Source organism: Mycobacterium sp. RTGN6, assembly GCF_033804605.1.
Lineage (GTDB): Bacteria > Actinomycetota > Actinomycetes > Mycobacteriales > Mycobacteriaceae > Mycobacterium.
The window spans coordinates 170,697-226,734 of sequence record NZ_JAPZKZ010000009.1; the positions used below are offsets into that span (position 1 = coordinate 170,697).

The 56,038-nt window shown below is 66.6% G+C and carries 58 protein-coding genes (2 of these 58 only partly in view); 32 read left to right on the forward strand and 26 right to left on the reverse strand.

All coding sequences use genetic code 11. The features are described from left to right. The 3 genes in view from SLQ33_RS22425 to SLQ33_RS22435 are tightly spaced (at most 33 nt apart) and all read left to right on the forward strand, a layout consistent with a single transcriptional unit that may run on beyond the window. A protein-coding gene (locus SLQ33_RS22425) for a cytochrome P450 (protein ID WP_319456082.1) crosses the window boundary here: on the forward strand, positions 1-761 show its 3' portion. 541 nt of this gene lie to the left of the window's left edge; the window shows 761 of its 1,302 coding nt (coding positions 542-1,302); its start codon lies beyond the left edge, outside the window; its stop codon occupies positions 759-761. Beyond that, positions 758-946, forward strand: coding sequence for a ferredoxin (locus tag SLQ33_RS22430; protein WP_319456083.1), 189 nt, complete (start codon positions 758-760; stop codon positions 944-946). Before SLQ33_RS22425 ends, SLQ33_RS22430 begins: the two co-directional genes overlap by 4 nt. A gap of 33 nt (positions 947-979) precedes the next feature. Further along, positions 980-1,264 carry a DUF1330 domain-containing protein gene (locus SLQ33_RS22435; protein WP_319456084.1) on the forward strand — a complete coding sequence of 95 codons (285 nt, stop codon included), beginning with the start codon at positions 980-982 and terminating at the stop codon, positions 1,262-1,264. Between the two features lie 79 nt (positions 1,265-1,343). On the opposite strand, the gene SLQ33_RS22440 is transcribed toward SLQ33_RS22435, so the two are convergent. From SLQ33_RS22440 to SLQ33_RS22475, 8 genes are all read right to left on the reverse strand, one after another. Beyond that, positions 1,344-1,544 (reverse strand): ferredoxin, encoded by a 201-nt coding sequence (locus tag SLQ33_RS22440; protein ID WP_319456246.1) that lies wholly within the window; start codon positions 1,542-1,544, stop codon positions 1,344-1,346. A 2-nt stretch (positions 1,545-1,546) separates the two neighbouring features. Beyond that, positions 1,547-2,749, reverse strand: coding sequence for a cytochrome P450 (locus SLQ33_RS22445; protein ID WP_319456085.1), 1,203 nt, complete (start codon positions 2,747-2,749; stop codon positions 1,547-1,549). A gap of 113 nt (positions 2,750-2,862) precedes the next feature. Next, complete coding sequence (locus tag SLQ33_RS22450) at positions 2,863-3,660, reverse strand: NAD(P)-dependent oxidoreductase (RefSeq protein ID WP_319456086.1); 798 nt, start codon at positions 3,658-3,660, stop codon at positions 2,863-2,865. An 88-nt stretch (positions 3,661-3,748) separates the two neighbouring features. After that, positions 3,749-4,567: an NAD(P)-dependent oxidoreductase gene (locus tag SLQ33_RS22455; protein WP_319456087.1), complete on the reverse strand. Its 819-nt coding sequence runs from the start codon at positions 4,565-4,567 to the stop codon at positions 3,749-3,751. Next, a complete protein-coding gene (locus tag SLQ33_RS22460; protein ID WP_319456247.1) occupies positions 4,567-5,427 on the reverse strand; it encodes an alpha/beta hydrolase in 861 nt (286 codons plus the stop codon). Before SLQ33_RS22460 ends, SLQ33_RS22455 begins: the two co-directional genes overlap by 1 nt. A gap of 26 nt (positions 5,428-5,453) precedes the next feature. Next, entirely contained in the window at positions 5,454-7,109 is a 1,656-nt protein-coding gene (locus SLQ33_RS22465; RefSeq protein ID WP_319456088.1) for a thiolase C-terminal domain-containing protein, read from the reverse strand. Position 7,110: 1 nt separating this feature from the next. Further along, positions 7,111-7,332, reverse strand: coding sequence for a ferredoxin (locus tag SLQ33_RS22470; RefSeq protein WP_413467707.1), 222 nt, complete (start codon positions 7,330-7,332; stop codon positions 7,111-7,113). Between the two features lie 8 nt (positions 7,333-7,340). After that, entirely contained in the window at positions 7,341-8,633 is a 1,293-nt protein-coding gene (locus tag SLQ33_RS22475) for an NADH-ubiquinone oxidoreductase-F iron-sulfur binding region domain-containing protein (RefSeq protein ID WP_319456089.1), read from the reverse strand. A gap of 36 nt (positions 8,634-8,669) precedes the next feature. Between SLQ33_RS22475 and SLQ33_RS22480 the strand changes: the two genes are divergently transcribed. Next, complete coding sequence (locus SLQ33_RS22480; protein ID WP_319456090.1) at positions 8,670-9,152, forward strand: hypothetical protein; 483 nt, start codon at positions 8,670-8,672, stop codon at positions 9,150-9,152. 8 nt (positions 9,153-9,160) lie between these two features. Here SLQ33_RS22480 and SLQ33_RS22485 read toward each other — a convergent pair whose 3' ends face one another. The 4 genes from SLQ33_RS22485 to SLQ33_RS22500 are packed head-to-tail and all read right to left on the reverse strand — an operon-like array spanning position 9,161 to position 12,754. Next, entirely contained in the window at positions 9,161-10,042 is an 882-nt protein-coding gene (locus SLQ33_RS22485) for an alpha/beta hydrolase (RefSeq protein ID WP_319456091.1), read from the reverse strand. A 35-nt stretch (positions 10,043-10,077) separates the two neighbouring features. Beyond that, positions 10,078-10,467, reverse strand: coding sequence for a Rieske (2Fe-2S) protein (locus SLQ33_RS22490; RefSeq protein ID WP_319456092.1), 390 nt, complete (start codon positions 10,465-10,467; stop codon positions 10,078-10,080). Positions 10,468-10,471: 4 nt separating this feature from the next. Then, positions 10,472-11,626, reverse strand: coding sequence for an amidohydrolase family protein (locus SLQ33_RS22495; RefSeq protein ID WP_319456093.1), 1,155 nt, complete (start codon positions 11,624-11,626; stop codon positions 10,472-10,474). An 18-nt stretch (positions 11,627-11,644) separates the two neighbouring features. Continuing rightward, positions 11,645-12,754, reverse strand: coding sequence for an amidohydrolase family protein (locus SLQ33_RS22500; protein WP_319456248.1), 1,110 nt, complete (start codon positions 12,752-12,754; stop codon positions 11,645-11,647). Positions 12,755-13,016: 262 nt separating this feature from the next. Here SLQ33_RS22500 and SLQ33_RS22505 point away from each other — a divergent pair, with 262 nt between their 5' ends. Next, complete coding sequence (locus SLQ33_RS22505) at positions 13,017-14,015, forward strand: acyl-CoA dehydrogenase family protein (RefSeq protein WP_319456094.1); 999 nt, start codon at positions 13,017-13,019, stop codon at positions 14,013-14,015. Then, complete coding sequence (locus SLQ33_RS22510; RefSeq protein WP_319456095.1) at positions 13,999-15,177, forward strand: acyl-CoA dehydrogenase family protein; 1,179 nt, start codon at positions 13,999-14,001, stop codon at positions 15,175-15,177. Before SLQ33_RS22505 ends, SLQ33_RS22510 begins: the two co-directional genes overlap by 17 nt. Here SLQ33_RS22510 and SLQ33_RS22515 read toward each other — a convergent pair. Continuing rightward, on the reverse strand, positions 15,137-16,156 hold the full coding sequence (locus tag SLQ33_RS22515; protein WP_319456249.1) for a LacI family DNA-binding transcriptional regulator: 1,020 nt from the start codon (positions 16,154-16,156) through the stop codon (positions 15,137-15,139). The two genes, SLQ33_RS22510 and SLQ33_RS22515, sit on opposite strands and share 41 nt — an antisense overlap. 190 nt (positions 16,157-16,346) lie before the next feature. Between SLQ33_RS22515 and SLQ33_RS22520 the strand changes: the two genes are divergently transcribed. Genes SLQ33_RS22520 through SLQ33_RS22530 form a run of 3 tightly spaced genes read left to right on the forward strand, consistent with a single transcriptional unit; the run spans position 16,347 to position 19,572 of the window. Beyond that, complete coding sequence (locus SLQ33_RS22520) at positions 16,347-17,525, forward strand: Gfo/Idh/MocA family oxidoreductase (protein WP_319456096.1); 1,179 nt, start codon at positions 16,347-16,349, stop codon at positions 17,523-17,525. A 19-nt stretch (positions 17,526-17,544) separates the two neighbouring features. Then, positions 17,545-18,543, forward strand: coding sequence for a sugar phosphate isomerase/epimerase (locus SLQ33_RS22525; protein ID WP_319456097.1), 999 nt, complete (start codon positions 17,545-17,547; stop codon positions 18,541-18,543). Positions 18,544-18,564: 21 nt separating this feature from the next. Beyond that, positions 18,565-19,572 carry a sugar ABC transporter substrate-binding protein gene (locus SLQ33_RS22530; protein ID WP_319456098.1) on the forward strand — a complete coding sequence of 336 codons (1,008 nt, stop codon included), beginning with the start codon at positions 18,565-18,567 and terminating at the stop codon, positions 19,570-19,572. A gap of 17 nt (positions 19,573-19,589) precedes the next feature. On the opposite strand, the gene SLQ33_RS22535 is transcribed toward SLQ33_RS22530, so the two are convergent. From SLQ33_RS22535 to SLQ33_RS22555, 5 genes are all read right to left on the reverse strand, one after another. After that, on the reverse strand, positions 19,590-20,921 hold the full coding sequence (locus SLQ33_RS22535; RefSeq protein WP_319456250.1) for an MFS transporter: 1,332 nt from the start codon (positions 20,919-20,921) through the stop codon (positions 19,590-19,592). A gap of 172 nt (positions 20,922-21,093) precedes the next feature. Then, complete coding sequence (locus SLQ33_RS22540) at positions 21,094-22,458, reverse strand: cytochrome P450 (protein ID WP_319456099.1); 1,365 nt, start codon at positions 22,456-22,458, stop codon at positions 21,094-21,096. 60 nt (positions 22,459-22,518) lie between these two features. After that, a complete protein-coding gene (locus tag SLQ33_RS22545; RefSeq protein WP_319456100.1) occupies positions 22,519-22,710 on the reverse strand; it encodes a ferredoxin in 192 nt (63 codons plus the stop codon). A gap of 31 nt (positions 22,711-22,741) precedes the next feature. Continuing rightward, a complete protein-coding gene (locus SLQ33_RS22550) occupies positions 22,742-23,602 on the reverse strand; it encodes a mycofactocin-coupled SDR family oxidoreductase (protein WP_319456101.1) in 861 nt (286 codons plus the stop codon). Between the two features lie 32 nt (positions 23,603-23,634). Next, complete coding sequence (locus SLQ33_RS22555; RefSeq protein WP_319456102.1) at positions 23,635-24,336, reverse strand: SDR family NAD(P)-dependent oxidoreductase; 702 nt, start codon at positions 24,334-24,336, stop codon at positions 23,635-23,637. Positions 24,337-24,674: 338 nt separating this feature from the next. Here SLQ33_RS22555 and SLQ33_RS22560 point away from each other — a divergent pair, with 338 nt between their 5' ends. The 11 genes from SLQ33_RS22560 (at position 24,675) to SLQ33_RS22615 (ending at position 37,776) form a co-directional block, all read left to right on the forward strand. Continuing rightward, positions 24,675-26,102, forward strand: coding sequence for an aldehyde dehydrogenase family protein (locus SLQ33_RS22560; protein WP_319456251.1), 1,428 nt, complete (start codon positions 24,675-24,677; stop codon positions 26,100-26,102). Beyond that, a complete protein-coding gene (locus SLQ33_RS22565) occupies positions 26,099-27,307 on the forward strand; it encodes a CoA transferase (protein WP_319456103.1) in 1,209 nt (402 codons plus the stop codon). Before SLQ33_RS22560 ends, SLQ33_RS22565 begins: the two co-directional genes overlap by 4 nt. Before the next feature lie 334 nt (positions 27,308-27,641). Next, positions 27,642-28,451, forward strand: coding sequence for an ABC transporter permease (locus SLQ33_RS22575; RefSeq protein ID WP_319456104.1), 810 nt, complete (start codon positions 27,642-27,644; stop codon positions 28,449-28,451). 12 nt (positions 28,452-28,463) lie between these two features. Continuing rightward, positions 28,464-29,309, forward strand: coding sequence for an ABC transporter permease (locus SLQ33_RS22580; RefSeq protein WP_319456105.1), 846 nt, complete (start codon positions 28,464-28,466; stop codon positions 29,307-29,309). A 14-nt stretch (positions 29,310-29,323) separates the two neighbouring features. Beyond that, positions 29,324-30,517, forward strand: coding sequence for an MCE family protein (locus SLQ33_RS22585; RefSeq protein WP_319456106.1), 1,194 nt, complete (start codon positions 29,324-29,326; stop codon positions 30,515-30,517). Further along, entirely contained in the window at positions 30,514-31,539 is a 1,026-nt protein-coding gene (locus SLQ33_RS22590) for an MCE family protein (protein ID WP_319456107.1), read from the forward strand. The genes SLQ33_RS22585 and SLQ33_RS22590 overlap by 4 nt, the downstream gene beginning before the upstream one ends. After that, complete coding sequence (locus tag SLQ33_RS22595; RefSeq protein WP_319456108.1) at positions 31,539-32,624, forward strand: MCE family protein; 1,086 nt, start codon at positions 31,539-31,541, stop codon at positions 32,622-32,624. Before SLQ33_RS22590 ends, SLQ33_RS22595 begins: the two co-directional genes overlap by 1 nt. Next, positions 32,621-34,120: an MCE family protein gene (locus SLQ33_RS22600; protein ID WP_319456109.1), complete on the forward strand. Its 1,500-nt coding sequence runs from the start codon at positions 32,621-32,623 to the stop codon at positions 34,118-34,120. The genes SLQ33_RS22595 and SLQ33_RS22600 overlap by 4 nt, the downstream gene beginning before the upstream one ends. Next, entirely contained in the window at positions 34,117-35,526 is a 1,410-nt protein-coding gene (locus SLQ33_RS22605; RefSeq protein WP_319456110.1) for an MCE family protein, read from the forward strand. Before SLQ33_RS22600 ends, SLQ33_RS22605 begins: the two co-directional genes overlap by 4 nt. Then, positions 35,526-37,232, forward strand: a complete 1,707-nt coding sequence (locus SLQ33_RS22610; protein WP_319456111.1) for an MlaD family protein — start codon at positions 35,526-35,528, stop codon at positions 37,230-37,232. Before SLQ33_RS22605 ends, SLQ33_RS22610 begins: the two co-directional genes overlap by 1 nt. A gap of 55 nt (positions 37,233-37,287) precedes the next feature. Further along, positions 37,288-37,776: a hypothetical protein gene (locus tag SLQ33_RS22615; protein ID WP_319456112.1), complete on the forward strand. Its 489-nt coding sequence runs from the start codon at positions 37,288-37,290 to the stop codon at positions 37,774-37,776. A gap of 16 nt (positions 37,777-37,792) precedes the next feature. On the opposite strand, the gene SLQ33_RS22620 is transcribed toward SLQ33_RS22615, so the two are convergent. Beyond that, the gene (locus tag SLQ33_RS22620) at positions 37,793-38,197 is read right to left on the reverse strand and encodes a hypothetical protein (protein WP_319456113.1); all 405 of its coding nucleotides are present in this window, start codon (positions 38,195-38,197) and stop codon (positions 37,793-37,795) included. Between the two features lie 189 nt (positions 38,198-38,386). On the opposite strand from SLQ33_RS22620, the gene SLQ33_RS22625 reads away from it, so the two are divergent. Beyond that, complete coding sequence (locus tag SLQ33_RS22625) at positions 38,387-38,896, forward strand: hypothetical protein (protein WP_319456114.1); 510 nt, start codon at positions 38,387-38,389, stop codon at positions 38,894-38,896. Positions 38,897-38,920: 24 nt separating this feature from the next. Here SLQ33_RS22625 and SLQ33_RS22630 read toward each other — a convergent pair whose 3' ends face one another. After that, complete coding sequence (locus SLQ33_RS22630) at positions 38,921-40,198, reverse strand: cytochrome P450 (protein ID WP_319456115.1); 1,278 nt, start codon at positions 40,196-40,198, stop codon at positions 38,921-38,923. A 192-nt stretch (positions 40,199-40,390) separates the two neighbouring features. On the opposite strand from SLQ33_RS22630, the gene SLQ33_RS22635 reads away from it, so the two are divergent. Then, positions 40,391-41,011 (forward strand): helix-turn-helix domain-containing protein, encoded by a 621-nt coding sequence (locus SLQ33_RS22635; RefSeq protein WP_319456116.1) that lies wholly within the window; start codon positions 40,391-40,393, stop codon positions 41,009-41,011. On the opposite strand, the gene SLQ33_RS22640 is transcribed toward SLQ33_RS22635, so the two are convergent. Next, positions 40,994-41,431: a hypothetical protein gene (locus SLQ33_RS22640; RefSeq protein WP_413467699.1), complete on the reverse strand. Its 438-nt coding sequence runs from the start codon at positions 41,429-41,431 to the stop codon at positions 40,994-40,996. The genes SLQ33_RS22635 and SLQ33_RS22640 overlap by 18 nt on opposite strands. Before the next feature lie 286 nt (positions 41,432-41,717). Between SLQ33_RS22640 and SLQ33_RS22645 the strand changes: the two genes are divergently transcribed. Next, complete coding sequence (locus SLQ33_RS22645; protein ID WP_319456117.1) at positions 41,718-42,245, forward strand: VOC family protein; 528 nt, start codon at positions 41,718-41,720, stop codon at positions 42,243-42,245. A gap of 91 nt (positions 42,246-42,336) precedes the next feature. Here SLQ33_RS22645 and SLQ33_RS22650 read toward each other — a convergent pair whose 3' ends face one another. Together SLQ33_RS22650 and SLQ33_RS22655 are read right to left on the reverse strand one after the other, a co-directional pair. Next, positions 42,337-42,540: a cold-shock protein gene (locus tag SLQ33_RS22650; RefSeq protein WP_319456118.1), complete on the reverse strand. Its 204-nt coding sequence runs from the start codon at positions 42,538-42,540 to the stop codon at positions 42,337-42,339. A gap of 133 nt (positions 42,541-42,673) precedes the next feature. Continuing rightward, on the reverse strand, positions 42,674-43,390 hold the full coding sequence (locus tag SLQ33_RS22655) for an enoyl-CoA hydratase/isomerase family protein (protein WP_319456253.1): 717 nt from the start codon (positions 43,388-43,390) through the stop codon (positions 42,674-42,676). A 141-nt stretch (positions 43,391-43,531) separates the two neighbouring features. On the opposite strand from SLQ33_RS22655, the gene SLQ33_RS22660 reads away from it, so the two are divergent. From SLQ33_RS22660 to SLQ33_RS22690, 7 genes are all read left to right on the forward strand, one after another. After that, the gene (locus SLQ33_RS22660) at positions 43,532-45,133 is read left to right on the forward strand and encodes an AMP-binding protein (RefSeq protein ID WP_319456119.1); all 1,602 of its coding nucleotides are present in this window, start codon (positions 43,532-43,534) and stop codon (positions 45,131-45,133) included. 143 nt (positions 45,134-45,276) lie between these two features. Further along, a complete protein-coding gene (locus tag SLQ33_RS22665) occupies positions 45,277-46,467 on the forward strand; it encodes an amidohydrolase family protein (RefSeq protein WP_319456120.1) in 1,191 nt (396 codons plus the stop codon). Further along, the gene (locus SLQ33_RS22670; RefSeq protein WP_319456121.1) at positions 46,464-47,924 is read left to right on the forward strand and encodes a FadD3 family acyl-CoA ligase; all 1,461 of its coding nucleotides are present in this window, start codon (positions 46,464-46,466) and stop codon (positions 47,922-47,924) included. Before SLQ33_RS22665 ends, SLQ33_RS22670 begins: the two co-directional genes overlap by 4 nt. A gap of 146 nt (positions 47,925-48,070) precedes the next feature. Beyond that, positions 48,071-48,922: a hypothetical protein gene (locus SLQ33_RS22675; protein ID WP_319456122.1), complete on the forward strand. Its 852-nt coding sequence runs from the start codon at positions 48,071-48,073 to the stop codon at positions 48,920-48,922. Beyond that, positions 48,919-49,527, forward strand: coding sequence for a hypothetical protein (locus SLQ33_RS22680; RefSeq protein WP_319456123.1), 609 nt, complete (start codon positions 48,919-48,921; stop codon positions 49,525-49,527). Before SLQ33_RS22675 ends, SLQ33_RS22680 begins: the two co-directional genes overlap by 4 nt. Before the next feature lie 46 nt (positions 49,528-49,573). After that, on the forward strand, positions 49,574-50,578 hold the full coding sequence (locus tag SLQ33_RS22685) for a patatin-like phospholipase family protein (RefSeq protein WP_319456124.1): 1,005 nt from the start codon (positions 49,574-49,576) through the stop codon (positions 50,576-50,578). A 26-nt stretch (positions 50,579-50,604) separates the two neighbouring features. Then, on the forward strand, positions 50,605-51,273 hold the full coding sequence (locus SLQ33_RS22690) for an IspD/TarI family cytidylyltransferase (RefSeq protein WP_319456125.1): 669 nt from the start codon (positions 50,605-50,607) through the stop codon (positions 51,271-51,273). Here the strand turns inward: SLQ33_RS22690 and SLQ33_RS22695 are convergent. Together SLQ33_RS22695 and SLQ33_RS22700 are read right to left on the reverse strand one after the other, a co-directional pair. Beyond that, a complete protein-coding gene (locus SLQ33_RS22695; RefSeq protein WP_319456126.1) occupies positions 51,254-51,976 on the reverse strand; it encodes an IspD/TarI family cytidylyltransferase in 723 nt (240 codons plus the stop codon). The genes SLQ33_RS22690 and SLQ33_RS22695 overlap by 20 nt on opposite strands. Before the next feature lie 235 nt (positions 51,977-52,211). Next, a complete protein-coding gene (locus SLQ33_RS22700; RefSeq protein WP_319456127.1) occupies positions 52,212-53,228 on the reverse strand; it encodes an NAD-dependent epimerase/dehydratase family protein in 1,017 nt (338 codons plus the stop codon). 137 nt (positions 53,229-53,365) lie between these two features. Here SLQ33_RS22700 and SLQ33_RS22705 point away from each other — a divergent pair, with 137 nt between their 5' ends. Beyond that, a complete protein-coding gene (locus tag SLQ33_RS22705) occupies positions 53,366-54,577 on the forward strand; it encodes a low temperature requirement protein A (protein WP_319456128.1) in 1,212 nt (403 codons plus the stop codon). Here the strand turns inward: SLQ33_RS22705 and SLQ33_RS22710 are convergent. Next, a complete protein-coding gene (locus SLQ33_RS22710) occupies positions 54,574-55,836 on the reverse strand; it encodes an MFS transporter (protein ID WP_319456254.1) in 1,263 nt (420 codons plus the stop codon). The genes SLQ33_RS22705 and SLQ33_RS22710 overlap by 4 nt on opposite strands. Before the next feature lie 154 nt (positions 55,837-55,990). On the opposite strand from SLQ33_RS22710, the gene SLQ33_RS22715 reads away from it, so the two are divergent. Further along, positions 55,991-56,038: the beginning of a MerR family transcriptional regulator gene (locus SLQ33_RS22715; RefSeq protein WP_319456129.1), read on the forward strand. 642 nt of this gene lie beyond the right edge of the window; only the first 48 of its 690 coding nucleotides appear in the window; the start codon lies at positions 55,991-55,993; the stop codon falls past the right edge of the window.

A 56,038-nucleotide genomic window follows, 5' to 3' on the forward strand; every position in this document is an offset into this window, starting at 1 on the left:
CTCGGAATTCGGGCGGCGGCGTCGGCAGCACCAGCAAGGAATCGCTGTCGCACTCGCCGCTGGAGTTCCTCTACGGCCAGTTCGAGGAGTACGTCGAGGACCGTCGTCGCAACCCCCGCGAGGACATCCTGACCGGGTTGGCCACTGCGCTCTTCCCCGACGGCACCACGCCAACCCCCGGTGACGTCGCACGCGTTGCGACCAACGTCTTCTCGGCGGGCCAGGAGACCACGGTCCGCCTGCTCGGGACGGCGCTGAAGGTGCTCGGCGATCAGCCCGAGATCCAGGCGCAGGTGCGTGCCGACCGGAGCCTGCTCCCGAACTTCATCGAGGAGGCGCTGCGCTACGAAAGCCCGGTCAAGGGTGACTTCCGACTGTCGCGCACGCCGGTCACCGTCGGCGATCACCAGCTGGGCGCGGGCACCACCGTCATGGTGCTCAACGGCGCGGCCAACCGCGATCCGCGTCGCTTCGACGAGCCCAACTCGTTCGACCCGGCCCGCAAGAACGCCCGTCAGCACCTCGCCTTCGGCCGGGGCATCCACAGCTGCCCCGGCGCCCCGCTGGCCCGGGCGGAGACCCGCGTCGGTCTGGAGCGATTGCTCGACCGGACGTCGGACATCAAGATCTCGGAGGAGAAGCACGGTCCGGCAGGCAACCGCGACTACAACTACATCCCGACGTTCATCCTGCGCGGGCTCACCGAACTGCACCTCGAGTTCGACCTCAACGACGCGCGCGAGCCGAGCGAGGCCCGATGAAGGTCACTGTCGACGAGGACAATTGCCGGGGCCATGGCATGTGCCTGACGTGTTGTCCCGAAGTATTCGAAATGACGGACGACGGCTGGGCCGTCGCCGATCCGGGGGAGGTGCCCGCCGAGTTGGAGGGCGCCGTGCGCGAGGCCATCGACAACTGCCCCGAACGCGCCATCCACGAGGTTTGACTCAAACCGCTTCAACAACAAGGAGATTCAGTCGTGCCCAAAGGGTATGTGGTCATCACCGAGGACATCAAGGATCCGGCCGGCATGGCCGAGTACGGCAAGCTGGCGATGAAGGCCATGGGCGGCGCGACGATTCTGTCCGTCGACCAGAACCCAACGGTGATCGAGGGTGAGTGGAGTGCCACCCAGACCGTCGTGCTCGAGTTCGAATCGGTGGACGCGGCCAAGGAGTGGTACTACTCGGACGCCTACCAGGCCGCTGCCAAGGTCCGCCAAGGCGCCGCGGAGTGCAACGGCGTCATCCTGTCGGGCTTCTGACCCAGCGCGAGCGTGCGCAAAGTGCCGCTGTGGCCCGGCGTGTCGCGGGCCGACACGCGCGCTCGCGGGGGCTAGCGGCTCACTCGTCGACGATGGCGATGGCTTGGCGCGGGCATTGCCGCACGGACTCCTTGATCAGCTGCTCGTTGTCCGGAGTCACTTCTTCTTTCAGCACGTGCAGGTAGTCCTCGTCGTCGAGATCGAAGACCTCGGGGATGATGCCCATGCACACCCCGTTGCTCTCGCACAGGCCGAAGTCGACATGGATCTTCTGCGTCATGGTCACCTCAAAACCTTCACCGGGACATGGTGATACCCGGCGACGTTCTGCATGTTGACGCGCTCCAAGCCGTCGAAGTCGACCTCGTAGCGCGGCATGAAGTCCAGCAGGTACTCGAGCGCGATCGCGCTTTCCATCCGGGCGAGTGCCGCACCGAGGCAGCTGTGGATGCCGTATCCGAGCCCGAGGTTCTGCGCCTGGTTGCGATCGCGGTCGATGTCGAACGTCTCGCCGTCGTCGAAGGCGCGGGGATCGCGGTTGGCCGACGCGCCCATCAGGAAGACGGGCTTGTTCGCAGGGATGGTGCCGCTGGGCACCTCCACGTCCTTTAGGGAGTAGCGCACGTTGTACTGAACCGGGCCGACGTAGCGCAGCAGTTCCTCGACGGCGGCCGGGATCTTGCTGCGGTCGTCGAGCAGCTTCTGCCACTGCTCGGGATGCCGGGCGAACTCCACCACCGCGCTGCCGACCAACTTGGTGACGGTCTCCGCGCCCGCGCCGCCCAATAGCGTTGTGAATCCGGTGATCTCGATGTCATCGAGCTTGCGCAGGTTGCCGTGCTCGTCGGGTATCTCGGCGGCGATGAGCCGGCTGATCATGTCGTCCTGAGGATTCTCCCTGCGCTCCACCACCAGGCCGTAGTAGTAGATCCCCGAGTCGATGTTGGCCTGCATGTTGTCGTCGTCTATGTCGATCTGGCCCGGCTTGCGGTGCAGGCTCGTGTCGATCCAATGCCGGACCTGCTGGCGGAAGTCCTCTGGCACGCCGGCCATCCGGGTGATGACCTCGACGGGGAACGGACCGGAGAAGTCCTGGACGACGTCGAAGTTGTCCGGGTCGACCATGCCGAGGTAGTGCTCGATGATCTCGACGACCGTCTCCTTCTGCGACTGGATCGCGCGCGGAGTGAACGCCTTGTTGAGCAGGCTGCGCATGTGCCGGTGGTCGGGCGGATCCATGAAGATGATCGACTTCTGCGGCACCTCTCCGGTGCGCACCATGCCCAAATCGCAACCGCGGGCCGACGAGAACGCCTCGTGATCCTTGAACGCGGCCGCCACGTCCTCGTGCCTGGTGAGGGCGTAGAAGTCCTCTTCCTCGTCGTAGTAGAGCGGCGCATCGTCGCGCATCCGCTGGTACACCTCGTAGGGGTTCGCGAAGTACTCGGGTGATACCGGGCTGAATTTGACCTTGGGCTTGGTCATGGGCTCCTCTTTCGCGGCGGGGCTAGCGACCGGGGGTGCGCGTTACGCGAGACGGTTCATATGTAACGCTCATAGTATGCCTTACCGGAAGCTTTCGAAACGGTAAATCCAGCTCAGTTCTCTGGCCGAATTCCGGCGCTGACGACCTCATCGAGGGCGCCGAGTTCGGCCCCGAGCTCGGCGACCGTCGCGCGCGCCACGGCGACGTCCTTTCCGATGAACTCGCCGACGGCGGAGACGAACGTGGCGACCGATCCGGCGTTGGCGACCAGGCCGAGCGCGCGGCTCGCACCGCTGCCGTGTGCAACTGCTTCGAGCAGCGCGGACTCGTCGACTCCCAGCCCGGTGGCGAGCCGGGACGCCTCGGAGAGCAGCCCGAGTTGCGCGGCGAACAGCACGTTGTTGATGAGCTTGACCTTCTGTCCGCTGCCGAGCGGACCGACGTGAAGGACCGGGTCTCCGTAGGCGCTCAGGACGGGCCGTACGCCGGCGACCGCGTCGTCGTCGCCACCGACGAACAGCGCGATGCGGCCCGCCGCGATGTCGTGCGGCCCGCCGCTCACGGGTGCGTCGACGATGGCGACGTGCGGCGCCTCCGCGGCGATCGCCTCGGCAGTGCGGGGGCTGCCGGTGGTGTGCAGCACCAGCGTGGAGCCCGAAGGCATCGCCGCGAGCAGACCGTCGTCGAAGCACACGCGCTTCACCTGATCGTCGGTGAAGACACACACGACGACAACGTCGGCCTGCTCCGCCGCATCAGCGAGTTCGGCGACGGCGGTGGCACCGAGTTCGGTGACCGCCTGTCGCGCCTCGTCGGTGCGGCCGAGCACCCTGATCTCGTGACCGGCGTCGACGAGCCGACGCACCATCGGAGCGCCCATGCGGCCCGCGCCGACGAACCCGACCCTCATCGCGACGCCGAACGTACGGTTGTTGTACGCAAATCGCGAGTAAGGCCGTCAACAACCGTACTTTCGGCGAGAGGGAGATGGTCGCTCGTCACCTCGGGTGGTCCATCGACTCCAGTGCCGTGTCCGCCGCTGTGAACACCGATCCCTCCGGGGACGACGCGTGCTCGGCGAGGCTGGCGGCGTGCCGAACGTCCTTCTGCAGCAACGCACCTGCAATCGGGGCAAGCCCCTCGAGGGAGCCGCCGAACACGGTGATGCTGGAGATCGCCTTGCTGGTTGCTGAACCGCGATTGAGCACCTGGCAGAGCCGGTCGCGGGGGATGCCGAGCGCGTCCCCCAACTCCAGCGTGCTCATCGCGCTGCCGAGGTTGGCGCTGAATTGCAGGTTGTTGAGGATCTTGGCGACCTGACCGGCGCCCAGTCCGCCGAGGTGCACGATCGCGTCGGAGTAGGTCGCAAACACCGGCCGGCACTTCTCGACGATCGCCTCCTCGCCGCCGACCATGACCATCAGCGTGCCTTCCTCGACGGCCGGGGCGCCGCCGCTGACCGGCGCGTCGATCAGCGAAACACCGTGTTCGGCAGCCAGTTCCGCGAGCTCGCGGCACGTGTCGGGGTGCACCGTGCTGTGAATGGCGATGACGCCGCCCGGCTGCATACCGGCCAGCACTCCGGTGTCGCCCGCGAGCACCTGCCGTACGTCGTCGTCGCCCACCACGCACAGGCACACGAGGTCGCTCGCCGCGCCCAGTTCGGCCGGCGTCGCGGCGACCTTCGCGGCGGTGTCGGCGTACGGCTCCACCGACGCGGGCCTGCGCGCCCACAGCGTGAGGTCGTACCCGCCCTCGACGATCCGGCGTGCCATCGGGCCGCCCTGACTGCCCAATCCGATGAATCCGACCCGCATCAACCTGCCTCCGCTTCCATGCTCGTTTCATCGCTGCGCTCCTGGGCAGCGATGCATTCCTCGATGAAGGACAACACCCGTCGGTGGTACTCGTCTGCGGTAAGGCCGACGCTGAGATTGTGTCCGCTGCTCGTCATTTCGTTGACCACGACCCGCGGTGACGCGGTGAACAACGCGGTGATCGAGGCGAGCGCCTCGGGCGTCGACTCCCAGACGCGCTCGTGGTCGGCCGCGCTGAACTCGACGGGCACCCGCACCTGGGCGGCGACGGCGGGGAAGTCACTCCGCGCCCAGTTCGCCGTCACGCCCGCTTCGTAGGCCACGCCCTGCGCGGAGAGCCCACCGGTCAACACCTCGGGGGGATAGAGCGCGGTGGGGTGCCAGAGCAGCTCGCGTAGCCCGGCCGGGCGCAAGGTGGTGGTGGCCTCGCTGATGATGGCCTTGGCTTCGGGGCTGTAGCGCAACCCGGTGCCGGCCAACTCGACACCCAGCAGCCCGCCGCGGTCGCTGACCGCCATCCGCAACGCCAGCTCGCAGCCCGCCGAGTGCGCGACCAGGAAGTGTCCGCTGCCGCGGGGTCCGTCGCCGAGGATCTTGTCCACCGCGCCGTACGCGAGCGCCACCCGCCGCTCGGAATCCGCCAGCTCGTCCTGGTAGAGCGCCGAGGCTCCGTAGCCCGGTCGGTCGAGGGCGATCACCGTGAAGCCCTGCGTTGCGGCTAAGCGCAACAACGACAGTCGAGGGTGACCAGGACAGTCGAAGTACGCCGACGACGTCGCGCCGCCGTGGACGGCGACGATTACCGCGCGCGGATCGTCGACCGCGGCGACGAGCGCAGACATCGGCACGCCGTCGACCATGACGACGCGCGGGCGGGGGTCGGGGCTCACGCGTCCGACCGCAAGAGCATCACGCCGCTGGGGGTCAGACCGCCGCTGCTGGTGACCGCGACTCGGGCGCCGGCAACCTGCCGCTCGCCCGCCTCGCCCCGCAGCTGGGTGACCGCCTCGTGGATCAGGCCCATGCCGTGGGTGCGGCCGTGGGACAGCTGGCCGCCGTGGGTGTTCAGCGGAATCACGCCGTCGCGCGCGATGTTCTTACCGCCGTCGAGGAAGTCCTTGGCCTCTCCGATGCCGCAGAAGCCCAGCCCCTCGAGCCACGAAAGACAATTGAAGGTGAACCCGTCGTATAGCTCCGCGACGTGGACGTCGCTGGGCTGCAATGACGTTCGCGACCACATGTGAGCGCTCTGGCCCAGCACCTGCGGCTCGTGCGTGAGCGTGGTCTGGTCCCAGTCGAGCCGCTCGATGATCTGCGTGCCGACGGCCTCGAACAGGACGGGCGGCTTGGCCATATCGCGCGCGACGTCGACGGCCGACACGATGACCGCGACGGCGCCGTCGCACGGCACGTCGCAGTCGTAGAGCCCGAACGGCGTGGTGATCATCCGCGCGGACATGTAGTCGTCCATCGTCATCGGGTCGCGATAGATCGCCGTCGGATTGAGCGCGGCGTTCGCGCGCTGGTTCAATGCGATCCAGCCGAGCGTCTCGCGCGTGGTGCCGTAGCGGTGGAAGTGTCGACTCGCGTTCTGCGCCAACACGTGTGCCGCCGACGTTGCGCCGAACGGGTGTTGAAAGCTGGTGGTCCGGGCGCCCATTGGAGGGGACATCTTGCCCTCCTTGACCAGTTGGCCGAACGTCGCCTCCCACAGCGTGCGGAAGCACAGCACGTGGCGGGCCATCCCGGTGGCGACGGCCATCATCGCCGCGATCACCGAACCGCCAGGGCCGAAGGTGTCCATGCCGCCGTTGATCCACGTCGGCCGCAGCCCGAGGGCACCCTCCAGCGCGCTGACGCCCCCTTCACCCATCCCCATCATGTCGAGCCCCGGATAGGTCGAAAGCCCGTCGATGTCGTCGAACGTCAGGCCTGCGTCGGCGACAGCCTGCTCACAGGCTTCGATGGTCAGCGACAGCGGCGGCACCATCTGCCTGCGGCCGATCTTCGACATGCCGATGCCGGTGATCGCCGAGTGGTCCTCGAACTTCTCCTTGGTGAGCATCGGCCGGACGTACTTGGCGAACTGTTCTGGCGGGATCAGGTCTTCGGGCATGGCGGTAGGCGCAGCCGCGTCGGCGGCCTTCTTGAACACCGGTAGCCAGACGTCCTCGAGCTGCTGGAACGCGACCTCGACGGGTTGGCCCAGTTCGAGCTCGTCGGGGTCGCAGTCGATGATGTTGGTGGTCAACCGAACTCGGGGATCCTCGGCGATGGCGACCTCGGCCACCACGTAGGGCGGAGGCAGGTCGGGAAAGCCGAACCGGTGGTTGACCGTCAGCCCAGCGAGGGTGGCCTTGCCGGAGACGACGCGCACGCCCATCTTGGTCGCCCGGCAGTAGCGGCATATGGGAGCGGGCGGATGGATCAACGCTTGGCAGCTCAGGCACTCCTGGATACGGAGCTGACCATCGGCTCCGGACGTCCAGAAGAACTCGTTCTGGGCGGTGAGCTGCGGCAGTGGGCGGCCGGGCACGTCCACGTCAGTGTCCCGCTCGTTCGGGGGTGGCCGGGTGCAGTTCGATGATGGCGTGCACCGGACAGTCGAGCAGCGCCCGCATCACCGCGTCGCGGTCGGCCTCGGGGACGGTTCCGTCGCCGATCAGCGACGCGTAGCCCCAGTCGTCGAGCGAAAAGTACTCAGGCGCATGCTTTGCGCAGACGCCGAAGCCGTCGCACATCGTGCGGTCCAACTTGATCTTCATCTGCTCGCTCACGAGACCGCCTCCACCTCATAGGGCCGCAAGGCGCTGAACGCACTCGCGCGGCACGAGTCGCACGCCCCGGTCAGGTGGCTGGCGACCAATTCCGGGTACTGCTTGAGCAGGCTTGTCGCGATGTTGGTCGCGGCGTCGAGGGTGGCACAGGCGCCGCGCCCGCGCAGCACCACCGACCACCGCTCGAGTCGGGCCAGATCCTCCTCTCCTGCCACGCCGTCGCGGAGTGCGGACGTGACAGCCGACATCGCCGCGGTGCCGTTGAAGCACGACCCGCACTGGCCCGCGTTCTCGCGGTCGAAGTAGGCCATGACCGCTGCGGCGACCGCGACGGGGCAGTCCTCGGTCAGGATGGCGACGGCCCCACATCCGAGTGCGGTGCCGAGCTCGCGCAGCGTCTCGTGATCCAGGGTGGCGTCCAAGATGGAGCGGTTGATCAACCCGGCGAAGTATCCGCCCATTAAGGCGCCGTGAACCTGGTCGGACGAAACACCGTGCAGCGCAAGGAGGTCGGTGAACGTCACGCCGTGCGGCAGTTCGTAGAGGGCGGGCGGTCGGCCGGCGCCCGTCACCGTGGCGAGGAACGTTCCAGGCGATGCCTGCGTACCGACGGCGCGGAACTCTGTACCGCCGTGGCGCAGCACGAACGGCAGGTTGGCCAGCGTCTCGACGTTGCTGACGAGTGTCGGCTGGCCGTCGACCCCCACTTGGAATGGCCTGGGTGGCTTGTCGGTGGGTTTCGCTGGTCCGCCGTTGACCGCGCGGACGGCGGCGGTCTCCTCGCCTGCGACGTAGCCGGCCTCGACCGTCATCACCCCGATCGACAGCTCGAGGTTCGCGGCCGCCAAGGCCAGGTCAAGAGCTTGGGCCGCAACGGGATCCGAGACGTAGACCACGGCGCGCTTGGCGCCGACGACGCGGGCGGCCAGCCGGACCCCGTCGAGCACCAGGTGCGGACGGTTGCGCAGCAGCCACTTGTCCTTGACGGACGCGGGTTCGCCCTCCTCGCCATTGGCGAGCACGACGGTGTGACCACCGGCCCGGCCGGCGTCTCGCACCGTGCGGAGTTTGACGGCGAGCGGGAATGCCGCGCCACCGCGGCCCAACAGCCCACTGCGCTCGACCTCGTCGAGCAGTCGGTCGGGCTCGTCGAGCGCCTGATAGCCGCCGCTCCCGGCGTACTCGGCGTAGTCCTCGACGCCAGGAGTAAACCGCAGCAGCCGCGGCGTGGTGCCTGGCCAGGCGGCGATCACCAGCGCGTCGGCCGGTGTGATCGCGGACGTGTTCATGTTGGTGCCTTCCTACCCGCGGATAGGCTGGCGGGCATGAGAACTGCGGTGGTACGGGTCGACGTCGATCCGACGGCAAAGCTCACGGCCGCACAGTTAAAGGACGGCATGGCGGCCCTCGTCGGGTTGGCCGACGCCGCGGGCGTCGACGTGGTCGAGGCCGAGCTCGCGGCCATGCCCGCAGGCCGCAGGCAGGTCGAGGTGCTCATCGCCGGTGACGATCCCGACCAGCTCGAGCACGCCGCAGTCGAGTTGTGCGCCAACGCCTTCGGCACCTTCGGTGCCACCCCTACGGCGGGTGTGCTCACCTACGTGAGCAGGGGCACCGATGACGACGCGCACGGGGTGCTGGCCGGCTTGGGGCTGGACGGCGAGATCGAACGAATTCCCGGCGACGAGGGTTGGGACGTCATCCACGTGACGCTGCGCACGGCCGACCTCGAGCGGATGCCGGAGAGCCGGGTGCACACCGCGTTGGAGGCCTCGCTCAACTGCGAGGTCCACATCCATACCCGCTGAACACGCCATCAGCTGTCCAGGAAGTCCAGGATCGGCGGCGCGGCCTGCACCCACGTGTCGAAGAGGCAGAACTTCTTTCCCCCACTGGCGGCGAACTTCTCGCCCGCGCGCTCCCACGCGTCCTCCGGCCACGGTGGATCGATCAGCTTGGAGCCCTTGATGAGGCAACTCACTTCGAGCGATGTCCGCTTCGGATGGTCCCAGTCGTCCTCGCCGCCCCTAATGATCAACGTCGGAACCTTGATGTCGTCGAACATGTAGTCCTCGACACCGGGGATCGTCTGGCCCGGCTTGGAGACGAACGCGTTGAGCCAGCGCAGCATCACCTTGAGGAAGTCGTCGGCGTCGAGCGCGCGGATTCGGTCCAGGTTCTCCGGATTCTCTTCAATGCGCTGCTTCCACTCGCCGACGTGCAGCAGACCGTTGATGCCGGCGCCCCGCACCGCCAGGATGCTCGGCACTACGTAGTGCCCGCCAAGCACGAACGAGCCGTAGACCCCGCCGACGATGTTCCACACCACCAGCTTGGTGACCAGCTCGGGATAGAGCATGGTGGTGAGCATCGAGTCGCGGGCCCCACCGGAACCGCCCGCGATGATGCAAGGGCCGATGTCCAATTTCGTGATCAGCTGCTGCAACGTGTCGGCGCGCATGTGGGATTCACTCTTGCCGTAGAACTGTACGTCCGACTTGCCGCAGTTCGGCCGGTCCCACAGCAGGACGCGGTAGCCACCCTTGACCAGTGCCCGCGCAAGGGGTTTCAGCCCAGGGATGTCCTTGCTGAAGCGACCGCCTGGGGTCAAAACAATATGATCGCCCGCTGTGTTCTTGGAACCGAGGATCTCGTAGACGACGTTGCCGCCATTGATCTCGATCTTCTTGTTGGGCAACTTCTCTCCGATTTTTGGGGGCTCGAAATCCGGCTTCAGGCCTGGACGAGGACGTCGTCGCCGACGACCCGGACGGGGTAGGTGCGGATGCTCCACTCGGGCTTGACCGCGGTGGTCCCCGTGGCGAGCTCGAAACCCCATTGGTGCCAGGGGCAGAAGATGAACTCCATGTCGCGGACCATCACGGCGTCGCCGGGCACGTTCGCGTCGACGACGTTGCGGCCGCGGGCACGGCCCGAACACAGCGGGCCACCCTCGTGCGGGCAGTAGTTGGCAATGGCGTAGAACGTGCCGTTGACGTTGTACACGCCAACACCGTGCCGTCCGATCGGCACCAGTTTGTGTGTGCCCGGCGGGATTTCGTCAACCGTGGCGACGACGTGTTCCCGCCCCTGCGCGAGTCGGGGCGTCTTCGGTTCGGTCACTAGTTCAGAACACCCGGACCTGGCCCTCGAGCACCGGCACGGTGTCGGGGAGCTTGTAGGTCTCGATGCCGTTGCGGAACATGATGGCCTCGCGAGCGTGCTCGGGCAGGTGCTTGACCAGCCAGCGGGGGTCGTCGAACGTCCAGTGCGGGTAGTCGCTGCTGTAGAGCAGGATCTTCTCGCAGTCCATCCACTCGAAGGCCCGGGAGAGTTCCGTCTTGTCCTCGGGATAGTCGAGCGGTTGGGTGGTGAACTTGATGTGGTCCTTGACGTACTCGCTGGGCTTGCGCTTGATCTCCATCCATGACTTGCGCTTGGCGTAGATGGCGTCCATGCGCCACATCAGCGGCAGGATCCAGCTGAACGCGTGCTCGATGAACACGATCTTCAGGGTGGGGTGGCGGTCGAACGTGCCGTCGAAGATCAGGCTCATCACCTGGTTGGCCGCCAGCAGTGAGTAGGTGACCATGAAGTCGTGGTTGTAGCTCGGCAGGCCGACCGGCGGGATGGGCAGCGTCTCGTAGACACCGCGGGAGAGGTGGCAGCTCACCGGCATGTCGTACTTGGTGGCCGCCGCCCAGATCGGGTCGTACATCGGGTCGCCCCATGACGGCCGCGGCTCGGCCTTGATCAGGATCTGCGACATGTAGGGGTGTTCGGCCCACTTCTCGATCTCGCCGACGGTGCCGACCGGATCCTCGATGGCCACGCAGATCGAACCGCGCCACCGCTCGTGCCAGTTGTTGTGGCTGTCCAGCCAGTTGTCGGCCAGCCAGGAATTGGTGGCGATGCAGTACGCCTGAGTGGCTTCGGCCAACCGGGATTCGCCGTGTGTGGGCTCCAGGATCGCGATGTCGGAGCCGGCCTCCATGATCAGCTGCCGCAACGCCATGTCGGGATCGCTGCACGCAAACTCGCCGTCCGGCGGGAAGCTGTCGACGCGCATGGCGTACGAGTGTGCGTAATCCGGTGCATCGTAATAGATCTGGTCCCCAACGGGGTGGTTGGTGAAGTACTTGCTGCGCCACGGTTCTGGGATGTACTCGACCAGTTCGCCGCGCCGCGGCATGGGATGGACGTCGGAGTCGACGCACCGCACGGCGATGCGTTCGGCGGCAGGCACCCGTGGATTGGTTGTCGCTGACCCGGTAATGGTCATGTGGCCTCCTCGCTCCCTCTACTGTGCCGCAATGGCGGACGGAATGACTGGACTTTCTATGCCGTACAACTCTGCGGCGTTTCGCCAGCACAGCTTGTCCCGCTGCTCGGCCGTGTAGGAGCTCGGCACCGTCAATGTGTTGCTGTCCCAATGCGGGTAGCTCGAGCCGAACATCGTCATGTCCTCCTTGCCGGTGAAGGAGAACCACTCGCCGGCGAAGTCGGTGTCGCCTGGCCCGTCGAGACTGCCCTGCACGAAGTAGACGTGTCCCGGCAGGTAGTCGCTGGGCATCTTGGGCGCCCACGGCGTCTGCTCGAGGTGCGGCCGGCCGAAGCAGTCCATCCGCCACATGAACGGCGTCAGCAGGTCGGCGGCGCCGTCGGCCCAGACGAACTTCAGTGTCGGCGTCCGCTCGAACACGCCCTCGGCGATCATGTTCATCAGGTGGTACAGGTAGTTCAGCGCCATGAACGACAGGTACTGTTCGTAGGTGCGGGCCTTGCCGGAAGGCGTTGGCGGGAAGGCGATTCCAGCACCGACCTCGATGTGCACGGCCACCGGGAGGTTCGCCTCGGCGGCGGCGTCCCACAGCGGCCAGAACTGCGGCTTGCCATAGAGCTCACGCGACTGCAGCGGGATGCCAATCTGAACGACGCGTGGATGGTCCTTGTACTTCGCAATCTCGCGCAGCGCTCCCGCGACGTCGTCGGGGTTGACGCGGATGGTGCCACGGAACTTCTCGCCGAATTCCCCGTCGAGCCACCGGGTCACCATCATCTCGTTGTGTCCCGCGGCGATCGCGGTGCCGAGGTGCCGGTCGGGCATGATTCCGCGGGTCATCGGATGCAGGATCGCAACGTCCACGCCGCGCTTGTCGAACAGCTCCGCGGCGACGAGCTCAGGATCCGACCCGGGGTATTGGCGGTCGGGTCCGCGGGCGCCCTTGAGGTACTCGCCGCCGGGTGCGCCGTACCAGTCCATCTCGTAGTCAGGGAAGCCGCGGCTCGAGAACGGCTCGCGCATGAATGTGCCGCGCAACTCTTTGTTGGACTTGCAGAAGATGTGCACGCTGGCGTCGATGACGGGGGTCGTGACGACGCCACCCGCCCCGTCGCTGGGTATCTGCACGGTCACTTCGCGCCAATCCGTCCGTAGCTGTTCTTCCGGGCGGGCGTCACCGGAACTGCCCTCAGTGTAGATCGTTGTTCTTCATTCGCAAGAATAATGTTCTCAACCAGCTGGTTGGTGAACGTGCTGGTGAGCGTGTCTGCTGGTCACCCGTACAGCGGCGGTCAGCGGAAAAGGGTCACCCGCTAGGGGAGAATGCTGACACCAATCATGAGAATGATATTCTCACCGGGAAACGCGAGCGGTCACAGGAGGCGGTCGAGTGTTACTCGAGTTCGATGCTGATCAGCGGTTATGGCAGGAGACGGTGCGCGACGCCGTCGGCAAGCACTGTCCGGCGACGTTGGTTCGCAGCGTCGCCGAGGACGGCGCCGACCCGCTGCCCCTGTGGAAGGTCTACGCCGACGCCGGGTGGACCGAGCTGACGGACCCCGAGAACGCCGTCGAGCTGGCCATCGTGCTGGAGGAGCTCGGACGGGCCACCGACCCCACCCCATACCTGGCCACCCTGACTCAATACGGCCCCCTCGTGGGCGATCGCTTCGATCCGCTGCGCTCGGGGGCGGCCGTGTACAGCGGTGTCAGCGCAATCCGCGACGCCGACGGCTGGGTGCTGACGGGCACGGACCGCTTCGTGCTCGACGGCGACCGCGCGGAGCGGCTCGCCGTCGTGACCGCGGCAGGTGTCTTCCTGATCGAGGCCGATGACGTCACCGCCAGGCGCGTCGACGTTTTCGATCCGGTGCTGCACGTCGCCGAAGTGTCGCTCGTCGGCGTTCACGTCGCCGACTCCGAACGGCTGCCCGTCGATCCGGAACGTGCCCGCCACGTCGCCCTGATGGGGATGGCCATCACCATGGTCGGGGCATGCCAGCGCATCCTCGAGCTGGCACTCGAACACGCGAAGAGCCGTCAGCAGTTCGGTGTGCCGATCGGGTCCTTCCAAGCCATTCAGCACAAGGCCGCCGACATGCACGTCGCGATCGAGCGGGCCCGTGCGCTGTCCTACTTCTCGGCGCTCACCATCGCGGCCGACGACCCACGGCGACGCATTGCGGCGGCGATGGCCAAGGCGTCGGCAGGGGAATGCCAGGCGCTGGTGTTCCGCCACGGCCTGCAGACGTTCGGCGCCATGGGCTTCACCTGGGAGAACGACCTTCAGTTCGCGCTCAAGCGGGCCAAGGCCGGTGAGTTGATGCTGGGCGGCGCCGCTGAGCACCGCGCGATGATCGCGGAGGAGTTCGATGCAACTCTCATTTGATTCTGACGTCGAGGCGTTCCGTGCGGAGTTCTCCGCCTTCCTCGACGCCCACCTGCCGTCGGCGGCCGAGACGCTCGAGCGGCCGCGCTCGGTGTCGCACATGCCGCAGTGGGCGCGTGACTGGCAGCGCCTGCTGTTCGACAACGGTTGGCTGCTGCCCGCCCAGCCGCCGGAGTTCGGTGGCCGCAACGCCACGGTGTTGCAGACGTACGTGCATCTCGAGGAGCTGTGCAAGCGGCGGATCTACCACAGCTTCAACCCGCAGGGCGTCAACATCATCGCCGCATCCCTGCTGACGTTCGGCACCGACGAGCAGAAGCACCGCTGGGCCGTGCCGGTGCTCAAGGGTGAGCTGACCGCGTCGCTGGGCATGAGCGAACCGAGTGCCGGCTCAGACCTCGCATCGTTGCGCACCAGGGCCGTTCGCGATGGCGACACCTTCGTCGTCAACGGTCAGAAGGTGTGGACGTCGGGCGCCCACGACGCCGACTACCTGTTGACGTTCGTGCGCACCGATCCCGACGCGCCCAAGCACAAGGGCATCAGCGTGCTGATCATCCCGACCGATACGCCCGGGGTGGTCCGTCGCCCGTTCGCCGACCTCTGTGGCGAGGAGAACAAGGACTTCAACGAGGTCTTCTTCACCGACGTCGTGGTGCCCGCCGAGAACCTCGTCGGTCCGCTCAACGGTGGCTGGGGAGTGGCCAACGGATCGCTCGGCCACGAGCGCACCATGATGTGGCTCGGGTTCGCCGACCGAATCGCCAACGTCATTGCGGACTTTCGGCCCTCCAACGACATCGAGCGCGACCAGTACGCAAGCTCGATCATGGACTACCAGGCGCTGCGGTTGCTCGGATCGGTCGGGCTGGCCAAGGCTTCCCGCGGGGAGGTCGACGTCGCGTCGGTGTCGATTCCGAAGCTTTTCGGTGCGGACGCCGAGATGCGGGTGAGCGACCTGGCGCTGTCGTCGGCGGGGTCGGACGGATTGCTGCATCCGACGACGACGGGCCCGTACGCGCACATGAACCTGGACCACTACTTCGCCAGCTGGTTCGAGCGGTACGCGCGCAGCTTCTCGGGCACCATCGCGGGCGGCACGTCGGAGATTCAGCGCAACATCATCGCGCAACAGGTGCTGGGGTTGCCCCGCCCGCGGTAGCAGCGTCGCGAGGTGGGGCCGTCGAGGTGCGCACGACCAACTGCGGAGTCAGCACCGCGGACTGAGCGTCGGTGCGGCCGTTGTCGAGTCGGTCGACCACGGCCGCGACGGCGTTGTCGGCCTGCTCGGTGGGTTTCTGGTTGACGGACGTGAGGTCGATGTGGCCCAGCTGCGCCAGCATGCTGTCGTCGTAGCCGGTGACCGAGACGCCGCCGGGGACGTCGACACCGGCGCGGCGCAGCGCGTCGACGACGCCGACCGCCACCCGATCGTTGGCGCACACGATGGCAGTCGGCAGCTCGGTTGCCAGCAGTCGTTGCGCCGCAACGATTCCCACGGACTCGGTGAAATCGCCCTCGATCACGTCGGCGTGTGCGTCCAGACCGTTCTTGCGCATGGCCCGCAAGTAGCCGTTGCGACGATCGGCGGCGATGACACCCGATCCGCCCGAGACGTGCACGACGTCGCGGTGGCCGAGCTCGACGAGGTAGTCGACCACCTGTCCGATGCCGCGGGCATCGGCCGTACGCACGACGTCGAGCGTGTTGGCACGCACGCGTCGTCCGATGACCACCGACGGCAACTGCTTGCCGAGTGCGGTTAGCTTCTCGGTGGGCAGCTCGGGTCCGAGCAGGAGTAGGCCCTCGCAGCGGAAGTCCAGCAGGGTGTCGATCACCTTCGCCTCGCCGTGTGTAGGGGTGATGGCGCCGAGCACGACCTCGTAGCCGGCGCGGTCGGCCGCGGCGACGATCTTCTCGGCGATCTCGGTATGAAAACTGTTGCGTATGTTGATCGTTACGCCGATGTGGTGTGAGCGTCTGGCGGTCATCATGGCGGCCGTCCGGTTCACCCGGTAGCCGAGTTCGTCTGCGGCCGCCAGCACCCGTTTGCGTGTCTCCGCGCTCGGGCCTGCGGCGTTGCGGAAGACCAGCGACACCAGCGCCTTGGACACGCCGACTCGCGCGGCGATGTCGGCCATGGTGGGCCGAGCGTCGTCCCTAGTCACGCGCACCTCGTTTCCGTGAATGCCGGCAGGGGTTGACAGCCGGATGTGACAGCGCTCATAGTAGCGCTACTAGACCGGTCTAGTAGACCGGACTAAACAAAGCGGAGATCCGTGTCGCCTTCGCCGCACGGAGCGACCGCGTCGAGACTAGGAGTTGCAGACAGTGACGAATCAATCCATCGGGGTCGCCGTCATCGGAGGCGGCATGGCGGGGCGTGCCCACGCCGCCGGATACCGCGCAGCCACCACGTTGTTCGGAACGGATCGGCCAGACGTCCGGCTGGTGGCGATCGCCGACACCAACGCCGCCGTCGCCGAGGACACGGCCCGCCGGTACGGCTACGAGCGCGCGGAGTACGACTGGCGGGCCGTCGCCGAGGCGCCCGACGTCGATGCCGTCAGCGTTGTCGTCGCCAACCACCTGCACCGCGAGATCGTCGAAGGCCTGCTGGCCGCGGGCAAGCACGTACTCTGCGAGAAGCCGCTGGCAGGATCGCTCGGTGACGCCGAGGCCATGGTCGCCGCGGCCGAGCAGTCGGACCGGGTGACGGCCGTCGGCTACACCTACCGCCGTTCGCCCGCGGTGGAACAGATCCGCCGCGAACTCAGCGCCGGGACGATCGGCGACCTCGTCCACTTCAACGGGCACTACTGGTGCGACTACGCGCTCGACCCCACCGGGCCGATCACCTGGCGTTACCGTGGCGGCCCGGGAACGGGTGCCCTCGCCGACGTCGGCAGTCATCTCATCGACCTGAGTGAGTTCGTCTGCGGACCCATCGCCGAGGTCGGGGGAGCGGCCTTCGCGACGCTCATCGCGGAGCGCCCCGTTCCGTTGGGGGTCACCTACGGACATACCAAGGCTGCGGTGAGCGACGAGCTCGCGCCGGTCGAGAACGAGGACGTCGCGACGTTCACCGCCACCTTCGCCAACGGCGCCGTCGGCACGTTCTCCGCGTCGCGGGTGGCCCACGACCTGCCCGACGGTCTGGGCTTCGAGCTGTTCGCGTCCGCAGGCTCGGCGGCGTGGAACCTGCACCGCGCCGCCGAGTTCGAGATCTCGACGGCGGAGGACCGCGCTGTGTTGGCCGGACCGCGCCGGGTGCTCGTCGGGCCCGACCACCCGTACATCCGCGGCGGTCTGCCCATGGATGCGGGCGGCGTCGGGCACGGTGTCGCCGACCTGTTCTCGTACCAGACCCGGGCCTTCCTCGACCAGATCGCCGGCATCGGCGACCTGGGACCACTGCCCGGATTCGACGCCGGGCTGCATGGCCTGCGCGTCGTTGCCGCCATCACCGAATCCGCCCAATCAGGCGGCGCCGCCGTCAAGGTCCTCTGAAAGCAAGGAGTCACAGAACATGAAGCTCGGTGTCTACACCGCGATCCTGCACGACCGGCCATTGCGCGAGGCGCTCGAGGTCATCGCCTCCCTCGGCCTGACCGGAGCGGAGCTCAACGCAGGCGGATTCCTGCCCGCCCCACACCTTCCCGTCAACGCGCTGCTGAATGGTGAGGTGGCGCCGGAGGATTATCTGGCCACCTTCGACGGCACCGGAGTGTCGATCGCCGGACTGAACTGCAACGGCAATCCGCTGCATCCCGACCCCGAGGTCGGACCAGACGACGCCGAGGATCTGCGCAACGCCATCCGCGTGGCCGGACTGCTCGGAGTCGATCGGGTGGTGACCATGTCGGGGCTGCCGCACGCGCACCCTGGCGGGCAGTGGCCCGCGTGGCACGTCAACACCTGGGACTCCGGCTACCTGGACTCACTGGACTACCAGTGGGACGAAGTCGCCGTTCCCTTCTGGACCGAGATCGACGCATTGGCCCGTGAGCACGGCGTCAAGGTCGCCATTGAGATGCACCCGCAGAACCTGGTCTTCAACCCGCCGACGATGCGTCGCCTCGTCGAGCGAGTCGGCGCCACCAACGTCGGTGCCGAGCTGGATCCGTCCCATCTGTTCTGGCAAGGCATCGATCCGATCGCGGCCATCGAATGGCTGGGGCCGCTAGTGTTCCACGCCGCCGCCAAGGACACCCGCATCAACGACAACTGCAAGATCTATGGAGTCCTCGACGAGCGGTTCACCCGAATCCCGTTGGACCAGAATCCGACTGGGCTCGGGGGGCGTCACGTGGTGAACAAGTGGCCAGAGGACTCCGCATGGGACTTCGTGGCCGTCGGCCGCGGACACGACACGCAGTTCTGGGCACGGTTCCTGCAAGCGCTCGAGGCCGTCGATCCGGACATGGCCGTCAACATCGAGCACGAGGACGTTGAGCTCGGCCAGCTCGAAGGTCTGCGGGTCGCCGCCGAAACCCTCAAAGCCGCCAACTCCGCCCTCGTCGGCTGACCAGTGAAAGAGAGTACGAACATGACCGTTCAATCCAGGCGGGTAGGCCGCACGTTTCGGGCCGCGACGGTGGCATTCAGCGCGTTGCTGATCCTGAGCGCGTGCTCGAGCACCGGCGGCAAGCCAAGCAGCTCCGGTAGCGGCATGGCCGCGGGGCACGCCGACACTCCGCGCTTCACCGTCGCCATGGTCACTCACGGCCCGCCGGGGGACACGTTCTGGGATCTGATCCGGAAGGGCGCCGAGACCGCAGCCGCCAAGGACAACATCGACCTGAAGTACTCGTCGGAGCTTCAGGGGCCCGATCAAGCCAACCTCGTCCAAAACGCCGTCGACAGCAAGGTCGACGCGCTCGCGGTCACGCTCGCCCGGCCCGAGGCGCTCGAACCCGGTGTCAGTGCCGCGATCAAGGCGGGCATGCCGGTGGTGGCGTTCAACGCGGGCATCGACGCGTGGCAGCGCATGGGCGCCAAGGCGTACTTCGGGCAGGACGAGAAGATCTCCGGTGAGGCAGCGGGCAAGCGGCTGGCCGCCGAGGGCGCGAAGAAGGTCGTCTGCGTCATCCAGGACCAAGGCAACGTCGCGCTCGAATCTCGTTGCGCCGGTGTCAAGGCCGGCTTTGGTGGCGCGGTAGAGAACCTCAACGTCAACGGCACCGACATGCCGTCCGTGCAATCCACCATCACCGCCAAACTGCAGCAGGATCCCTCGATCGACTACCTGGTCACCCTGGGCGCTCCGATCGCGCTGACGGCGGTGCAGTCCGCCGCCGGTGCGCACAGCAGTGCGCGGATCGGCACCTTCGACACCAACGCCGAGCTCGTCGACGCCATCAAATCGGGCAAGGTGCAGTGGGCCGTCGATCAGCAGCCGTTCCTCCAGGGTTACCTCGCCGTGGACGCGCTGTGGCTCTATCTCAACAACCGCAACGTCATCGGCGGTGGTGAGCCCACGCTGACCGGTCCTGCGTTCATCGACCCATCGAACATCGACGCCATCGCCGAGTTCGCGAGGAGCGGCACCCGCTGACACGAGCCTGCGGCAACTTACGCCGGCCGACTCACGTGGGCCCCGGCGTCGCCGGGCAGGCGGATCGACTCGACGAGGGTCACGGCCATCAGCGCACCGAGCAGCAGGTAGGTCAGCGGGTACGACGCGATCAGGCTGAGCACCAGGGCTGCGACCGCGATGCCGAGACCCGACGCGAGTTCCTGCACCGACGCGTTGAGGGTGTTGGCGTGCGTGAGCTCATCGCCCTCGACGTCGGCGAACGCCAGGCTGTTGTAGGCGGTGAAGCCGATCGAGCGCAGGGCACCGCTGACGTAGAGAACGACCACGATCACCGCAATGGGCAGGCCCGGATGCAGCAACGCCAGCAGCGCGAAGCATCCGATGGAGGCGACGCCGTTGACGAGCAGCACGCGTCGGATCCCGAATCGCCGCATCAGCGGGGTGGTCGCCGGCTTGATGGTGAGGTTGCCGAGGAATAGCGCCGCGACCACGAGCCCGGCCGCCAATGGGGTCCAGCCGAATTCGAGTTGAAACTGCAGCGGCAGCAGGAACGGGACCGCGACGATCACCGCGCGGTACAGCGATCCCGCCGACACCGTGATCCGCAGGGTGCGCACCCGCAATACGCCCAGCTGGACCAGCGGATCAGGAGCGCGCATCAGGTGCCGAACCGACCAGCCGCCCAGAGCCGCGGCGAACGCAGCGCCTGCGGCGACCCAACCCCAGGGTGTGCCGCTCTGCCGAATGTGCTCCAGGGTGAGCAACGCCGCGCCGATGCCGAGCCCCAGCGCCAGCAGGCCACGCCAGTCCAGCGGTCGGACACTCGCCGCCGGCGCACCCCGAATCAACTTGAGTGCCAACAGGAACCCCGCGATGCCGATCGGGATGTTGATCAGGAAGATCCACCGCCACGATCCAACAGTGACGATCGCCCCGCCGAGGCTGACGGCGAGGATGGGTGCGGCCAGCGCCGGCCACGTCAGCAGCGCGATCGCGCGGACCAGATCGGACTTGTCGGAGCCGCGAAGCACCGCCAACCTGCCGACCGGCACCATCATCGCGCCGCCGACGCCCTGCAGCACGCGCATGGCGACCAGCATTGGCAGCGATACCGCCGCCGCGCACCCGACGGAGGCGATGGTGAACACCGCGATCGCGGCGATGAACACCCGGCGGATGCCGAAGCGGTCGGCCAGCCACCCGGCGGCCGGGATCAGCACGGCCACGGTGACCAGATAGGCCGAGATCGCGACGTTGACGTCGACGGCCTGAACTCCCAGCGAGTCGGCGATCAGCGGGATCGCGGGCGCGATGATCGTCGCGTCGAGGATCTCCATGAAGAAGGCGCCGGCCACCAGCAGCGCCATTCCCCTGGGGAACGAACGGGACTCGGACACCGTCGCCAAGGTAGTGCCATGGGGCGGTTCGTGGAGCCTGACCCCGATGTGCGTCCGCGGCGAGCGCGCGCAAACTCCGGTTTCTGAGCGGCGTGTCGCCCGCAGACACGCGCGCTCGCGGAGATACGGACAGTTTGGTCAGTCAGTCGATGACGACGGCGTCCTTGTGCTCGGTGATGGGCCTCGCGGGTTGCTGCTCGTCGCAGATGCGCTGCAGGTTCTTCAGCGTCTCGTCGAGTCCTGGGCCCAGCGGCTTGCTCGGCGTGAACGTCGCGGGCAGGTGCTTCATCCCCTGGATGACGCCGATGGTCTCGTAGTGCTCGGTGCCCTCGGGATCGCACACGTAGTCGGGCATCCGGTCGAGCACGGCGGTCAGCATCGACTTGAACACGGTCCGCGCGACGTTCGAACCGACGCAGCGGTGCACGCCGATGCCGAAGCTGAAGTGCCGGTTGCCCTTCCGGTCCATGATGAGCTCGTTGGGCTCGTTGAACACCGAAGGGTCGCGGTTGGCCATCGCCCAGGAGATCCAGAGTCGCTCGCCCTCTTTGAACTGCTGGCCTTCGACCTCGACGTCCGCGGAGAAGGTGCGGCCGTCGCCCGGTGCAGGCGTGTAGAAGCGCAGGAACTCTTCGGTGGCAGGGTTGAGCAAGGTGTCGCGCTCGCGGCTGAGCAGCTCGCGCTTGTCCGGGTGCTCCGACAGCCACTCCAGGGAGTGCGCGGTCAGCGCGGTGGTGGTGTCGAAGCCGCCGCCGATGATGAGCCCGAGGTTGCCCAGAATCTCCATGTCGGGAGCGGGTTCGCCATCGATGCGCAGTTGCAGCAGCGCATTGACCAGGCCGGGCCGGGGGTTCTCCCTGATCTCCATCATCGTGGTGATCATGTCGATGCCCATCTGGCGGTTCATCTCCGCGACGCGCGGGGCGTCGGGCGAGTGCTCGGGCGTGGATACCGACGCGTGCGCGGGTTCGCTGTAGACCGGCCACTTCTGAAGCTCGATGCCCATCATCGCGAGGGTGAGCACCGCAGGCACGATGTTGGCGAGGTCGTCGACGAAGTCGATGCGGCCCGATTCGATCTTCTCGTCCAGCGCCGCCCGGGTGATCTCGTCGACGAACGGCTGCCACCGTTTGATGGCGGCGGGGGAGAGGTACGGGTTCAGCGCGCCGCGGTAGGTGCTGTGCTCTGGCTCGTCCATCTCGAGGATGCCGCCGCGGACCACCGTCGCCCGTTGCGCCTTCGGGATGGTGATGCCCTGGTATCCCTTGCGTTCCCCGTTGATGTCGTGGTCGTTCGAGACGGCGGGACAGCGGGCCAGCTCGAAGACGTGCTTGCTATCCGCGGCGACCCAGTGCCCGTTGTATGCCTCGGTCCAGGCCATCGGGCACTTGGACTGCATCTCTTCGGTGATCTCGTCGAACTGTTCGCGATATTCCGGGGTGTGCCGGTCGAAGTGGTAGCTGTGCTTCTTGCGGTCGTCGTCGGTGGCGACGTCGTCGATGCTCACGGCGGTGTCTCCTATTGATCTATCTTGGCGGCGGCCGGGCTTAGGTGTTGGGCGCCAGCGTCATTCGATGACGATGGCCTGTTCGGGGCAAGAGTGCGCGGCTTCCTCGACGGCGGCCTCCTGGTCGGCTGGCACCACTTCGGACACCGGCGATGCGTGCCCGTCGACGTCGTCGAGTTCGAACGAGTCGGGCGCGATCATCGAGCACAGGGTGTGACCCTGGCAACGCGTCCCGTCAACCGAAACCTTCATGATCGCAACCCCTTCCGATTTCTTTCAGTGCTCAGGTGTGGTAGTCGTACCACTTGAGGTAGCCGCCGGCGTCGACCCGCAGCTGCATGCCGGTCACGTAGCGGGCCTCGTCGGAGACCAGCCACAGGATGGCGTTGCTGATGTCCTCGGGCTCGATGAAGTTGACCTTCATGGCCTGCTGGACTCCGAACACCGGCTCGGCGTCGGCGCGCGTGGGGTTCTCCAGGTCCGGCCGGAACGACTTGTACATCGGCGGGCTCTGCAGCATGTCCGTGTTGCAGTTGGTGGGGTGCACCACGTTGGCGCGAATGCCGCGGACCGCCAGCTCGGTGGCGAGGTCGTGCACGAACTGCGACAGCAGCCGCTTGGACGTCATGTAGGCCATACCGCCCGGATCGGCGCCGGGGTTGGGCTTGTTGTGCGCGTCCATCAGGGCGGCGGTGGAGCCGGTGGCCACGATGGCCGCACCTTCCTTCAGGTGGGGCAGCGCGACGTGAATGGCGTTGATGGTGCCGATCAGGTTGGTGTTGATGACGTCGGTCCACGCCTGCATCGGCGGTTCGCCCTTCATCCCCGCGATGCCGGCTTGGGCGACCACGATGTCGAGGCCGCCGAGCTGCGCGATGCCCTCTTCGAGCGCCTTCTTGAGCTGCGACGCCTCGCGCACGTCGGCCTTGGCGGTGAAGATGCGTTGGCCGGTCTTCTCGACGAACGCGGCAGTCTCCTCGAGGTCCTGCGGCGTCGCCATGGGGTAGCCGATCGTCGCGACGTCCTCGCAGAGGTCGACGGCGATGATGTCGGCGCCTTCCTCGGCCAGCCGGACGGCGTGGCTGCGGCCTTGACCCCGCGCCGCGCCCGTGACGAATGCGACCTTGCCTGAAACGCGTCCCACTGGTTGTCCCTTCGCTGGTGTGGTCTCTGGAGCTAGGTGTTGCGTCCGCCGTTGACGCCAAGGAGCTGGCCGGTGATGTAGCCAGCTTCCTCCGAGATCAGGAACGCGCACGCGGCGGCGATGTCCTGGGGCGTGCCGATGCGACGCACCGGGGTGGCCTGGATGGTCGCGTCGATGTCGCCGAGGAAGCCCTTCTCGGCAGCGGCGCGCAGCATCGGCGTGTCGATGAATCCCGGCGGCACCGCGTTGACGGTGATGCCGTTCGGGCCGTACTCCAGCGCCAGGGTCTTCGTCAGCCCGTTGACCGCGGACTTGGCGGCGACGTAGGGCGACATGTACGGCGCGCCCGAGTGCGTGCTCGAGGACGAGATGTTGACGATGCGGCCCCAGCCGGCTTCGAGCATGTCGGGCAGCACTGCCTGAATGCAGTGGAAGACACCGTTGAGGTTGACGTCGATGACGCGCTGCCAGCGCTCGAACGAGACGTCGTGGAACTTCTTGAAGCTGTCCAGGCCCGCGGCGTTGACGAGGATCGACACCGGGCCGAGCTGCGAGCGGATGCCCGCGAGCGCCTCGTCCACCTGGGCTCGATCGGTGACGTCGGCGGCGAACGCGAACTCTTCGTCGCCGGGCTTGAGGTCGATGATCGCGACGTGGTGACCGTCGGCTCGCAGCCGATTCACGATCGCCTGACCGATGCCTGAACCGCCTCCGGTCACGACGGCGTTCTTCACGTGGGCACTCCTCCTACTGGTCACTCAGCCCGGGTCGTTCCTGAGACTAAGAATCTCGATTCCGAATATGAGAACCGTACTCTCGCGATGGCCGATATCGCAAGATAGGGGCCGGTCAGCGTCACTGGCAAAAGGGGTCCGCCTCGGTTGCGATGACACACTGACTAGGTAGTCTAGCCTTTCTTGTGTTCTCACCCAGTGAATGTAAGATTCGCCGATGATGAGAATGAAGTTTCCATCACAGTGAGGAGTGTTGTGTGACGCAGGCGTCAACGATCGCAGGTGACGGGCCGGCAGGCACAGCGCACGGAGTGGGCGGCGGACAAGCCGATCGCCGGATGCTCATCGACGGAAATCTCGTCGACGCCGAGCGGACGTTCCCCTCGTTGAACCCCGCGACGGGAGAGGTGCTCGGCCACGCTCCGGACGGCACCGTCGCCGACGCCGAGGCCGCCATCGCCGCCGCCCGTCGCGCGTTCGACACCGGCGACTGGGCGAAGGACGTCGACCTCCGGGTCCGTTGCCTCGAGCAGTTCCACCAGGCGCTGATCGACCACCGCGACGAGCTCGCCGCGCTCACCATCGCCGAGGTGGGTGCCACCCCCGCCCTGACCGAGGGCCCGCAGCTGGACCAGCCCATCGAGATCGTCCGCTACTACGCCGAGCTGCTGAAGACCTACCCGTTGACCGAAGACCTCGGAAACATCGAGAGTCGCGGCATGCAGCACCACCGCTGGGTGGAGAAGGAAGCCGGCGGAGTCGTCGCGGCCATCATCGCGTACAACTACCCCAATCAGCTGGCCCTGGCCAAGCTGGCGCCTGCGCTCGCGGCCGGGTGCACCGTCGTGCTCAAGGGCGCACCGGACACCCCCTTGGTGACGCTCGCGCTCGGTGAGTTGATTGCCAACCACACCGACATCCCCGCCGGCGTCGTCAACGTGCTCAGCTCGTCCGACCCCGAGGTCGGCGCCGTGTTGACCACGAGCCCCGACGTCGACATGGTGACGTTCACCGGATCGACGCCCACCGGTCGGGCCATCATGTCGGCGGCCAGCGCGACGTTGAAGAAGGTCTTCCTTGAGCTCGGCGGCAAGTCGGCAGCCATCGTGCTCGACGACGCCGACTTCGGCACCGCCGCGATGTTCGCCGCGTTCAGCATGGTCACGCACGCCGGTCAGGGCTGCGCGCTGACGTCGCGCGTCCTGGTACCCCGCAAGCACCACGACGAGATCGTCGAGCTCATCAAGACCAACTTCAGCCACGTCCGCTACGGCGACCCGAACGACCCGAAGACCTACATGGGCCCGCTCATCAGCGAGCGGCAGCGCGACAAGGTCGACGGCATGGTCCAGCGCGCCGTCCAAGCTGGGGCCACCCTGGTGACCGGCGGCGAGAAGAAGGACCCGGGATACTTCTATACCCCGACGCTTCTGACCGACGTCGCGCCCGACGCCGAGATCGCCCAGGACGAGGTGTTCGGGCCGGTGCTCGTCGTCATCGCGTACGAGGACGACGACGACGCGGTTCGGATCGCCAACGACTCGATCTACGGACTGTCGGGTGCGGTGTTCGGCAGTCAGGAGCGGGCGCTGGCGGTCGCGCGGCGAATCCGTACCGGCACGTTCTCGATCAACGGCGGCAACTACTTCAGCCCCGACAGCCCGTTCGGCGGATTCAAGCAGTCGGGCATCGGCCGGGAGATGGGCAAGGCCGGACTCGAGGAGTTCCTCGAAGCGAAGACCTACGCGACGGTGGTTACGTCTTGAGTGGGCCGCTCGAGGGCATCCGCGTTCTCGAAGTCGCGATGTACGGCTTCGTCCCGTCGGCTGGCGCAGTGCTGGCCGAGTGGGGCGCCGACGTCATCAAGGTCGAGCACGCCGTCACCGGTGACCCGCAGCGTGGGCTGCGCCAGACCGGCATGCTTCGCGTCGAGGGCGATCCCAACCCGAACATCGAGCACGCCAATCGCGGCAAGCGAGCCATCGGCCTCGACATGTCCGTGCCGGGGGGCCGGGAAGTGCTGCTGGAACTGGCCAAGCGGGCCGACGTGTTCCTGACCAGCTTCCTGCCAGGGCACCGCAAGAAGTTCGGCATCGACGTCGACGACATCCGCGCGGTCAACCCCGACATCATCTATGCGCGCGGCAGTGCGCTCGGCCCGCGCGGCCTCGAGGCGGAGAAGGGCGGTTACGACATGACCGCCTTCTGGTGCCGGGCAGGTACCGCCGCCACGATCACTCCGCCGGGCTTGGAGGGCATGATCGGGCCCCCTGGTCCGGCGTACGGCGACACCATCTCCGGCACCAACCTCGCAGGCGGCATCGCCGCGGCGCTGCTCAAGCGGGAGCGCACGGGCGAACCGTCCACCGTGGACGTGTCCCTGTTGGGCAGCGGGCTGTGGGCGATGGGCCACACGATTGCGCTGACGAGCCACCTGCAGGAGCTGATGATTCAGCAGCCGCCGGGCGTGCAGGGTTCGCCATTCAATCCGCTGGTGTCGGTCTACCGCACCAAGGACGACCGCTACATCTCCTTCGTGATGCTGCAGCCCACCAAGTTCTGGGCCGACGTGTGCCATCACCTCGACCTCGACAACCTCGTCGACGACCCCCGGTTCGCCACCGTCGAGTCGATCGCCGAGCACACCGCCGAGGCGGTCGAGCTCATCGGTGAGGTCATCGCCACCCGTACCCTGCCCGAGTGGAGTGAACGCTTTGCCACACTGGCGGGTCCGTGGGCGCCGGTGCAGGACACGCTGCAGGCTGCCCAGGATGCGCAGGTCCGTGCGAACGAATACATCGTGACGGCGGGCGAGCTGGAGTTGGTAGCGAACCCAGTGCAGTTCGACGTCACCGCACCGAGCACGGGACCGGCGCCCGCGTTCGCCGAACAAACCGACGACGTGCTTCTGGAGCTTGGTCTCGACTGGGACCGCATCATCGAGCTCAAGACCGCTGGCGCGGTTACCTAAGTGCAGCAAGGAAGTTCGATGACCAACGCCTCTGCCATGGCCCCTTGGCTGCCGAATGGGGGCCACCAAGCGGGTCGCGGGTCGTGTTGGGAGTGCTTGCCGGGAAACGAGACCCTTAGTCTCGTAAGCTATTTGCCGTCGAAACCCCGTTACGAATTAACGGCCAAACGTCACCCGCTGGGTGTGGTTGGTGTGGCACAGTGCGTCGAGTTGATTCAACCGTTGCGAGGAGTGGCCGTGAGCCGAGTAGGCAGCGCCCGAAACGCACTGGCGCACAACCTTGGCGGGCCGACGGTCGTGTCGGGCGTGACGATCCTGGAAGGACCTGGCGCTGATGGCTGTTAAGGGGCCCGAGCGGTGGTCGATGGGGGTCGGGGTGCCCAAGGGCCTTTCCGGGGCGATGGGTGCGGTCGGCGGACTGTTCTCGATGGGTTTGGACGCGGTGAAGTTCATCTTCGTCCGGCCGTTCTATTGGCGGGAGTTCTTGGAGCAGTGCTGGTTCGTGGCGCGGGTGTCGTTGGCGCCGACGTTGTTGGTGGCGATTCCGTTCACGGTGTTGGTCAGCTTCACGCTGAACATTCTTCTTCGCGAGTTGGGTGCGGCTGACCTCTCGGGTGCGGGCGCGGCCTTCGGCGCGGTAACCCAGATCGGTCCGACCGTGACGGTGCTGATCGTCGCCGGTGCCGGCGCCACCGCGATGTGCGCGGATCTGGGCTCGCGCACCATCCGCGAGGAGATCGACGCCATGGAGGTCCTCGGCATCAACCCGGTGCAGCGGTTGGTCACCCCGCGGATGCTGGCGGCGGGATTGGTGGCGTTCCTGCTCAACAGCCTGGTGGTGATCGTCGGGATCGTGGGCGGCTACTTCTTCTCGGTGTTCGTCCAGGACGTCAACCCGGGCGCGTTCGCCGCCGGGCTGACGCTGCTGACCGGGGTGCCCGAGGTGATCATCTCGTGCGTGAAGGCGTTGTTGTTCGGGCTGATGGCGGGTCTGATCGCCTGCTACCGGGGCTTGTCCATCACCGGCGGCGGCGCCAAGGCGGTCGGCAATGCGGTCAACGAGACGGTGGTGTTCGCGTTCATGGCGTTGTTCGTGATCAACGTGGTGGTCACCGCCATCGGCATCCAGATGACGGCGAAGTAGAGGGGTCGGGCCGTGGCACTACGCGTGACCTATCCGCGCATCACCCGCACCCTGCAGCAGCCGGTTGGCCTGCTGAGTCGCATCGGCGATCAGACGTTGTTCTACGGCAAGGCCATCGGGGGCACCCCGCACGCCTTCATCCACTTCCGCAAGGAGATCATCCGGTTGATCGCCGAGATCTCGATGGGTGCCGGGGTGCTGGCCATGATCGGCGGCACGCTGGTCATCGTCGGGTTCTTGACCTTGGCCACCGGCGGCACGCTGGCCGTGCAGGGCTACTCCAGCCTGGGCAACATCGGCATCGAAGCACTCACCGGATTCCTCTCGGCGTTCATCAACGTGCGCATCGCCGCACCGGTGATCGCCGGGATCGGGTTGGCCGCCACCTTCGGCGCCGGAGTCACCGCGCAGCTGGGCGCGATGCGGATCAACGAGGAGATCGACGCCCTGGAGTCGATGGCCATCAGGCCCATCGAATACCTGGTGTCCACCCGCATCGTGGCCGGGATGATCGCGATCACCCCGCTGTACTCCATCGCGGTGATCCTGTCGTTCCTCGCGTCGCGGTTCACCACCGTGTTCCTATTCGGACAGTCCGGTGGGCTCTATGACCACTACTTCAACACCTTCCTCAACCCGATCGACCTGTTGTGGTCGTTCCTGCAGGCCATCTTGATGGCCCTGACCATCCTGTTGATCCACACCTACTACGGCTACTTCGCCACCGGCGGACCCTCCGGAGTCGGGGTCGCGGTCGGCAACGCGGTACGCACCTCATTGATCGTCGTGGTCTCGGTGACCCTGCTTGTGTCACTGGCCGTCTACGGCTCCAACGGCAACTTCAACCTGTCGGGCTAGGGGAGAGACGTCGAGTGTCCAATTCATTAGTCCGCCCACTGGCCGGCCTCGCGATGGTCGCCGTGCTCATCGGAATCGTCGTCTTCGCGATCGGGATGTTCAACGGCGGCTGGGGAACGACCGTGCCGGTCACCATCGTCTCCGAACGCGCAGGCCTGGTGATGAATCCAGAAGCCAAGGTGAAGATGCGTGGTGTCCAGGTCGGCCAGGTCGAGCGGATCGAGAACCGCCCCGACGGCAAGGCGGTCCTGCACCTCGCGATGTACCCCGATTCGCTGAACGCCATCCCGGACAACGTGCTCGTCGACATCTCGTCCTCGACGGTGTTCGGCGCCAAGTCGGTCGAGCTCGTCGAGCCGCCCGACCCGTCGTCGAAACCGCTTCGGGATGGGCAGCAGCTCGAAGCTCAGCACGTCACCGTCGAGACCAACACGCTGTTCCAGCAGCTCACTTCGGTGCTGAAGGCGATCGACCCGGTGAAGCTCAACGAGACCCTGGCCGCGATCTCGGGCGCCCTCAGCGGGCGCGGCGAGAAGCTGGGCGAGACGGTCACCGACTTCAGCCAACTGCTCGCCAAGATCAACCCGAGCCTTGGCAACATCAGCCGTGACCTCGAGGTCGCCCCCCAAGCGATCAGCGGCTACGCCGACACCGCTCCGGAACTCGTCGACATCATCGACAGCACCGTGACGGTGAGCAACACCCTGGTGGACCAGGAACAGAACCTCGACGCGTTCCTGATCAGCGCCGTCGGGCTGGCCGACACCGGCAACGACGTGATCGGAACCAACCGTCAGGCGCTCACCGACGACATGCGCATGCTGGTGCCCACCCTGGCGCTGGCCAGCCAGTACCAGGAAAACCTGACGTGTGGACTCCAGGGCCTGATCCCGTTCATCCACACTCCGCCGCCGGACCGGCCCGGCGTTGACGTGACGGCCAACTTCACATTGGGCGTCGAGCGCTACCGCTACCCGCAGGACCTCCCGAAGGTGGCGGCGAAGAGCGGTCCGACCTGCAAGGCGATGAAGTTGCCCATGGTCCCGACCAACTTCCGCCCGCCGTTCCTGGTCGCCGACGTCGGAGCAAACCCGTGGGCGTACGGAAACCAGGGTGTGCTGCTCAATTCGGACGCGCTCAAGGAGGCGCTGTTCGGCCCCATTGACGGCCCGCCGCGAAACAGTGCGCAGATCGGAATGCCCGGATGACCGGCTCAAGAAGCATGCTCGTCAAGTTCGGCATCTTCGCCGCGATCATGGCGCTGCTGACGGTGTTCCTGTTCTTCACCTTCGGGCAGTACCGGACCGGATCCACCAACGGCTACTCCGCAGTCTTCACCGATGCGTCGCGGCTGGCGGCGGGTGACACGGTCCGGGTGGCCGGCATCCGCGTGGGAACCGTGAAAGACGTTTCGCTGCAATCGGATCGAAACGTGCTCGTCGAATTCGACGCCGACCGCGACATCAAGCTGACCAGTGGCACCAAGGCCGCGATCCGCTACCTCAACTTGACCGGTGACCGCTTCCTCGACCTCGTCGATGGTCCAGGCTCGACGAAGTTGATGCCTGTCGGATCGCAGATCCCGGTGGATCGCACCGAACCGGCGCTCGACCTCGATCTGCTGCTCAGCGGGCTCAAGCCCGTCATCCAGGGCCTGAATCCGCAGGATGTCAATGCGTTGTCGCAGTCGTTGGTGCAGGTCTTCCAGGGCCAGGAGAGCAACCTCGACTCGCTGCTCGCCAGGACCTCGTCGTTCACCACCACGTTGGCGGATGACAATCAGACCATCGAGGCTCTGATCGACAACCTCAACACGGTGCTCGGCACCATCTCCAAGGACGGCGACAAGTTCGCAGGCGCGATCGATCGACTCGAAAAGCTCATCAGCGGGCTGTCGCAGGATCGCGACCCGATCGCCACCGCGATCTCCTCGCTCGACAACGGAACGGCGTCGATCGCCGACCTGCTCACCCAGGCGCGGCCTCCGCTGGCGGGCACGGTGGATCAGCTGAATCGCCTGGCACCCAACCTCGACGCGGGTAAGGGCTACCTCGACGGCGCCTTGATGCGAGCCCCTGGCAACTATCGCAAGCTCGCACGAATCGGTGCCTACGGCGCCTTCGTGCAGTACTACATCTGCGAACTCTCCATCAAGGTCACCGATCTTCAGGGCAGGGCATCGTTCTTCCCCTTCGTGAAGCAAGAAAACGGAAGGTGCGCTGAGCCCTAATGCTCAAATACCGTGCATCAAACCTGATCCGGGCGGGATTCATGGGGGTGGTCCTCGCCATCCTCGTCATCGCCGTGGGCCTGCAGCCCGAGCGGTTGCTGGCGTATGCGACGTCGTTGCAGTACAAGGCGCTCTTCGCCGAAGCGGGCGGCATCAGCGTCGGTAACGACGTCACGCTGGCTGGCATCAAAGTCGGTGCCGTGACGGATATTTCACTCGTCAACGGCGACGCGCTCATCGGGTTCACGATCAACAACAAGTACCCGCTCGGGTCGGAGACGTCGGCTCACATCAAGACCGGCACGCTCCTGGGGGAACGGGTGTTGACACTGGAGTCGGAAGGCAGCGGAAAGCTGAACCGCACCGACCCCATCCCGATTACGCGGACGTCTTCGCCGTACTCGCTGAGCGATGCGGTCGGCGACCTGACGACCAACACCGAGGGCACCGACACCGCACAGCTCAACCAGTCGCTCGACACGTTGTCGTCGACCCTCGACCAGATCGCGCCGCGACTCGGTCCGACGTTCGATGGCCTCACGCGACTGTCGCAGTCGTTGAACAGCCGCAACGAAACGCTGGGTGAACTGCTCAAGACGGCCTCGGACGTCACCGGAATCCTTTCGGAGCGAAGCGGGCAGGTGAACAGCCTGATCCTCAACGCCAACGACCTGCTCGGTGTACTCGTCGAGCGTCGCCAGGCGATCGTCGACCTGCTTGCCAACACCTCGGCGGTCTCCAAGCAGTTGGTCGGGCTGGTGGCCGACAACGAAAAGGAACTGGCGCCGGTGCTCGAGCACCTCAACAAGGTGAACGAGGTATTGGTGCGCAACCGGGACAACCTCGCCAAGGCGATCCCTGGCGCCGCCAAGTACCAGACGACGCTCAGCGAAGCCGTGTCGAGCGGCTTCTACTACACCGCGTACGTGCCGAACTTCCAGCCGTGGCAGTTGTTCCAGCCCTTCTTGGACTACGCGTTCGGCTTCCGCAGAGGCGCGTTCGGTGACGGCCAACCGCCGTCGCAAGCCGGGCCACGGGCCGAACTCCCGCTGCCCTACAACTCGATTCCTGGAGGGTCGCGATGAGCGCGCGCAAGTGGCTGGTGCCCGCGCTGGCCGCCGTGTTGGTGCTCGCGCTCATCGGAGGCGGATACGTGGCGCTGCGCGCTGCATTCTTTGCGCCGACGAAGATCACCGCATTCTTCCCAACGGCTACCGCGATCTACCCGGGCGACGACGTGAGGGTCTCCGGCGTCAAGGTCGGCACCATCGACTCGATCGAGCCGCAAGGTACCCAGACGAAGATGACGATCAAGGTGGATCACGGGGTGCCCGTGCCTGCCGACGCGCAGGCGGTGATCGTCGCCCAGAATCTGGTCGCCGCCCGCTACCTCCAGTTGACCCCGGCGTTCCGGGGGGACGGCCCGAAGATGGCCGATGGTGCCGTGATCCCGCTGGACCGGACGGCAGTGCCGGTCGAGTGGGACGACGTGAAGAAGCAACTCGAGCGCCTCGCGACCGACCTCAACCCGACCGAGGACATGTCGACCAGTTCGGTCGGCCGGTTCATCGACAGTGCCGCGAACGCGCTGGATGGAAACGGCGAGAAGCTGCGTCAGACGCTGGCCGAACTGTCCGGCGTTGGCCGGATCTTCGCCGAGGGCAGCGGGAACTTCGTCGGCGTCGTCAAGAACCTCCAGGTCTTCGTCACCGCGCTGAAGAACAGCAACGAGCAGATCGTGGCGTTCAACGACCGGCTGGCCACCCTGTCCAGCGTGCTCGACGGAAGCAAGTCCGACCTCGATGCGGCGCTGACCAATCTCTCGACCGCGATCACCGAGGTGAAGCGATTCGTCGCGGGTACGCGCAACCAGACCGCCGAGCAGCTCGAGGGCCTGCGGCAGGTCACCCAAACGCTGGTCGATGTGAAGATGGATTTCGAGCAGGTGCTGCACGTCACCCCCACTGCGTTCGCGAACGCGTACAACATCTACGACCCCGATACCGGCTCGCCCCGAGGCGGCTTCTCGATCCCCAACTTGGCCAGCCCCATGCAGTTCGTCTGCGGCGCAATCGGCGCCGTACAGAACACCACGGCACCCGAGACCGCGAAGCTGTGCAACGACTACCTCGGGCCCGCATTGCGCTTGCTCAACCTGAACTACATCCCGATACCGATCAATCCCTACCTGGCCAAGTCGGCCAGCCCGCACAACATCATCTACGCCGACCCCAAGCTCGCGCCGGGCGGCGAGGGCGGTGTGCCGAGAGCGCCGGAGAACCTACCGGCGGTGTCCGCGTACACGGGCCTCGACGGCGACGTGCCGCCGCCACCTGGCATGGGCCCGGCACCGGACGGTCCCTTCTCGGCCCCCAATCGCCGGGAGAACTTCCCGATCCCCGCGCTGTACCCCGGCGCGCCGGTGCCGACGCCCGCTGACATACGGATTGGAGAGCCGATTCCGCCGCCTGCGTCGGGTGCCGTGCCGGATCTGCCGGGCATGATGCTCCCCGCGGTAGCGCCACCGCTGGTTCCGCCTGGCCCACCGCTGCCTGCCGAGGAAGGAGCACCACCGTCATGATGCGTGGAGCTTCAATGCGAAGTCTGTTCGTCGCGGGCACCTGCGTGGCGCTGACCGCCACGGGGTGCGCGTTCCAGGGCATCAACTCGCTACCCCTGCCGGGTGCGGTGGGGCGCGACTCCGATGCAGCCATCTATCACGTGCAGGTCGCGAACGTCTCGACGCTGGAGTCGAATTCGCCCGTCCTGATGAACGACGTCGTGATCGGCAGCGTCGGCAAGATGGAAGTCCAGGACTGGCACGCCAACGTCGACATCTCGGTCCAGCCCGGCGTCGTCATCCCGGCCAACGCGGTGGCCAGCGTCGGACAGACCAGCCTGCTGGGTTCGATGCACCTGGCGCTCAACCCGCCGTTGGGTCAGGCGCCCGAGGGCAAACTGCAGCCGGGGGCCACGATCGGGCTCAACGAGTCGTCGACGTATCCCACGACGGAGCAGACGCTGTCGTCGCTGTCCGTCGTCGTGAATGCCGGTGGGTTGGGTCAGCTCGGTGAGGTCGTGCACACGTTCAACGCCGCCTTGTCCGGCCGTGAGGACGACTGGCGAAACCTGGTGAGCCAACTCGACGAGTTCATCGGAACACTCGATCAACAGCGCCAGAGTCTCGTCGACACCATCACCGCGCTGAACCGCGTCGCTACCACGTTCGCCGACCGGCGTGACTCCATCAACGAAGCGCTGCAACGGATTCCGCGCGCGCTCGAGGTGCTCGACCGCGAGCGGCCTCAGCTCACCAATGCGCTCACCAAACTTGGGACGTTCAGCGACACCGCCAACAGGCTCGTCAACGACACCCAGGCCGACCTGGTGAGCAACTTGAAGAACCTTCAGCCGACGATTCAGGCCCTGGCCGACGTCGGCCCGGACTTCGACGCGGCGCTCGCCTATGCGACGGTGTTTCCCTACGGCCAGAACCTGATCGATCGGGCAGTCCGTGGCGACTTCATCAACCTCTTCGCGACGGTCGACATCTCTGGTCCGCGCCTGCGGAAGTCGATCTTCCTCGGCTCGCGGGCCGGCCAGGAGGGTCGCGACCTGGTGCCGGTGCCGGGCGAGCCGTTCTTCCAGCGCTACACCTACGATCCGATGGGTCGCCCACTCGCGCCGGCGCCTGCGTTCGGCCCGTTGGGGCCCGTGCCCCCGAACAATCCCGGCCTGAACCCCGACCCACCGGGTGCGTCCAGGAGCCTGCCCGGGCCGGGTTCCTATCCCGCAGCGCCGCCGCCACAGGCTCCACCACCACTGCCGCCCGTCGAGGGACCTGTGCTGCCGATCGTCCCGCAGAACGCCGACGGGGTGGCTGTCGCGGGACCGCCACCCTCGGGTGGGGACGGTCCCATATTCGCCGGGCCGTACTCGGCGGGTAGCGCGCAGCTTCCCGCGGCACCGACAGGAGCAGGTGGCTGATGCTGACTCGTTTCATCAGGATCCAGCTGGCGATCTTCACGATCGTGTCGATCATCGGTGTTGCGGTGATGGCGTGGACCTACGTGCAGGTGCCCACCCTGCTCGGAATCGGCCGCAACGAAGTCACCCTGCAGTTGCCGACGTCCGGAGGCCTCTACCGGTTCAGCAACGTGACGTACCGCGGCGTCGAAGTCGGCAAGGTCACCGAGATGAGGGTGACGCCCCATGGTGCGGAGGCGACGTTGTCGATCGCCACCTCGCCGAAGATTCCCGCGGACCTCGTCGCCGAGGTGCGCAGCGTGTCGGCGGTCGGCGAACAGTACGTCGACTTGCGGCCACGCACCGATTCGGGGCCGTATCTGCAGAACGGGTCCGTCATCACGGCGGAGAACGCCACGGTGCCCCCGGCGGTGGGCCCGGTGCTGGACCGAGTCAGCCAGTTGGTGGGCACGTTCCCCAAGGACAGGCTGGGTGATCTCCTGGACGAGACGTACAAGGGATTCAACGGCGCCGGTTTCGACTTCGGCTCGCTGTTGGACTCCGGTAACACGATCAGCCGTGACCTGAACGGGATTGCCGATCAGACCCGCACGCTCGCCGACGACAGCCGGCCGCTGCTCGAGGGGCAGGCTGCAACGTCCGACGAGATCCGGACGTGGGCGCGCAGCTTGGCGGGGTTCACCGGCCAGCTGGCGAAGGACGACCAGCAGTTCCGCACTGTGCTGCAGACCTTCCCGGGTTTCTCGGACGAGGTCTCGGGTCTGCTGAACCAGCTCAAGCCGACGCTGCCCGTGCTCCTTGCGAACCTCGGCACCGTCAGCGAGATCCTGATGACGTACAACGCGGGGCTGGAACAGCTTCTGGTACTGCTGCCCCCGTATTTCGCTCAGCAACAGTCCTATGCGCCGCTGTCCGACTCGACCGGTAGTGCGCGAGGCGACTTCGAGGCCTCGGTCGACGATCCGCCCGCTTGTAGAGTCGGCTTCCTGCCGCCGTCGTCGTGGCGTTCACCGGCGGACGAATCCGACATCGACACCCCGGACGGGATCTACTGCAAGCTGCCGCAGGACTCGCCGATCTCGGTTCGTGGCGTCCGCAACTTCCCCTGCATGCGCAAGCCCGGCAAGCGCGCGCCTACCGTGCAGATCTGCAACAGCGACAAGGAGTTTGAACCGCTGGCGATGCGGCAGCACGTGTTCGGCCCTTCTCCGATCGATCCCAGCCTGATAGCTCAGGGCATCCCGAACGACGACCGGACGACGCTGAGCGAGGACATCTTCGCGCCCGTCGAGGGCACTCCGCTGCCACCGGGTGCGGTTCCATCGAGCACGTCGCCCAACGTCGTGCCCTTCGGTGCACAGGTCGTCTCGCCCTTGGAGGCTCCGCTCGCCTCGGCGGTGCCGCCTCCGCCGCCTCCTGGCAATTCGTTGAACGGCCAGCCGATTCCACCGCTCGGGCCGCCACCGGGCCCAGCACCGGAAGCGGCTCCCGAGGTCGCGCCGCTGCCACCCGACGGCGCTGCGGTGCCGGCAGCACCGGCTTCGTTCGGGGGACCGAAGCCGGGCGCAGGCCCCACAGTGGCCGTCGCCCAATACAATCCGCGCACGGGTGAGTACATCGGGTCGGACGGCAAGCTGTACAAGGTGACGAACCTGGTTGCGGGCGTTCCGTTGGGCAAGTCGTGGAAGGACCTACTGCTCCACTAGCTCGTACGAAAGAAATGTGCTCGAGACATTGCACGCGCGAAGACGGGAGATGGCCGTGGCCACAGCGGCAAAGGCAGTAGCGCCCCTACTGGGCGCCGCGCTCGTATCGGCGGCCATGGTGGTCGCTCCGGCCGCCAACGCTGCCAAGATGACGATCGGCAACTACGAGATGGCGAACAACCGGTGGGACAACCACTCCTGGTTGTGGATAGTCACTCACTCGTGCGGCGATCCCGAATGTGGTACCTCGCTGATCGATCCCGTCGTCAATCCCGATGACGGCAACCTGAACGTGATCGCCATCCCCCGGCCACCCAAGAGTCAACGGTTCCAGGGCACGGCGTTCTACGCCGACGGCCGGTACACGCTGACGGTCGACGTCATCGACGGTGTGCGCTGCATCGGCTACAACCTGCCGTCGCACGACGTCTACAACTGGGACGGGGCAACGCTCGCCGGCAGCATCGTGTCCACCTACGACGCGAGCTGCTACGGAGGGCCCGGCGGCACGAGCACGTTCGACTTCTCGCTGATCCGGTTCTGAGTCCCGAACGGATGACTCAGAGATCCCCGCGCGTCCAGGTGCTGGCGCCGTTGCGCGCGTCGCACGACAGGAACAAACCGTCCGGAGCCTGCGCCATCTCACCGTCCCGCCCCGAGCAGTTGCCGCCCTCGAGCTTGATGCCGCGCAATTCGGTCGACCGGAACCAACGTGGTTCGTAGCGCCGCGGCGAGCCGCAGAACACGACCCGGCCCCAGTCCGTCACCCCGAACACGTAGTACGTGGAGTTCGAGCACGGCGCGCCCAGTACGGCACCCGGCATGATGCCTGGCACGCACGCAGGTTCGTTGCATGACGTCAGGTCATCGGGCGGCGCAGGATCGGACGGATCAGCCATCACCGGGGGTGCTGCAAGGAGGCCTGCGGCCAACAGGCCGGCAGCGGCAGCCACGACAATTCGCACGAAAGATACTCTCGCACAATGGAGAGTGAAATTCTCCTGTTTGGAGAAGATGAGTGAACCGGCAGGCCGGAAAGGGTCCCGCGATCGCTGCACCCACGGTGGCAAAACTGGTCCCTGGGCTGCGCTTAGAGTGATATTCTCCGGGCGAAGAATGGCATTGCCATCATGGACATACGCGAGGAGCAGGTAATGGGCCCAGCGAAGGTGATCGCAACGGCCGCGATGCTCGCCACGGCGTCGGTGCTGACCGCGCCCCAGTCTGCTGCCGACGACCTATCCCAATACGCTCCGAACGGAACGTATTCCGTCGTGTCGAACGGCGAGTGGGCCCGTACGAACGACCGCTACCAGGACGAGCCGTCGGTGCGCAGCACCTGGACCGTCTCCTCCACGTGCAGCACCGCCCTCACCTGCTCGGGCAAGGTCACCAGCAGCCTGGGCTGGACCGAGGACATCTACACCACCAGCGGCATGTGGTACGTCAAACACTATGTCGCCGACTGGATCCCGTGCCCCGACGGATCCACGTCCCCCGGGCTGCAGGTCTACCGCTTCTACCCCGCCAACGAAGACGGCATCCGAACGGATAACACCAATCTGTACCTCGGCGAGGACCAGACCACCGGCGTCAGCGGCAACTGCGGAAGGAACCGCTCACTGGTGATGAACCTGCCGGTCAAGATCTCAAAGATCGCCTGACAACCCGGGTTTCGCCCGTGTTGCCTATGCGACCGGAGTGAACGTGATGTTGATGTTGGTGAGCCCGCGCAAGATGAAGGTCGGCTCGTAGTCGTAGCGACGGTCATTGGCCGGGCCGTGCTTCTCCTCGTCGATGGCGATGTCGAGCATCCGGTCCAGGATGCGCTCGATGGACACCCGGCCCTCGACGCGGGCCAGCGGGCCGCCGGGGCAGGAGTGGACGCCGCGGCCGAAGGCGATGTGCTCGCGCACGTTCTTGCGATCCAGGTTGAACTCGTGTGGGTGTTCGAACTTGCCGGGGTCGCGGTTGACCGCGCCGGGGCACACCATCAGCGTGGTGCCCGCTGGCACGTCCATGCCGCCGACGGTGGTGTTCTTCTTGGCCAACCGGAACTGGCTCTTCACCGGGGCGTCCATCCGCAGCGCCTCCTCGACGAAGACCGGGATGCGGCTGCGGTCCTTGCGCAGCGCCTCCTGGATCTCCGGGTGCTCGCCGAGCACCTTTAGCGACGCAGACAGCAGCTTGGTGGTGGTCTCCTGGCCTGCGGCGAACAGGAACGTCGCGGAACGCGCGACTTCGAGTACCGGCGGGGTGGAGCCGTCGGGGTACTTGGCGGTGGCCAGTGCGGTCAGCACATCGTCGCGGGGCGACTCCCGGCGGTCCTCGAGGTAGGCGATGAATGTCTCGTCGAGCCACTCGAGCGGATTGCTCGCGACGGATTCGTGGTCGAGCGAGCCGACGATGGCGCCCGGTTGCGGCGCGCCGAGCACGTTGCGGAACTGCGAATGGTCTTCCTCGGGGACGCCGAGCAGATCGGCAATCACCAACATGGAGAACGGCTTTGCATACGCGCTGAGGAACTCGCATTTGCCGTCGGCGATGAAGTCGTCGAGACACTCGTCGGCCAGCCGCCACATGAAGTCCTCGTTCTCCTTCAGCCGGCTCGGGGTGAGCAGCCGGTTGAGCAGCGAACGGGCGTTGGTGTGATCGGGCGGATCCATGGTGACCATGTGCTCGAACATCGGCATCTGCGACCGGTGCGCGGTGATCTGCTCGGTGATGTCGTCGCCCTCGGGGGTGAAGGGCAGCGGCGGGAACGGACCGGCCACCGCGATGCACGACGAGAACGTGTCGGGGTCCTTCAGCACCGTCGCAGCCTCTTCGTACCCGGTGATCGCGAGGACGCCGTAGTTGGGCTCCTTGACGATCGGGCACTTGCCGCGCAGGTGGTCGAAGTATGGGTGTGGGTCGGGCACCAGGGTCTGATCGGTGAAGTAGTCGACGGTGTCGAAGTCGGTCATCTGGGGAGCGGTCCTTCCGGAGCGGGCGTCAACGGGGCGATCGGACTCGACGACGGATCCGTGCGCCGTCGCGATGTGGGCTGAAAGTGCTGAGCATCTGCTTAGCATGACGTACTGTCGTGGTCAAGGTCGCAGCACCTGGCTGCGACTACGATCTGCGTTTCGACGACAACAAACGAAGGAAGTGCACAGATGGCATCGGCGCGCAGGATCGGGGGACCGGACGCCAAGAACCGCATCGTGCTGCTCGACGCCGCCGAGCAGCTGATGCTGGAGGAGGGCTACGCCGCGGTCACGTCCCGCCGGGTCGCGGAGCAGGCCGAGCTCAAACCGCAGCTGGTGCATTACTACTTCCGCACCATGGACGAGCTCTTCCTTGCGGTGTTCCGCCGTCGTGCCGAGCAGGGGCTCGCGGCGCAGGCGCTGGCGCTCGAGTCGCCGCAACCGCTGTGGGCGCTATGGCGATTCATGACCGATCCGTCGGCCACCCGGCTGACGCTGGAGTTCATGGGCTTGGCGAACCACCGCAAGGCGTTGCACGCCGAGATCGCGCACTACGCGCAGCGGGCACGCGAGGAGCAGACCAAGGCGATCACCACCGTGCTGCAACGCTATGGGATCGACACGTCGGAGGTTCCCGCGGTGGTGTGGACGTTCTTCGCTACCGGCGCATCGCAGGTCCTGGTCGTCGAACGCAGTCTCGGGATGACCCTCGGGCACACCGAGATCCTGGAGTTCCTGGAGGAGCAGATCCGCAGACTCGAGGGCGAACCGTTGCCGATGGAGCGGGCGGACTCACCAGTTCCGGATTGAGCAGAGCGCGCCCTTCGGACCCTGATTCGTGACCACCACCTGGCCATCGACGGCGATCACGCAATGGAAGTTCGGCCGATGCGGGGAGTCCATGCTGCCTGCCGTCACCATGGCCCACTGGTCCGGGTTGGCGAGCATGACGTCCAGCGTCCACATCTGATTCGGCCCGACGTCGGCCTCGACGTTAGGACTGAAGGCGTACGGGTTGTGGCTGTACTCGGCGAAGTTCGTCGGTTCGACGTCGCGGTAGTAGATCTCGGCGTTCCGGAACGGGGTCTCGCTGAAGACGGTGTACTTGACGTGGTGGAGCACTAGATCGTCGGCCGCCGCGCTGGGCATGCCCGACACCAGACCGCCGAGCACGGCCGTCACCGCCAGTAGGAGTACAGCAAGCGACCACAGTCGGCGCGGAAACATCATTTCCAAATATTAGAACGAGATATGCCAGGCGTGGGCGCGAATGGCCGACCGCGGCCGCGAACGAGCGCGTGCCAGAGCTGCCAGCGGCCGCAAACGAGGTGCTGTGTTGACTACGGTCAGCAGTCGGCTTCTGCGCAGTTAGCGCAATTTCACACACTTTCGGCCGTCCGCGGGATGTTGACCGACGTCTAACTACTGACTAGCGTGCGACCCGTGGACACTGACCGCACGCAGATCGGCGCCGCACCTTCCCCGCCGCCGCGGCGGCGGGTGTAGGCCGCCCGTCATGACCAGTCCGTTGTCGGGGCCGATCCGGCAGGTCGGTCACGTCGTCGAAGACCTCGATCGAAGCCTCGCCGCGTGGGTCGCGATGGGTGTCGGGCCGTGGTACGTCGTGCGCAACCGCGTGCAGGGGGCGAGCTACCGCGGGAAGCCTTGCGAGATCACCATGTCCGTCGCGCTCGCCAATTCCGGCGAGCTGCAACTAGAACTCATCCAGCAACACGATGACACGCCCTCGATCTTCACCGAGTTCCTGGCGACGCACGGCGAGGGCTTCCATCAATTCGCCTGGTGGGTAACGGAGTTCGACGACACCGTCGCCGCGGCGGAGGCGGCCGGGTGGCCGGTCGTGTGGGCCGGCGGCGAGGACACGGCGACCCGATTCGCGTATGTCGAACCGCCGCAGGGCAGCCCGGCGACCATCTACGAGCTGATGGAGCTCACCGAGGCCACCGAGGGCATGGGTGCGTTCTTCCGCGACGCGGCGAAGAACTGGGACGGCACGGATCCCATCCGGGAGATTCAGGTGTGACGCTCGGTGGGCAAAAAAAATTCTGCGCCGCTCGAGATGAATTCCTAGAACCTGGAATTCATTCGGTCGGCGCAGAAAATTTCCTGCCGAGTTACAGCGGGGTCACTCCAACGGCCTGTGGGCCCTTGGCGCCTGCGGTGATTTCGAAGGACACACGCTGATTCTCTTCCAGCGTGCGGTAACCCTGCGATTGGATCTCGGAGTGGTGAACGAACACGTCCTCCGTCGCCTCATCAGGCGTGATGAAGCCGAAACCCTTTTCGGCGTTGAACCATTTAACGGTGCCCTGTGGCATACTTATTTTTCACTCTCTGCGTATTCATCGGACTCAATTCAGAAACTGTCCGTTCGCCGAGTCTAACAGCTGTTTTCCGGATGGAAACCCGCGGCGGGGGTCCAACTGGTGGCCGGCAGGCCAACTCGCATCCTCACTTGCCGCGGTTCATCACCCGATCCGCCGCCGCCCAGTGCGCGTCGGCCACCCATAGGCGGGCGAACGCCGCGACGGCCTCCTCGGGCGAGGCGCCTCTGACCACCCGTTTGATCTCGCCCGCGGCGGGGTGCGCCAGCTTCCGTGCGACCGCACGCCACTCCTCCTCGAACGACGCACGCGGCACCACGCGGTCCAGCAGACCAACGCGTTCCGCCTCGCTGGCATCGAGGATCGTCCCGGTACCTGCCAGCAGAAGCGCCCTGCTTTTGCCCACCAGCGCCGCGAGCCGTTCCGCGCCGCCCCACGCGGGCATGATCTCCAGTGTCACCTGGTTGAACCCGATCTTGACGTCATCCGCGGCCAGTCGGATGTCGGCCGCTACCGCTACCTCGGCGCCGCCGCCGAGCGCGTGGCCGTTGAGCGCCGCGAGCACCGGTCCGGGGAAGCCTGCGATGCGGTCGCACACCTTGCGCATGCGCCAAGCCATGGCTGCGGCGTCGGGTTCGGTCCGGATGGCACTTAGTTCCTTGAGGTCGCCGCCGGACACGAAGGCCTTTTCACCCGCCCCCTTGATGACCAAGGCTCTGGCGCCGACCGCGCCGTCGAGCGCCTCGTCGAGCCGGTCCATGGTCTCGAGCGAGATGGCGTTGCGCGCGTGCGGCCGGTCGATCGTGACGATGGCCAATCCGTCGGCCAATTCGAGTTCGACCATGCGGCTGTCGTCCAAGTCGTTCTCCAACTTCGGTATTGGCATTCTCGTAGCAGGAGAATAGCATCACCATCGGTCTTCAAGGCGTCGGCTACGACGCCATTCGATGCTGCGGAGGTGCCTGCGGAGCCCATGCAAAACGCCATGCGAACGATCCCAGCCGACCTGGTCACCCAGTATGAGGACGCGGGTTGGTGGACTCCGGACACGCTCGGCGACCTCGTCGCACGAGGGCTCGCGGCCAGTCCGGACTCCGGCTTCTGCGTGCATTCCGACGTGCGGCCGTACACCGGTACGTTCCGCGACGTCGAACTCGTCGCGCGCCGGCTCGCCGCTGGGCTGCGCGCACGTGGCGTCGGACCCGGTGACGTCATCGCACTGCAGCTGCCCAACTGGATGGAGGCCGCCGCGGCGTTCTGGGCGTCGGCGCTGCTCGGAGCTGTCGTCGTGCCGATCGTGCACTTCTATGGCCGCAAGGAGATTGCGCACATCGTGGCGACGGCCGAGCCGCGCGTCTTCGTGACCGCCGAACGGTTCGGCCGGATGACCTACCTTCCCGATCTCTGTTCGGACATCCCGATCGTCGTCCTCGTTGGCGGTGGAGCGACGCGGGCGCACGAGCACGATTTCGACGAGCTGCTCGAGCCCGAGCCGATGCCGGGCACCGTCGCCACCGATCCGGCCGCACCGGCCCTGATCGCCTTCACGTCGGGCACGACGCGAGACCCCAAGGGTGTCATCCACAGTCATCAGACCCTTGGCTTCGAGACGCGTCAGCTGCTGGCCAACTACCCAGCCGACCGTGGGCGCCAGTTGACCGCGACCCCGGTCGGGCACTTCATCGGGATGCTCAGTGCCTTCCTCATCCCCGTGCTCGAAGGCGCGCCGATCGACCTCGCCGACGTCTTCGATCCCGCCGCGGTGTTGGCCCTGATGAAGTCCGACGGCATCACCATCGGTGGCGGGCCGCCGTACTTCGTCACCAGCCTGCTCGACCACCCCGACTGCACCGACGAACACCGCAAGCACATCAAGACCGTCGGCCTCGGCGGGTCGAGCGTGCCCGCCGCGGTGACCCGGCGGCTGGCCGACTACGGGGTGTTCGTGTTCCGTTCCTACGGCAGCACCGAGCATCCGTCGATCACGGGTTCGGGCGTCGGGGCCGCCGAGGACAAGCGGCTGTACACCGACGGAAACGTCAGGCCCGGAGTGGAACTCAAGCTCACCGACGACGGGGAGATCATCAGCCGTGGGCCCGACCTGTGCCTCGGCTACACGGATCCGGAGCTGACGGCCAAGGCGTTCGACGACGAGGGCTGGTATCACACCGGCGACGTCGGCGTGCTCGACTCCGACGGCTACCTGACCATCACCGACCGCAAGGCCGACGTCATCATCCGCGGTGGCGAGAACATCAGCGCGCTCGAGGTCGAGGAGGTGCTGCTGGCCATGCCGCAGGTGATCGAGGCGGTCGTCGTCGCAGCTCCTGACGCGCGGTTGGGGGAGCGCGCGGCGGCGGTGCTGCGGATCAAGGCGGAGGCCGCGATGCCCACACTCGACGAGGTCCGCGCGCACTTCGAGGCGGCCGGGGTGGCCCGGCAGAAGTGGCCGGAGGAACTCCATCCGGCAGACGACTTCCCGCGCACGGCGAGCGGCAAGGTTCAGAAGTTCGTGGTTCGCCAGAACATTGCAGCTGCAGCTCGCCAGAACATTGCGGCTGCAGTTCGCCAGCGCCTATCGACGTGAGCCCCGGCGCGAGCTGCGACGGGCGGCGCATCGAGGCTTCCGCCCTGCGGAACGTCATTACCCATCGTCGTCAGTAGGCCGTTGAGGATTGCGATGCGGCGCCGATGAGAATAGGATTCTCCCAAGAGGATAAGGAGTGTTTCATGGGTCAACTTTCGCATCGGGTCGACATCCCGTTCCCGCTGTTCGACGCGGACAACCATCTGTACGAGCCGCCGGAGGCGCTGACCAAGTTCCTCCCCAAGGAGTACAAGGACGTCGTCCAGTACGTCGAGATCAACGGCCGGACCAAGATCGCCCTCAAGGGCCAGATCAGCAATTACATTCCGAACCCCACCTTCTCGGTCGTCGCCAAGCCCGGCGCCTGGGAGGAGTACTTCAAATTCGGAAACCCCGACGGCAAGAGCAAGAAGGAGCTGTTCGGCGAGCCGATGCGGGCGATCCCGGCATTCTTCGAGCCTGGTCCGCGCCTCGAGAAGATGGACGAACTGGGTCTCGACCGCACGCTGATGTTCCCGACGCTGGCGAGCCTGATCGAGGAGCGGCTGGCCGATGACCCGCTCGCCATCCACGTCATCGTCCACTCGCTCAACCAGTGGCTCGACGAGGTGTGGGGCTTCAACTACCAGAACCGCATCTTCACCACGCCGGTGATCACGCTGCCGATCGTCGAGAAGGCGATTGAGGAGCTGGAATGGTGTGTCAAGCGCGGAGCGCGCGCCATCCTGATCCGCCCGGCTCCCGTGCCAGGATTCCGCGGGCCGCGATCGTTCGCGCTGCCCGAGTTCGACCCCTTCTGGGAGCGGTGCGTCGAGTACGACGTGTTCGTCGGAATGCACTCCAGCGACAGCGGCTACTCCCGCTATACCTCCGAGTGGGACGGTGCCGCCCAGGAGATGCTGCCGTTCCAGACCAATGCGATGTCGATCCTCAACGAATGGCGTCCGATCCAGGATGCAGTGGGATCATGGGTCATCCACGGCGCGCTGTTCCGCCATCCGAAGCTGAAGGTCGGCATCGTCGAGGCGGGCTCCAAGTGGATGTTCCCGCTGCTGGACTCGATGGCCGAGGTCTGGAAGAAGGCGCCGGAAGCGTTCGCAGGCAACCCGATCGAGGAGATCAAGAACCGCATCCACGTCAGCCCGTTCTACGAAGAGGGCATCGACGATCTGATCAACCTGATCGGCGTCGACCGGGTGCTGTACGGCTCTGACTGGCCGCATCCGGAGGGTCTTGGCGAGCCGACCCACTACATCACCGCGCTCGAGCACCTCTCCATGGCGGATCAGGCGAAGATCATGGGCGGGAACCTGTCTCGGCTCGTCACGGTGTGACGAAGAGCCAACCTTGGGAGACCATCCCACAGATGGTCTTGAGCGCGGCGGATCGGTTCGGCGACGCCGAGGCGGTCGTCGACGGTGCGCTGCGCCTGTCCTTCGTCGAGCTTGCGCACCGCATCCGTTGCGCGGCAGGAGCGTTCGCAGAGTTCGGGGTCGGCCGGGGTGACCGAGTCGCGGTCTGGGCGCCGAATTCCGCCGAGTGGATCATCGCCGCGTTCGGCATCATGACCGCGGGCGGCGTGCTGGTCCCGGTCAACACCAGGTTCAAGGCCGAGGAGGCCGCAGACGTGGTGGCGCGCAGCGGCGCCAAGGCGGTGATGGTCCAGAAGGGCTTCCTGGGAGCGGATTTCGGTGTTGCTCAGGTCGGGCTCGACGTCCCGACCATCGATCTGACGTCGGACTTCCTCGGCAGTGGCGCGCCGTTCGAGCGCGAGGTGGACGGCGCCGACGTCTCCGACGTCATCTATACGTCGGGCACCACCGGGCGGCCGAAGGGCGCCATGATGAACCACCGTCAGACGCTGCAGGCGTACGAGGAGTGGGCGACGCTGGCGGATCTGCGCGAGGGCGACCGCTACCTGATGATCAACCCGTACTTCCACACGTTCGGCCTCAAGGCCGGCCTCGTCGCGTCGTTCCTGCGCGGTGCCACGATGCTGCCGGTCGCCGTCTTCGACATCGACGAAGTAGTGGATCTGATTGAGCGGGAACGGATCACGATGCTGCCTGGCCCGCCGACGGTGTATCACTCGCTGTTGGCGGTGACGGACAAGGACAGGCTGGCGACCCTGCGGGCCGGCGTCACCGGGGCAGCGGACATCCCCGTCGAGCTCATCCGCCGGGTGCACGACGAACTGCCGTTCCAGACGGTGATGACGGGATACGGCCTTACCGAGGCGGGCAACGTGACGCTGTCGCGTCCGGGCGACTCCTTCTCCGACGTGGCCACCACCGCGGGACTGCCGTGCGACGACGTCGAGGTCAGCGTCGCCGACGACGGCGAGGTGCTGGTGCGCGGCTACAACGTCATGCAGGGCTACCTCGACGATCCGGCCGCAACCGCCGAGGCGATCGACGCCGAGGGCTGGCTGCACACCGGCGACCTTGGCGAGTTCACGGCGACCGGCAGGCTACGCATCGTCGGGCGCAAGAAGGACATGTTCATCGTCGGCGGATTCAACGCCTACCCCGCCGAGATCGAGGGCTTTCTGCTGGAGCACCCCGCGGTGGCCCAGGTCGCGGTGATCGGCGTGCCCGATGACCGCATGGGCCAGGTGGGCAAGGCGTTCGTGGTGGCGCGGGCCGATGTCGGCGCGCCGCCGTCCGCCGACGACGTCATCGCGTGGAGTCGTGAGCGAATGGCCGGTTACAAGGTGCCCAGGTATGTAGAGTTCCTCGACGAGTTGCCCACGAACGCCACGGGCAAGGTCGTCAAGGACCGGCTGCGCTGAGCGTACGTACAGCGCGGAAATAGCATTTCCGCAGGAAGCAGGGCTTTCTGCGCTGGTCGGACGATGGGGTATCGTCGGGGCGATACCTAAAATTGAAAACGTCATTCTCATTGTGTTCCACGTTCACGGATAGGACAGGAGGGCGCGTGCCGCCTCGCAAGCGCACCTCGTCGGTGCTCAACGGCGAACCCGACGACCTGTCCAAGGAGGTCGATCGAGTGACCAGCGCCGACGATGCCCTCGCCGCGGCCGAAGAGGCCGAGGCCGAGGCTGCGGAGGCCGAGGCGGTCGTCGCGGCGGCACGCGCGCGGGCGCGAGCCATCCGGCTGCGTCGAGAGGCGGCCACCGCAGCATCGGCGGCCACCACCGCAGAGCCGGAGTCGTCGGCGATCGAGCTCGACGAGCCGTCCGTGGCCGACGAAACCAAGGCCGTGGATGCCGACGAAGACGAGGACGACGACGTCGACGAAGCGGCCGAGAAGCCCGCACGGAGTCGTCGCCGGCCGAGTAGGCAACTCCTGCTGAAGGTTGGCGCGGCGGCGTTGGTCATCGTGGCGTCGCTCGGGCTGCTCGGGCTCGGCGGGTCGATGTACTGGCATCACCGCAACGTCGAGGCGCAGCAGCGGCAGTCCGCGGAGTTCGCTGCGGCCGCGCGCCAGAGCGTGGTGACGTTGATGTCCCTGGACTTCAACAAGGCCGAGGAAGACGTGAAGCGCATCCTCGACAACACGACCGGTGACTTCAAGAAGGACTTCGAGAACTCGGCCCAGGAATTCGTCCAGGTGGCCCAAGCGTCGAAGGTGGTCACCGAGGCCACCGTCAACGCCGTGGCCGTTCAGTCGATGACCAAGGACACCGCCACCGTCCTGGTGGCCGTCGTCACCCGGGTGTCCAACGCTGCCAGCAAGACCCAGGAGCCGCGCTCGTGGCGACTCAGCGTGGACGTCACCCGAGACGGTGACCAGCTCAAATTGGCGAAAGTCGAGTTCGTACCGTGAGCGCAGACAAGGAAGCCGACGTGACCGACGTCGAGGACACCTCCGACGAGGCGGCCGACGAGACCGGCGCCACCGACGACGCCGACTCAGCCGCCGAAACCCCGCAACCGAGGGGACTGCTGCGACGCGTTCTGGTGCCACTGGTGCTGGCGATCGTGCTGCTCGCCTCAGCAGGGGCGACGACGTGGGTCTACCTGGCGCAGTACCGTTCCGACCTGGCGACCGGCGACGCGATGAAGACACACGTGATCCAGTCCGCGTCGGACGGAACCGTCGCTCTGCTGTCGTATGCCCCGGAGACCCTTGACAAGGACTTCGCCAACGCAAAGACGCACCTGACCGGCGACTTCCTGAACTACTACACGCAGTTCACCGCCGAGATCGTGACGCCCGCCGCCAAGCAGAAGGCCGTCAAGACGTCTGCAGCGGTCGTGCGCTCGGCGATGGCGCAGCTTGCGCCGACGTCGGCCGAGGTGCTGCTGTTCATCAACCAGACGACGACGAGCAAGGAAAACCCCGACGGTTCCTTCACCGCGAGCAGCGTGAAGGTGGGGCTCACCAAGGTCGGCAACGACTGGCTCATTTCGGCCTTCGACCCGGTCTAGCGCCAGACGCGCCACGCGTCGGCGCCGAGGCCGCAGAATCGAGCCCATGCCAAGAACAGCCAAGCGCGCCGACCTGGTGCTGTCCGGCGGCGGCGTCAAGGGTGTCGGACTGGTCGGTGCCGTCGTGGCACTGCTGGATGCCGGGTACGCCCCGCAACGGGTGTCGGGTACGTCGGCGGGCTCGATCGTCGGGGCAGTCGTTGCGGCCGCGGCGCAGGCGGGCCAGCTGTCGGGGGCGCAGGTCAAAGACCTTGCGCTGCAACTGGACTACCGAAAGTTCACCGACCCAGGCACGCTCGAACGCATCCCGGTGCTCGGCCCGTCGCTGGCCCTGGTGCGCGGCAACGGAATCTACCGGGGCGACTACGCGCGGGACTGGGTGCGCGATCAGTTGGCCGGCCTCGGCGTCACCACGTTCGGTGACCTCGCCGTCGACGACCCAGACCTTCCGCCCGAGCAGCGCTACCGGCTGGTGGTGACGGTCGCCGACGTCACGACGGGCCAACTCGTCCGACTGCCATGGGATTACCGCCGCGTCTACGGCCTGGATCCCGACGAGCAGTCGGTCGCGGACGCGGTGCGCGCTTCGATGTCGATTCCGTTCTTCTTTCGCCCGGTGAGTCTGACGAGTGCGGCCGGACTGACGTCGACGCTGATGGACGGCGGGCTGCTCTCCAACTTCCCGATCGACTCGCTGGACCGCCACGACGGAAAGCGGCCGCGCTGGCCGAGCTTTGGCGTGACGGTGATGCCGAATCTGCCGCAGGGCAACGACAAGGTGATCCCGGTGCTGGACCTGCTCCGTCCCTTTGGCCCTTCGCACGTGCTGGAAGACGTCATCACCACGGTCCTGGTCGGCCGCGATCAGGCCTACCTCAACCAGCCGTGGGTCAGTGCGCGCACCATCCGCGTCGACTCCACCGACGTCGGGTTCCTCGACTTCGACATCTCCGATGCCGACGTCGAAGCGCTCTACGCGAAGGGCTACTCCGCGGGGCGGGAGTTCCTCGCTACCTGGGACTGGGCCGACTACTTGCGGCGCTTCCGCTGACCGGCGTCGGATACCCTGGCTCGCCGATGGAACCTGGGGCGATCGTGCCGCTGCCGATGGCGGCGGAACCCGCGGCGGCCTGCGTGCCGATCGCGGGGGAGCCGCCGGTCGCGCGCGCCGTGCGGGCGCTGCTCGACGGGCTGGTTGCAGCCCGTGTGGTGGTGGTGGTCGCCGAGCCGTTCGTCCCGCAGGTCCGCGACGTGCTGGCCGAGCACACCTCGCCGGAGGTCGTGGTGTGTGCGCTTCCGGTCACCGGTAGCCGCGCCGACGCCATCGCGACCGGGCTCGAACAGCTTGCCCCCGAAGCGCTTTCGTCGACCCCGATCCTGGTGCACGACGTCCGCTATCCGCTGGTGCCCGGCGAGGTGGCCGGCCGCGTCATCGCCGGGTTGGCAGCGGGGCACGGCATCGTCGTCCCGGTGGTTCCCATGACCGACAGCGTCAAGGCCGTCGACGGACGCGGTGTGGTGGTGGCGACGGTGGATCGGGCGACGCTACTGACCGTCCAGTACCCCCGCGGCTTCGCGTCCTCGACGCTGAGTGAACTCGTTGCCGGCGGCGCCGCCGACGAGCTCGATGGTGCGATAGCGGCGGGGCTGCCGATCGCGACGGTCGACGGTCACGCCGATGCGGTGCGGTTCAGCCTGCCCGACGATGCCGCGCTGCTCGAGGCGATCATCGCGAGTCGTCGCTGAGTCGATCGTGCAGCAACCGGGCGGCGACGAGTACGTCGGGTGCGTACGTCACCTTGAGGTTCGTCGTCGGTCCTGCGAACACGTGCACGTCGAGCTCGGCGAACCGTTCGACGCACGACGACGTGTCGGTGCCCTCGAAGCCCTCGCCATCGGCCCGGCGGTAGGCGTCGAGCAGCGCCTTGGCTCGAAACGCCTGCGGGGTCTGGACCCGCACCAGCGGGCCCGCGGCGGTGATTCCGTCCGTCGCGATGCGCACCGGATCGTGCGCGGGCGCCACCGGAATGGCGCCGCCGAATTCGCGCGCCACCGATAGCGCGACGCCCATCATGTCGGGTCCGGCAAGCGGGCGCGCGGCGTCGTGAATCAGCACGATGTCGATCGAGCCGGAGTCGACGTCATCCGCCAGATATCGCAGCACGTTCCACTCCGAACCGTGCCTGGTGTCGCCACCCTCGACGAATTCAACCGCGGCAGAGGGGAGTTCGGTGGCGATGGTACGCGTGACGAGCTCGCGTTCGCCGCGCCGGAACACCAGCACGGTGCGGTCGATACCCGGTGTGAGCGTCACCGCGTCGACCGACCACGACACCATGCTGCGACCCGCCAACTGCAGGTAGGCCTTGTTGCCGTCGGCGCCGACCCGGGTACCCATGCCCGCCGCGAGCACGACGCCGACCGTCGTCGGCTTCGAGGTCGCGCGCATGCCGTCCAAACTAGCGTGCGCTGACGGCCGATCCTGGCCGGTCAGTCCTCGGCGTGCTTGTGCTGGTCCCACTGCTCCAGTCGGATCTGCAGTTCGTAGACGGCGAGTGCGACGAGCGCCGCCACCGCAGCCGTCAGGCCGGCCACCAGCAGGGCGCTCATGCCCGTGCCTTGCGCTGTTGGTACGTCATGACTCGATCGTCGAACCCGCGCTCGCTGGGCACACGCGTAGTGGACTACTCGTCTTCGGGGGTCCGTCGCCGGCGTCGGGTCGAGTAGAACGCGACGGCGCGGCGAAGCGAGTCCTGTACGGGTTCGGGTTGCCAGCCCAGTTCGCGCTCGGCCTTGCCGTGGTCCAACGCAGGCATGGTGTGCATCAGCCGCACGCTCGTCCGCGACAAGACGCTGTCCCGCCGAAGCACAGCGCTAATCGCGTCACCCGCGGACGCCGCGAGGTACATCACCCACAGCGGCACGGGAAGGCGCGGCGGTTTCACCGCGGCGGCCTCGGCGGCGAGCTCGTACAGCTCGCGGGCCGACATGACCCGCTCGGAGACGATGTACCGCTCACCGTCGCGGCCCTTCTCGGCCGCGAGGAGCATCGCCGTCGCGGCGTCCTCGATGCCGACCACCTCGCCGACCCAGCCCTTGACGTAGAACGGCAACCTGCCCGCGGCTGCCAACGCGATCAGCTTGCCGTGCGGCGTCGGCTGCCAGTCGCCAGGACCGTAGGTGTTCGAAATGCACATCGCGACGGCGGGAAGCCCCCGCTCGCGGGCGTAGGAGAGGACGAGCTGCTCCGCGGCCACCCGCGACTGAATGTAGCTGCCGCTCTTGTCTGCCCAGTTGAACGCGTCGTCCTCGGTGGCGGCACGATCGTCGGCAGGTATCCCGATGGTGGCGATGCTGCTGGTGAACACGAACCGGCGAAGGTCCGCCTCGACGGCCGCATCCAGCACATGCCGCAGCCCCTCGACGTTGGTGCGGAACAGCGGCGCCGGATCGCGTAGCCACGCCCGAGCGTCCACGACGCAATGGAAGACGTCGTCGACGTCCGTCATGGCGGAGCGCAGTGCCGCATCGTCGAAGACGTCGCCGTAGTGCCGTTCGACGTCGAGGTCGTCGATGGCCGCGGTGGAACTCGTCCGGCGCAGCAGCACGCGGACGTCGTCGCCCCGCTCGACCAGTTGCCGCGTCACGTGCGAACCCAAAAAGCCGCTCGCACCGATCACCAACTTCTTCGGACCCGCCATGGCGTGAATGTAGCGGGTGGACTCCCGACCCGGTACGGTCACCGCCGTCGAGAAAGGTCTCCGCGTCCGTGAATCAGCCCGAGAATCACCCAGCGCCCGCAGTGTCTGTGGCTTCGAGTGCCCACCGCCTGCGCCGCATGGCCGGCCGCGATCCCCACGAGCAACACCGCGTGGCGACACCGCTGGAACTGCTGTTCGACCTGACGTTCGTGATCGCCTTCGGCATTGCGGCATCGGAGTTCGCGCACATGCTCGCCGAGGGGCACGTCGCCGCCGGATTGACGGCCTTCCCGTTCGCGACCTTCGCGGTCTGTTGGGCGTGGATCAACTTCACGTGGTTCGCGTCGGCGTACGACACCGACGACTGGATCTACCGCCTGATGACGATGGTCCAGATGGTCGGCGTGCTGATCCTCGCGTTGGGGTTGCCGCAGTTCTTCGCCTCCATCGAGCACGGCGAGCACGTGGACAACAGCGTGCTGGTGGCCGGGTACGTGGTGATGCGAATCGCGTTGGTGGGGCAGTGGTTACGTGCCGCCAAGCAGGATCCCGCGCATCGGTCGGCCTGCCTGGCCTACGCGACGGTCATCTCCGTCGTTCAGGTCGGCTGGATCGGCACGATCTTCCTGCACGCGTCGCTCCTCGTCTCGCTGACGATCTGGGGGCTGCTAGCTCTGGCCGAGCTGGCCGGCCCGTGGCTGGCCGAGCGGCGCAGGAGTGGCACGCCGTGGCACCCCCACCACATCGCCGAACGCTTCGGACTGCTCGCGATCATCGCGCTCGGCGAGGGCGTCGTCGGCACCGTCGCCTCGTTGTCGGCGGTGGTGGGCGAACACGGCTGGACCACCGATGCGATCGTGCTCGCGGTGGCCGGGACCGGCCTCACCTTCGGCATGTGGTGGGTGTACTTCGTGGTGCCCGCCGCCGACGTGCTGCACGTCCACCCCGAGCGGTCGTTCGTGTTCGGCTACTCGCACATCGCGGTGTTCGGTGCGATCGTGGCCACCGGCGCTGGGCTGCACACCGCTGCGTATTTCGTCGAGCACCATTCCGAGCTCGGCGAGGTGGGCACGCTGCTGTCGGTGGTGATCCCCGTCGCAGTGTTCATCGTCCTGGTCTATGCGTTGTACGCGTATCTCTTGCGCACCTGGGATTGGTTTCACCTGCTGCTGATGGTGCTCACGGGCGCGGTCCTGCTGGCGGCCGCGCTGATGGCGCTCGCGGGCGTATCGCTCGCGGTCTGCCTGCTGGTCACCACGCTGGCGCCCATGGTCAGCGTGGTGGGATTCGAAGTGCTCGGGCACCGGCACGCCGATGCAGCGATCGCCGCCAGCCTGGCCGACGGCTAGGAACGGGAGTCGAAACCCTCCAGCAGAGCGCGTTCCTCCTCGGCCCGCATCAGCCTGCGGGCCTTGTGACGGGTGATCAGGATGCCGATCACGGCGAGCACCCACACCGCGTATTGCACGGTCCACGCGAGCCGGAAGGACTCGAACGAGTACCCGCCCATCGCGCCGAGGATCAGGCCCATGGCTTGCATCACCAGCAGTGAGGCGATGAACCCGCCCATGTTGACCATGCCCTGCGCGGTGCCCAATGTGGCACTCGGGTTGAACGTGCGGGCGAAGTCGAAACCCACCATCGAGCCGGGCCCGCCGACCGAGATCACCACGATCAGTACGACCAGCAGCCACAGTGGTGCCCGTTCGGGCAGCGCCAGCACCACCGTCCAAGCCAATGCGTTGCTCGCGATGATCGCCAACACGATGCGCGACCGCCGCTTCGGGTAGCGGCCGGTGGCGATGCCGATCACGATCCCCGACGAGATGGCGGCGACGACCGACGCGGTCAGCAGCGCACCCGTGACTGTCGTCGACAGCCCTTGCGCGACCGTCAGATACGGCACGCCCCACATCAGGGCGAAGACGGTGACGGAGAACTGCGTGCCCATGTGGGTGAAGAAGCCCAACCGGGTGCCGGGCCGTAGCCACACCGTCTTGACGCTGCGCAGCATGGTCCGCACCGACATCGTCTCGCGTTCGACGACCCGACCCCGCGGGGTGTCCTTGACCATCGCGAACGCGAGCACCATCGCCAGTGCTCCGAACGCGGCGACCGACACGTACGCGGTGGCCCATGTCGTCCCGGTGAGCAGCGCGAGGAACGGGACGGCCGACAACACCTGGCCGAGCTGCCCGCAGATGCCGGTGAGCTGGGTGAGAAGCGGCACGCGTCGTGGGGCAAACCAGTGCGGCACCAGACGCAGCACCGAGATGAACGTGACGGCGTCGCCGAGCCCGACCACCGCGCGCGCCCCGATGGCCAACGGCAGCGACGTGGTGAGTGCCAGCGCCAACTGGCCGGTCGCCATCAACGCGGCACCGGACACGATCAGGACCCGCGAACCGAACCGGTCGAGCAGGATCCCGGCCGGTACCTGCGCGGCGGCGTACACGATCACCTGCAGAACCACGAACGTCGACAGCACGCTGGGGCTGGCCGCGAAGCGGTCGGCGGCGTTCAGGCCGGACACGCCCAGCGTGGTGCGGTCGAGCACGGCGACGATGTAGGCCAAGAGTCCGGTCGCCCAGACGATCCACGCACGCACTTGACTCATGCTTGCTTATTGACGGGTCTGAGCGCCAATTCTTACGCCGGCATTCGATTCTCGCAAACAACGGACGCGGGCTACAGTGTGTCCATGCTCCGTTGCGGAGGGCCGGTCGTCAGTGGTCTGACCGTGGCCTTGGGGCGCTGTCGCGTTGGCTGAATATCGGCTGGAGGCGCTCGCAGACCGCTCCGGGGTCAGT

Bases quoted from the DNA above. Each gene is read 5' to 3' on its own strand.
- SLQ33_RS22440 (WP_319456246.1), bottom strand. From the start codon at position 1,544: ATGACGCAGAAGATCCATGTCGACTTCGGCCTGTGCGAGAGCAACGGG.
- SLQ33_RS22495 (WP_319456093.1), bottom strand. From the start codon at position 11,626: ATGACCATTACCGGGTCAGCGACAACCAATCCACGGGTGCCTGCCGCC.
- SLQ33_RS22635 (WP_319456116.1), top strand. From the start codon at position 40,391: ATGGCATCGGCGCGCAGGATCGGGGGACCGGACGCCAAGAACCGCATC.
- SLQ33_RS22690 (WP_319456125.1), top strand. From the start codon at position 50,605: ATGGAACCTGGGGCGATCGTGCCGCTGCCGATGGCGGCGGAACCCGCG.
- SLQ33_RS22535 (WP_319456250.1), bottom strand. From the start codon at position 20,921: ATGGCGCTGCTGGTGGCCGGCGCCTTCTTCATGGAGATCCTCGACGCG.
- SLQ33_RS22605 (WP_319456110.1), top strand. From the start codon at position 34,117: ATGATGCGTGGAGCTTCAATGCGAAGTCTGTTCGTCGCGGGCACCTGC.
- SLQ33_RS22510 (WP_319456095.1), top strand. From the start codon at position 13,999: ATGCAACTCTCATTTGATTCTGACGTCGAGGCGTTCCGTGCGGAGTTC.
- SLQ33_RS22655 (WP_319456253.1), bottom strand. From the start codon at position 43,390: ATGGTCGAACTCGAATTGGCCGACGGATTGGCCATCGTCACGATCGAC.
- SLQ33_RS22545 (WP_319456100.1), bottom strand. From the start codon at position 22,710: ATGAAGGTTTCGGTTGACGGGACGCGTTGCCAGGGTCACACCCTGTGC.
- SLQ33_RS22610 (WP_319456111.1), top strand. From the start codon at position 35,526: ATGCTGACTCGTTTCATCAGGATCCAGCTGGCGATCTTCACGATCGTG.
- SLQ33_RS22430 (WP_319456083.1), top strand. From the start codon at position 758: ATGAAGGTCACTGTCGACGAGGACAATTGCCGGGGCCATGGCATGTGC.
- SLQ33_RS22515 (WP_319456249.1), bottom strand. From the start codon at position 16,156: ATGGCCGACATCGCCGCGCGAGTCGGCGTGTCCAAGGCGCTGGTGTCG.
- SLQ33_RS22470 (WP_413467707.1), bottom strand. From the start codon at position 7,332: ATGAAGATCAAGTTGGACCGCACGATGTGCGACGGCTTCGGCGTCTGC.
- SLQ33_RS22625 (WP_319456114.1), top strand. From the start codon at position 38,387: ATGGGCCCAGCGAAGGTGATCGCAACGGCCGCGATGCTCGCCACGGCG.
- SLQ33_RS22650 (WP_319456118.1), bottom strand. From the start codon at position 42,540: ATGCCACAGGGCACCGTTAAATGGTTCAACGCCGAAAAGGGTTTCGGC.
- SLQ33_RS22525 (WP_319456097.1), top strand. From the start codon at position 17,545: ATGAAGCTCGGTGTCTACACCGCGATCCTGCACGACCGGCCATTGCGC.
- SLQ33_RS22460 (WP_319456247.1), bottom strand. From the start codon at position 5,427: ATGGTCGACGGCGTGCCGATGTCTGCGCTCGTCGCCGCGGTCGACGAT.
- SLQ33_RS22705 (WP_319456128.1), top strand. From the start codon at position 53,366: ATGGCCGGCCGCGATCCCCACGAGCAACACCGCGTGGCGACACCGCTG.
- SLQ33_RS22475 (WP_319456089.1), bottom strand. From the start codon at position 8,633: ATGAACACGTCCGCGATCACACCGGCCGACGCGCTGGTGATCGCCGCC.
- SLQ33_RS22450 (WP_319456086.1), bottom strand. From the start codon at position 3,660: ATGAGGGTCGGGTTCGTCGGCGCGGGCCGCATGGGCGCTCCGATGGTG.
- SLQ33_RS22695 (WP_319456126.1), bottom strand. From the start codon at position 51,976: ATGCGCGCGACCTCGAAGCCGACGACGGTCGGCGTCGTGCTCGCGGCG.
- SLQ33_RS22560 (WP_319456251.1), top strand. From the start codon at position 24,675: ATGCTCATCGACGGAAATCTCGTCGACGCCGAGCGGACGTTCCCCTCG.
- SLQ33_RS22630 (WP_319456115.1), bottom strand. From the start codon at position 40,198: ATGACCGACTTCGACACCGTCGACTACTTCACCGATCAGACCCTGGTG.
- SLQ33_RS22595 (WP_319456108.1), top strand. From the start codon at position 31,539: ATGCTCAAATACCGTGCATCAAACCTGATCCGGGCGGGATTCATGGGG.
- SLQ33_RS22445 (WP_319456085.1), bottom strand. From the start codon at position 2,749: ATGACCAAGCCCAAGGTCAAATTCAGCCCGGTATCACCCGAGTACTTC.
- SLQ33_RS22665 (WP_319456120.1), top strand. From the start codon at position 45,277: ATGGGTCAACTTTCGCATCGGGTCGACATCCCGTTCCCGCTGTTCGAC.
- SLQ33_RS22530 (WP_319456098.1), top strand. From the start codon at position 18,565: ATGACCGTTCAATCCAGGCGGGTAGGCCGCACGTTTCGGGCCGCGACG.
- SLQ33_RS22640 (WP_413467699.1), bottom strand. From the start codon at position 41,431: ATGATGTTTCCGCGCCGACTGTGGTCGCTTGCTGTACTCCTACTGGCG.
- SLQ33_RS22685 (WP_319456124.1), top strand. From the start codon at position 49,574: ATGCCAAGAACAGCCAAGCGCGCCGACCTGGTGCTGTCCGGCGGCGGC.
- SLQ33_RS22660 (WP_319456119.1), top strand. From the start codon at position 43,532: ATGCGAACGATCCCAGCCGACCTGGTCACCCAGTATGAGGACGCGGGT.
- SLQ33_RS22575 (WP_319456104.1), top strand. From the start codon at position 27,642: ATGGCTGTTAAGGGGCCCGAGCGGTGGTCGATGGGGGTCGGGGTGCCC.
- SLQ33_RS22645 (WP_319456117.1), top strand. From the start codon at position 41,718: ATGACCAGTCCGTTGTCGGGGCCGATCCGGCAGGTCGGTCACGTCGTC.
- SLQ33_RS22590 (WP_319456107.1), top strand. From the start codon at position 30,514: ATGACCGGCTCAAGAAGCATGCTCGTCAAGTTCGGCATCTTCGCCGCG.
- SLQ33_RS22600 (WP_319456109.1), top strand. From the start codon at position 32,621: ATGAGCGCGCGCAAGTGGCTGGTGCCCGCGCTGGCCGCCGTGTTGGTG.
- SLQ33_RS22480 (WP_319456090.1), top strand. From the start codon at position 8,670: ATGAGAACTGCGGTGGTACGGGTCGACGTCGATCCGACGGCAAAGCTC.
- SLQ33_RS22455 (WP_319456087.1), bottom strand. From the start codon at position 4,567: ATGCGGGTCGGATTCATCGGATTGGGCAGTCAGGGCGGCCCGATGGCA.
- SLQ33_RS22700 (WP_319456127.1), bottom strand. From the start codon at position 53,228: ATGGCGGGTCCGAAGAAGTTGGTGATCGGTGCGAGCGGCTTTTTGGGT.